At 65.5% G+C, this 53307-nt stretch carries 64 protein-coding genes and 1 riboswitch (2 of these 65 running past the window's edge); of the genes, 30 read left to right on the top strand and 34 right to left on the bottom strand.

Annotated elements, in window-relative coordinates:
• The 5 genes in view from hisF to hisB are tightly spaced (at most 1 nt apart) and all read right to left on the bottom strand, a layout consistent with a single transcriptional unit that may run on beyond the window.
• Nucleotides 1-345, bottom strand: the start of a protein-coding gene (hisF, locus tag BZF59_RS05060; RefSeq protein WP_086607167.1) for an imidazole glycerol phosphate synthase subunit HisF. The gene continues 420 nt to the left of window position 1, outside the view; 345 of the gene's 765 nt are visible here — the first part of the coding sequence; its start codon is at nt 343-345; its stop codon lies off the left edge, out of view.
• Nucleotides 342-641 (bottom strand): hypothetical protein, encoded by a 300-nt coding sequence (locus BZF59_RS05065; protein ID WP_086607168.1) that lies wholly within the window; start codon nt 639-641, stop codon nt 342-344. The genes hisF and BZF59_RS05065 overlap by 4 nt, the downstream gene beginning before the upstream one ends.
• 1 nt (nt 642) lies before the next feature.
• Nucleotides 643-1371 carry a 1-(5-phosphoribosyl)-5-[(5-phosphoribosylamino)methylideneamino]imidazole-4-carboxamide isomerase gene (hisA, locus tag BZF59_RS05070; protein ID WP_086607169.1) on the bottom strand — a complete coding sequence of 243 codons (729 nt, stop codon included), beginning with the start codon at nt 1369-1371 and terminating at the stop codon, nt 643-645.
• Nucleotides 1368-1994, bottom strand: a complete 627-nt coding sequence (gene hisH / locus BZF59_RS05075) for an imidazole glycerol phosphate synthase subunit HisH (RefSeq protein WP_086607170.1) — start codon at nt 1992-1994, stop codon at nt 1368-1370. Before hisH ends, hisA begins: the two co-directional genes overlap by 4 nt.
• Entirely contained in the window at nt 1987-2607 is a 621-nt protein-coding gene (hisB, locus tag BZF59_RS05080; RefSeq protein ID WP_086607171.1) for an imidazoleglycerol-phosphate dehydratase HisB, read from the bottom strand. The genes hisH and hisB overlap by 8 nt, the downstream gene beginning before the upstream one ends.
• 149 nt (nt 2608-2756) lie before the next feature.
• Here hisB and BZF59_RS05085 point away from each other — a divergent pair, with 149 nt between their 5' ends.
• The 3 genes from BZF59_RS05085 (at nt 2757) to gmk (ending at nt 4453) form a co-directional block, all read left to right on the top strand.
• Nucleotides 2757-3236 (top strand): SspB family protein, encoded by a 480-nt coding sequence (locus tag BZF59_RS05085; RefSeq protein WP_086607382.1) that lies wholly within the window; start codon nt 2757-2759, stop codon nt 3234-3236.
• A 188-nt stretch (nt 3237-3424) separates the two neighbouring features.
• On the top strand, nt 3425-3688 hold the full coding sequence (locus tag BZF59_RS16000) for a hypothetical protein (RefSeq protein WP_143738097.1): 264 nt from the start codon (nt 3425-3427) through the stop codon (nt 3686-3688).
• A 42-nt stretch (nt 3689-3730) separates the two neighbouring features.
• Complete coding sequence (gene gmk / locus BZF59_RS05095; RefSeq protein WP_086607173.1) at nt 3731-4453, top strand: guanylate kinase; 723 nt, start codon at nt 3731-3733, stop codon at nt 4451-4453.
• 6 nt (nt 4454-4459) lie between these two features.
• Here the strand turns inward: gmk and BZF59_RS16295 are convergent, their stop codons facing one another.
• The 5 genes from BZF59_RS16295 to BZF59_RS05115 form a co-directional block, all read right to left on the bottom strand.
• Nucleotides 4460-4633: a hypothetical protein gene (locus BZF59_RS16295; protein WP_169712049.1), complete on the bottom strand. Its 174-nt coding sequence runs from the start codon at nt 4631-4633 to the stop codon at nt 4460-4462.
• Nucleotides 4634-4709: 76 nt separating this feature from the next.
• Entirely contained in the window at nt 4710-5408 is a 699-nt protein-coding gene (locus BZF59_RS05100; protein ID WP_086607174.1) for a Crp/Fnr family transcriptional regulator, read from the bottom strand.
• Nucleotides 5409-5695: 287 nt separating this feature from the next.
• Complete coding sequence (locus BZF59_RS05105; protein WP_086607175.1) at nt 5696-6508, bottom strand: SDR family oxidoreductase; 813 nt, start codon at nt 6506-6508, stop codon at nt 5696-5698.
• Between the two features lie 108 nt (nt 6509-6616).
• Complete coding sequence (locus BZF59_RS05110; protein WP_086607176.1) at nt 6617-7756, bottom strand: acyl-CoA dehydrogenase family protein; 1140 nt, start codon at nt 7754-7756, stop codon at nt 6617-6619.
• Between the two features lie 116 nt (nt 7757-7872).
• A complete protein-coding gene (locus BZF59_RS05115; protein ID WP_086607177.1) occupies nt 7873-9066 on the bottom strand; it encodes an acyl-CoA dehydrogenase family protein in 1194 nt (397 codons plus the stop codon).
• Between the two features lie 221 nt (nt 9067-9287).
• Here BZF59_RS05115 and BZF59_RS05120 point away from each other — a divergent pair, with 221 nt between their 5' ends.
• The 8 genes from BZF59_RS05120 (at nt 9288) to BZF59_RS16200 (ending at nt 16204) form a co-directional block, all read left to right on the top strand.
• A complete protein-coding gene (locus BZF59_RS05120; RefSeq protein ID WP_086607178.1) occupies nt 9288-10724 on the top strand; it encodes an MFS transporter in 1437 nt (478 codons plus the stop codon).
• 91 nt (nt 10725-10815) lie between these two features.
• A complete protein-coding gene (locus BZF59_RS05125; RefSeq protein ID WP_086607179.1) occupies nt 10816-12153 on the top strand; it encodes an acyl-CoA dehydrogenase family protein in 1338 nt (445 codons plus the stop codon).
• Nucleotides 12154-12264: 111 nt separating this feature from the next.
• A complete protein-coding gene (locus BZF59_RS05130; RefSeq protein ID WP_086607180.1) occupies nt 12265-13356 on the top strand; it encodes a Zn-dependent alcohol dehydrogenase in 1092 nt (363 codons plus the stop codon).
• Entirely contained in the window at nt 13356-14426 is a 1071-nt protein-coding gene (locus tag BZF59_RS05135; RefSeq protein ID WP_086607181.1) for a phosphotransferase family protein, read from the top strand. The genes BZF59_RS05130 and BZF59_RS05135 overlap by 1 nt, the downstream gene beginning before the upstream one ends.
• A 106-nt stretch (nt 14427-14532) precedes the next feature.
• On the top strand, nt 14533-15369 hold the full coding sequence (dapD, locus tag BZF59_RS05140) for a 2,3,4,5-tetrahydropyridine-2,6-dicarboxylate N-succinyltransferase (RefSeq protein WP_086607182.1): 837 nt from the start codon (nt 14533-14535) through the stop codon (nt 15367-15369).
• Nucleotides 15370-15441: 72 nt separating this feature from the next.
• The gene (locus tag BZF59_RS05145; RefSeq protein ID WP_211277353.1) at nt 15442-15705 is read left to right on the top strand and encodes a hypothetical protein; all 264 of its coding nucleotides are present in this window, start codon (nt 15442-15444) and stop codon (nt 15703-15705) included.
• 13 nt (nt 15706-15718) lie between these two features.
• Nucleotides 15719-15940, top strand: a complete 222-nt coding sequence (locus tag BZF59_RS05150) for a hypervirulence associated TUDOR domain-containing protein (protein ID WP_086607183.1) — start codon at nt 15719-15721, stop codon at nt 15938-15940.
• Nucleotides 15941-16042: 102 nt separating this feature from the next.
• Nucleotides 16043-16204 (top strand): hypothetical protein, encoded by a 162-nt coding sequence (locus BZF59_RS16200; protein ID WP_158094276.1) that lies wholly within the window; start codon nt 16043-16045, stop codon nt 16202-16204.
• On the opposite strand, the gene BZF59_RS05155 is transcribed toward BZF59_RS16200, so the two are convergent.
• Nucleotides 16205-17500, bottom strand: coding sequence for a dipeptidase (locus BZF59_RS05155; protein WP_086607184.1), 1296 nt, complete (start codon nt 17498-17500; stop codon nt 16205-16207).
• Nucleotides 17501-17555: 55 nt separating this feature from the next.
• Between BZF59_RS05155 and BZF59_RS05160 the strand changes: the two genes are divergently transcribed.
• The 3 genes from BZF59_RS05160 to BZF59_RS05170 are packed head-to-tail and all read left to right on the top strand — an operon-like array spanning nt 17556 to nt 18636.
• The gene (locus BZF59_RS05160; RefSeq protein ID WP_086607185.1) at nt 17556-18011 is read left to right on the top strand and encodes a cupin domain-containing protein; all 456 of its coding nucleotides are present in this window, start codon (nt 17556-17558) and stop codon (nt 18009-18011) included.
• Nucleotides 18008-18406, top strand: a complete 399-nt coding sequence (locus BZF59_RS05165; RefSeq protein ID WP_086607186.1) for a DoxX family protein — start codon at nt 18008-18010, stop codon at nt 18404-18406. Before BZF59_RS05160 ends, BZF59_RS05165 begins: the two co-directional genes overlap by 4 nt.
• The gene (locus BZF59_RS05170; protein ID WP_086607187.1) at nt 18403-18636 is read left to right on the top strand and encodes a DUF3253 domain-containing protein; all 234 of its coding nucleotides are present in this window, start codon (nt 18403-18405) and stop codon (nt 18634-18636) included. The genes BZF59_RS05165 and BZF59_RS05170 overlap by 4 nt, the downstream gene beginning before the upstream one ends.
• 41 nt (nt 18637-18677) lie before the next feature.
• Here BZF59_RS05170 and BZF59_RS05175 read toward each other — a convergent pair whose 3' ends face one another.
• Both BZF59_RS05175 and BZF59_RS05180 read right to left on the bottom strand, forming a co-directional pair.
• A complete protein-coding gene (locus BZF59_RS05175; protein ID WP_086607188.1) occupies nt 18678-18929 on the bottom strand; it encodes an SWIB/MDM2 domain-containing protein in 252 nt (83 codons plus the stop codon).
• A gap of 31 nt (nt 18930-18960) precedes the next feature.
• Nucleotides 18961-19548 carry a YbhB/YbcL family Raf kinase inhibitor-like protein gene (locus BZF59_RS05180; RefSeq protein ID WP_086607189.1) on the bottom strand — a complete coding sequence of 196 codons (588 nt, stop codon included), beginning with the start codon at nt 19546-19548 and terminating at the stop codon, nt 18961-18963.
• 240 nt (nt 19549-19788) lie between these two features.
• On the opposite strand from BZF59_RS05180, the gene BZF59_RS05185 reads away from it, so the two are divergent.
• Nucleotides 19789-21264 (top strand): S41 family peptidase, encoded by a 1476-nt coding sequence (locus BZF59_RS05185; RefSeq protein WP_086607383.1) that lies wholly within the window; start codon nt 19789-19791, stop codon nt 21262-21264.
• Here the strand turns inward: BZF59_RS05185 and BZF59_RS05190 are convergent.
• Together BZF59_RS05190 and BZF59_RS05195 are read right to left on the bottom strand one after the other, a co-directional pair.
• The gene (locus BZF59_RS05190) at nt 21261-21668 is read right to left on the bottom strand and encodes a GFA family protein (protein WP_086607190.1); all 408 of its coding nucleotides are present in this window, start codon (nt 21666-21668) and stop codon (nt 21261-21263) included. The two genes, BZF59_RS05185 and BZF59_RS05190, sit on opposite strands and share 4 nt — an antisense overlap.
• A 30-nt stretch (nt 21669-21698) precedes the next feature.
• Complete coding sequence (locus BZF59_RS05195) at nt 21699-22127, bottom strand: COG3650 family protein (RefSeq protein WP_086607191.1); 429 nt, start codon at nt 22125-22127, stop codon at nt 21699-21701.
• A 67-nt stretch (nt 22128-22194) separates the two neighbouring features.
• On the opposite strand from BZF59_RS05195, the gene BZF59_RS05200 reads away from it, so the two are divergent.
• Both BZF59_RS05200 and BZF59_RS05205 read left to right on the top strand, forming a co-directional pair.
• Nucleotides 22195-23436: an FAD-binding domain-containing protein gene (locus BZF59_RS05200; RefSeq protein ID WP_086607192.1), complete on the top strand. Its 1242-nt coding sequence runs from the start codon at nt 22195-22197 to the stop codon at nt 23434-23436.
• Nucleotides 23437-23534: 98 nt separating this feature from the next.
• Complete coding sequence (locus BZF59_RS05205) at nt 23535-24740, top strand: hypothetical protein (protein ID WP_086607193.1); 1206 nt, start codon at nt 23535-23537, stop codon at nt 24738-24740.
• A gap of 24 nt (nt 24741-24764) precedes the next feature.
• Here the strand turns inward: BZF59_RS05205 and BZF59_RS05210 are convergent, their stop codons facing one another.
• The 4 genes from BZF59_RS05210 to BZF59_RS05225 all read right to left on the bottom strand — a co-directional run bounded on the left by BZF59_RS05210 (nt 24765) and on the right by BZF59_RS05225 (nt 26937).
• Nucleotides 24765-25118, bottom strand: coding sequence for an HPF/RaiA family ribosome-associated protein (locus BZF59_RS05210; protein ID WP_245806035.1), 354 nt, complete (start codon nt 25116-25118; stop codon nt 24765-24767).
• 84 nt (nt 25119-25202) lie between these two features.
• Nucleotides 25203-25424: a hypothetical protein gene (locus tag BZF59_RS05215; protein WP_086607195.1), complete on the bottom strand. Its 222-nt coding sequence runs from the start codon at nt 25422-25424 to the stop codon at nt 25203-25205.
• Between the two features lie 92 nt (nt 25425-25516).
• Nucleotides 25517-25729, bottom strand: a complete 213-nt coding sequence (locus BZF59_RS05220) for a cold-shock protein (RefSeq protein WP_086607196.1) — start codon at nt 25727-25729, stop codon at nt 25517-25519.
• Between the two features lie 539 nt (nt 25730-26268).
• Entirely contained in the window at nt 26269-26937 is a 669-nt protein-coding gene (locus BZF59_RS05225) for a hypothetical protein (RefSeq protein WP_086607197.1), read from the bottom strand.
• Between the two features lie 106 nt (nt 26938-27043).
• On the opposite strand from BZF59_RS05225, the gene BZF59_RS16005 reads away from it, so the two are divergent.
• Both BZF59_RS16005 and BZF59_RS05230 read left to right on the top strand, forming a co-directional pair.
• On the top strand, nt 27044-29008 hold the full coding sequence (locus tag BZF59_RS16005; protein ID WP_143738098.1) for a tetratricopeptide repeat protein: 1965 nt from the start codon (nt 27044-27046) through the stop codon (nt 29006-29008).
• 170 nt (nt 29009-29178) lie between these two features.
• Nucleotides 29179-29646 carry a YaiI/YqxD family protein gene (locus BZF59_RS05230; RefSeq protein ID WP_086607198.1) on the top strand — a complete coding sequence of 156 codons (468 nt, stop codon included), beginning with the start codon at nt 29179-29181 and terminating at the stop codon, nt 29644-29646.
• A 17-nt stretch (nt 29647-29663) separates the two neighbouring features.
• Here the strand turns inward: BZF59_RS05230 and BZF59_RS05235 are convergent, their stop codons facing one another.
• Nucleotides 29664-29870 carry a hypothetical protein gene (locus BZF59_RS05235; RefSeq protein ID WP_086607199.1) on the bottom strand — a complete coding sequence of 69 codons (207 nt, stop codon included), beginning with the start codon at nt 29868-29870 and terminating at the stop codon, nt 29664-29666.
• 103 nt (nt 29871-29973) lie between these two features.
• The gene (locus BZF59_RS05240) at nt 29974-30216 is read right to left on the bottom strand and encodes a cold-shock protein (protein WP_086607384.1); all 243 of its coding nucleotides are present in this window, start codon (nt 30214-30216) and stop codon (nt 29974-29976) included.
• Between the two features lie 263 nt (nt 30217-30479).
• On the opposite strand from BZF59_RS05240, the gene BZF59_RS16475 reads away from it, so the two are divergent.
• Nucleotides 30480-30614 (top strand): hypothetical protein, encoded by a 135-nt coding sequence (locus BZF59_RS16475; protein ID WP_281251634.1) that lies wholly within the window; start codon nt 30480-30482, stop codon nt 30612-30614.
• Nucleotides 30615-30657: 43 nt separating this feature from the next.
• Here the strand turns inward: BZF59_RS16475 and thiC are convergent, their stop codons facing one another.
• The 5 genes from thiC to BZF59_RS05265 form a co-directional block, all read right to left on the bottom strand.
• Nucleotides 30658-32562 carry a phosphomethylpyrimidine synthase ThiC gene (gene thiC, locus BZF59_RS05245; RefSeq protein WP_086607200.1) on the bottom strand — a complete coding sequence of 635 codons (1905 nt, stop codon included), beginning with the start codon at nt 32560-32562 and terminating at the stop codon, nt 30658-30660.
• A gap of 1 nt (nt 32563) precedes the next feature.
• Nucleotides 32564-32767: a hypothetical protein gene (locus BZF59_RS05250; protein WP_086607201.1), complete on the bottom strand. Its 204-nt coding sequence runs from the start codon at nt 32765-32767 to the stop codon at nt 32564-32566.
• A 42-nt stretch (nt 32768-32809) separates the two neighbouring features.
• A riboswitch (TPP riboswitch) is annotated at nt 32810-32922 on the bottom strand.
• Between the two features lie 33 nt (nt 32923-32955).
• On the bottom strand, nt 32956-33552 hold the full coding sequence (locus BZF59_RS05255; protein WP_086607202.1) for a DUF2585 family protein: 597 nt from the start codon (nt 33550-33552) through the stop codon (nt 32956-32958).
• A 64-nt stretch (nt 33553-33616) separates the two neighbouring features.
• Nucleotides 33617-34216 carry a CBS domain-containing protein gene (locus BZF59_RS05260; RefSeq protein ID WP_086607203.1) on the bottom strand — a complete coding sequence of 200 codons (600 nt, stop codon included), beginning with the start codon at nt 34214-34216 and terminating at the stop codon, nt 33617-33619.
• An 88-nt stretch (nt 34217-34304) separates the two neighbouring features.
• The gene (locus BZF59_RS05265; RefSeq protein ID WP_086607204.1) at nt 34305-35585 is read right to left on the bottom strand and encodes a metal-dependent hydrolase family protein; all 1281 of its coding nucleotides are present in this window, start codon (nt 35583-35585) and stop codon (nt 34305-34307) included.
• A 162-nt stretch (nt 35586-35747) separates the two neighbouring features.
• Between BZF59_RS05265 and BZF59_RS05270 the strand changes: the two genes are divergently transcribed.
• Nucleotides 35748-36539: a DUF2059 domain-containing protein gene (locus BZF59_RS05270; RefSeq protein WP_086607205.1), complete on the top strand. Its 792-nt coding sequence runs from the start codon at nt 35748-35750 to the stop codon at nt 36537-36539.
• Nucleotides 36540-36545: 6 nt separating this feature from the next.
• On the opposite strand, the gene BZF59_RS05275 is transcribed toward BZF59_RS05270, so the two are convergent.
• On the bottom strand, nt 36546-37487 hold the full coding sequence (locus tag BZF59_RS05275) for a MipA/OmpV family protein (RefSeq protein ID WP_086607206.1): 942 nt from the start codon (nt 37485-37487) through the stop codon (nt 36546-36548).
• A 169-nt stretch (nt 37488-37656) separates the two neighbouring features.
• Here BZF59_RS05275 and crtY point away from each other — a divergent pair, with 169 nt between their 5' ends.
• From crtY to BZF59_RS05315, 8 genes are all read left to right on the top strand, one after another.
• Complete coding sequence (gene crtY / locus BZF59_RS05280) at nt 37657-38937, top strand: lycopene beta-cyclase CrtY (protein WP_086607207.1); 1281 nt, start codon at nt 37657-37659, stop codon at nt 38935-38937.
• Complete coding sequence (locus tag BZF59_RS05285) at nt 38934-40496, top strand: phytoene desaturase (protein WP_086607208.1); 1563 nt, start codon at nt 38934-38936, stop codon at nt 40494-40496. Before crtY ends, BZF59_RS05285 begins: the two co-directional genes overlap by 4 nt.
• Nucleotides 40493-40912, top strand: a complete 420-nt coding sequence (locus BZF59_RS05290; RefSeq protein WP_086607209.1) for a hypothetical protein — start codon at nt 40493-40495, stop codon at nt 40910-40912. Before BZF59_RS05285 ends, BZF59_RS05290 begins: the two co-directional genes overlap by 4 nt.
• A gap of 50 nt (nt 40913-40962) precedes the next feature.
• Nucleotides 40963-41388, top strand: a complete 426-nt coding sequence (locus BZF59_RS05295) for an endonuclease domain-containing protein (RefSeq protein WP_169712050.1) — start codon at nt 40963-40965, stop codon at nt 41386-41388.
• Nucleotides 41385-41966, top strand: coding sequence for an LOG family protein (locus BZF59_RS05300; RefSeq protein ID WP_086607211.1), 582 nt, complete (start codon nt 41385-41387; stop codon nt 41964-41966). Before BZF59_RS05295 ends, BZF59_RS05300 begins: the two co-directional genes overlap by 4 nt.
• Nucleotides 41967-42057: 91 nt before the next feature.
• Nucleotides 42058-43047: a phytoene/squalene synthase family protein gene (locus tag BZF59_RS05305; protein ID WP_086607212.1), complete on the top strand. Its 990-nt coding sequence runs from the start codon at nt 42058-42060 to the stop codon at nt 43045-43047.
• Between the two features lie 106 nt (nt 43048-43153).
• Nucleotides 43154-45019 carry an acetyl/propionyl/methylcrotonyl-CoA carboxylase subunit alpha gene (locus BZF59_RS05310; RefSeq protein ID WP_086607213.1) on the top strand — a complete coding sequence of 622 codons (1866 nt, stop codon included), beginning with the start codon at nt 43154-43156 and terminating at the stop codon, nt 45017-45019.
• 127 nt (nt 45020-45146) lie between these two features.
• Nucleotides 45147-46700 carry an acyl-CoA carboxylase subunit beta gene (locus BZF59_RS05315; protein WP_086607214.1) on the top strand — a complete coding sequence of 518 codons (1554 nt, stop codon included), beginning with the start codon at nt 45147-45149 and terminating at the stop codon, nt 46698-46700.
• Nucleotides 46701-46703: 3 nt separating this feature from the next.
• On the opposite strand, the gene BZF59_RS05320 is transcribed toward BZF59_RS05315, so the two are convergent.
• Entirely contained in the window at nt 46704-47966 is a 1263-nt protein-coding gene (locus tag BZF59_RS05320) for a multidrug effflux MFS transporter (protein ID WP_245806036.1), read from the bottom strand.
• A gap of 128 nt (nt 47967-48094) precedes the next feature.
• Between BZF59_RS05320 and dinB the strand changes: the two genes are divergently transcribed.
• Nucleotides 48095-49225 (top strand): DNA polymerase IV, encoded by a 1131-nt coding sequence (gene dinB / locus BZF59_RS05325; RefSeq protein ID WP_086607216.1) that lies wholly within the window; start codon nt 48095-48097, stop codon nt 49223-49225.
• A 53-nt stretch (nt 49226-49278) separates the two neighbouring features.
• On the opposite strand, the gene BZF59_RS05330 is transcribed toward dinB, so the two are convergent.
• The 6 genes from BZF59_RS05330 to BZF59_RS05355 form a co-directional block, all read right to left on the bottom strand.
• Nucleotides 49279-49752 (bottom strand): NUDIX hydrolase, encoded by a 474-nt coding sequence (locus BZF59_RS05330; protein WP_086607217.1) that lies wholly within the window; start codon nt 49750-49752, stop codon nt 49279-49281.
• Nucleotides 49752-50384, bottom strand: coding sequence for a 6-phosphogluconolactonase (locus tag BZF59_RS05335; RefSeq protein WP_425429556.1), 633 nt, complete (start codon nt 50382-50384; stop codon nt 49752-49754). The genes BZF59_RS05330 and BZF59_RS05335 overlap by 1 nt, the downstream gene beginning before the upstream one ends.
• A 60-nt stretch (nt 50385-50444) precedes the next feature.
• Complete coding sequence (locus BZF59_RS05340) at nt 50445-50906, bottom strand: Dps family protein (protein ID WP_086607386.1); 462 nt, start codon at nt 50904-50906, stop codon at nt 50445-50447.
• A 122-nt stretch (nt 50907-51028) separates the two neighbouring features.
• A complete protein-coding gene (locus tag BZF59_RS05345) occupies nt 51029-51592 on the bottom strand; it encodes a hypothetical protein (RefSeq protein ID WP_086607218.1) in 564 nt (187 codons plus the stop codon).
• Between the two features lie 24 nt (nt 51593-51616).
• Nucleotides 51617-52993 carry an alkaline phosphatase PhoX gene (locus BZF59_RS05350; protein ID WP_086607219.1) on the bottom strand — a complete coding sequence of 459 codons (1377 nt, stop codon included), beginning with the start codon at nt 52991-52993 and terminating at the stop codon, nt 51617-51619.
• Between the two features lie 10 nt (nt 52994-53003).
• A protein-coding gene (locus tag BZF59_RS05355; protein ID WP_086607220.1) for a phytase crosses the window boundary here: on the bottom strand, nt 53004-53307 show its final stretch. The gene runs 737 nt beyond the window's last position; 304 of the gene's 1041 nt are visible here — the last part of the coding sequence; its start codon lies off the right edge, out of view; the stop codon is at nt 53004-53006.

The raw sequence follows: 53307 nt of genomic DNA on the forward strand, positions 1-53307 counted from the left end.
GCCCACCAGTTCGGGCCGTGCGACGGCGGCGGAGTTCACCGCGACCTTGTCCGCCCCCGCCAGCAACAGCGCGCGCGCATCCTCGGCGGAGCGCACCCCGCCGCCGACGGTCAGCGGCATGAAGCACACCTCCGCCGTGCGCCGCACCATGTCGAGCAGCGTCCCGCGCCCTTCATGGCTGGCGGAGATGTCGAGAAAGCACAGCTCGTCTGCACCCGCCGCATCATAGGCGCGCGCCTGCTCGACCGGATCGCCCGCGTCCTTCAGGTCGACGAAATTGACGCCCTTGACCACGCGGCCATCGGCCACGTCGAGGCAGGGGATGACACGGATGCGCACACTCATCGGGCGGGGCTCAGGATTACGGTCACTTGCGGCTCCTTGCGCGGGCATTCCTCGCCGCTGCACGTCTTGTCGTCTTGCGCGGCGTGAAAGGCGGCGGGCCACAGGCAGCTGAGGAAAAACGCCCCCGCCATGCCATAGACCAGCCCATTGTTGCCATAGCGCGGGGCGAGGAAATGCTCCGCCGCCAGCGCCAAAGCCATGAAGACGATGATGTTGATGAGCGCAATCTCGACCGTGCCGACCGTCACCCCCGCAAGGAAGGTGAGGCACAGGAAGAGGAAGCCCATCAGGCGCATGTCACGTCCGCGCGCCCATCGCAATCGCCGCCGCCAGATCGAGCCGTCCTTCATAGAGCGCGCGCCCGGTGATGACCCCCTCGATCCCCTCGTGCGCGTTGATCGACAGGATGTGGATGTCGTCCAGCCCCTTCACGCCGCCGCTGGCGATCACCGGGATATCGACGCGGCGGGCGAGGTCCACCGTGGCCTCGATGTTGACGCCCTTGAGCAAGCCGTCACGCCCGATGTCGGTGAACAGCAGCGAAGCGACGCCTGCATCCTCGAAGCGGCGGGCGAGATCGGTGACCGGCACGTCGGAGACTTCGGCCCAGCCCTCGGTCGCGACCATCCCGTCCTTCGCGTCGACCGCGACGACGATGCCGTTCTCCCACTCGCGGGCCATCTCCTTGACGAACTCGGGGTTCTTGAGCGCTGCCGAGCCCATCACAACCCGTGCGACGCCGAGGTTGAACCAGCCCTCGACCGCGGCCGCATCGCGGATGCCGCCGCCCAGTTGCACATAGCCGGGAAAGGCCTCGACGATGGCTTCCACCGCCGCCCGGTTGCGGCTTTCGCCCGCGAAGCTGCCGTCGAGGTCGACCACATGGAGGTGCTCCGCGCCGGCCTCGGCGAAGATCAGCGCCTGCGCGGCGGGATCGTCGCCGTAGATCGTGGCGCGCTCCATGTCGCCTTCAGCGAGGCGGACGACCTGACCGCCTTTGAGGTCGATGGCAGGGAAGATGATCAAGGGAACCACTCCAGAAAGCGCCGGAGCGTCGCCAGCCCGTAAGCCTGGCTCTTTTCCGGGTGAAACTGCACGCCGATGATGTTGTCGCGAGCGACCGCCGCCACCAGCCCCTCGCCGTGATCGGTCATCGCTGCGACATGGTGCGGATCGGTCGCGGCGAAGTGATAGGAGTGGAGGAAATAGGCCTCCCCCTCCTCAATCACCGGATGATCTTTCGCATGGGGAAGCAGGGCGACGTCGTTCCAGCCCATGTGCGGCACCTTGATCGCCGGGTCGGAGGGCTCGATCAGCCGCACCTCGCCCGGGATCCAGCCAAGGCCGGGGGTGGTGCCGTGTTCGAGGCCGCGGTCGGCCAGCAACTGCATACCCACGCAGATGCCGAGAAACGGCGCACCACCCACGTGGACGCGCTCGGTCATGGCTTCAACCATATGGGGGATGGCGTTGAGGCCCTCGGCACAGGCCCTGAAGCTGCCGACACCGGGCAGCACAATCCGGTCGGCGGCGCGCACCACATAGGGATCGGCCGTAACGGTGACCTGCGCTCCCGCCGCCTTCAGCGCATTGTGAACCGAATGCAGATTTCCGGCCCCGTAATCGACGAGGGCCACAACCTCAGCCACCGAGCTGCCCCTTGGTGCTCGGGATCGCACCGCCCTTGCGCGGGTCGCGTTCCACTGCCTGCCGCATCGCGCGGGCGAAGCCCTTGTAGAGGCTCTCGCAGATATGGTGATTGTTGCTCCCGTAGAGCAGCTCCATGTGGAGCGTGATCCCGGCGCTCTGGCTGACGGAATGGAACCAGTGCTCGATCAGCTCGGTGTCCCATTCGCCCAGCTTTTCCTGCGTGAACTTCGCCTTCCAAACGAGGAAGGGCCGCCCCGAAATGTCGAGCGCCACGCGGCTCAGCGTCTCGTCCATAGGCGAGTACGCCGCGCCATATCGCCCGATCCCCGCCTTGTCGCCCAGCGCCTGCGCAATCGCCTGTCCCAATGCGATCGCCGAATCCTCGGTGGTGTGGTGCTGGTCGACATGGAGGTCGCCCTCGACCTTCATCGTCACGTCGATCAGCGAATGGCGGCTGAACTGTTCGACCATGTGATCGAGAAAGCCGATGCCGGTGCTGACGTCATAAGCGCCGGTGCCGTCGAGATCGACGTGAATCGCGATTTTCGTCTCGGTCGTGTTGCGCTCGACAGAGCCGGTGCGCCGAGGGGTTTGGGCGGGGGTGCTGGCCATGGCTTCGCGCTATAGTCCGCCGCGCGCGCATGACAAGCGCCCCCCGCACGGCACAGGACGGATGAGGCTGGAAAGCCCAGCCAAACCCCACTTGCCAAGCGCCAAGGGGCTTGACCAAGCGCCCGCCGCGCGCCACCACCTCAATCATCATGAACCCTGACACCCCCGATAGCCTGATCCCCTACGACGAGATCGTGCAGGAAGCCCTGCGTGCCGTGGTCGGCCGGGTGCTGGGTTCGATCGTCAGCGGCGGCGGCACGCTGCCGGGCGCGCATCATTTCTATATCACCTTCAAGACCGCCGCCCCCGGCGTGTCGATCCCGCCGCACCTGCGCGAACGCTTCCCGGACGAGATGACCATCGTGCTCCAGAACAAGTTCTGGGATCTTGAAGTGCTGCCGCACAGCTTCTCGGTCAGCCTGACCTTCAATCAGGTGCCGGCCAAGCTCACCATCCCCTTCGGCGCGATCACCGCCTTCGTCGATCCGGCGGTCGATTTCGGCCTGCAATTCCAGGCCGCAGTCGAAGAGCTGGAGCCCGAGGCGCATGAAGACGCCGAGAATGACGGGCCGGACACCGATCCTGACGGTTCCAATGTCGTCAGCGTCGATTTCGGCCGCAAGAAATAGCGGCCATGGCGCGGATCGGGCGGGGGCGACGGGGCAAGAACAAGGCTGGCGCGGCAGATGCGTCAGGCCGGCAACCCGGTTCAGACAAGCGCTCCGACCCCACCGGCCCCGGCGGCCTGCCTCTCCCAAGCCCGGTCGCGGGCACCAATCTTGTCATCGCCAACATCGTGCTGCGCGCGGCAAGCGGCATGCTGCGCAATCGCATGGAAAAGGGCCTGCTGATCAAAAGCTATGACAAGGCCGAGGCGGAAAAGCTGATTGATGGGCGATCGGTCGCCACTAGCATCGCCCTGTGGGGCGCAAGCCGGATTGCCACCCGCTCGCCCATCGGTCTGGCCGTGGTGGCTGGCGGGCTGGCGGCCAAGGTGTTCTACGATCGCGGCAAGCGGCTCGAGACCAAGCGGCGTGAGCGCAAGGCCACTCGCAAGCCCCCCGCCGACAGCGAATCCTGACCCGCCCTTGATTTGCGCCCCCGTGTTGGGGCAACGGGGCCTATGGGCGATTCCTCTCACCATTCCGAAGACCGGCTCCACCGCCGGGGCCTGATGTTCATCCTGTCCTCGCCCTCGGGCGGAGGCAAGACCACGATCTCGCGTAAATTGCTTGAAGTGGATTCGGCAATCAGGCTGTCTATTTCAGCTACCACCCGTCCGCCAAGGCCCGGCGAGGTGAACGGGGTGCATTATCACTTCGTCAGCGACGCCGAGTTCGATAAGATGATCGAAGATGATGACTTCTACGAATGGGCGCACGTTTTCGGCTTTCGCTACGGAACGCCCAAGGGCACAATCCGTGCAGCCCTCAAGGATGGGCAGGATTTTCTGTTCGACATTGACTGGCAAGGCACCCAACAGCTTTATCAGAAGGATCAGCAGGACGTAGTCCGGGTTTTTCTCCTTCCACCGAGTATCAGTGAACTTGAAAAGCGGCTTCGGGGGCGCGGGACGGATAGCGATGAAGTGATTGCGACACGCCTCGCAAAGGCGCGAACGGAAATCAGTCAGAGCCTCCCAGAAGGCGCTCTTGAAGACTACGAGACCACGAAACTCGCCCGAGCCAAGGCGGAAATCAGTCACTGGGACGGCTATGATTATGTCGTGATCAACGACAACGTGGACGATTGCCTCGTTAAAGTGCGTGCCATCCTCGAGGCGGAGCGCATGAAGCGCGCTCGCCAGACGGGACTGATCCCATTCGTGCGCGGGTTGATGATCTAGAGCACTCTATTCGGGCGGCAATTCGTCGGGCCCGCGTCCGGGCTCGTCGATGTCGGGCGGCGTCGGTTCGGTTTCGGGCGGCGAAGGTTCTGCCGGGGTCGGCTCGGAGGGCGGCGGCGTTTCGACCGGGGCCACATCGGGCTGGATGGTGTCGGGATTGGGCGTCGGGATCGTGGCCATGTCTGCCTCCGTGGATTCGGGCCTGCGTGCGTCCAACAATCATGCCGCGCCGCAAATGTGCCGGCGCGGCGTGATATTACGCCTCGTCGCCGAATTCCGCGAGGGTTTGCAGATAGGCGTGATCGCGCACCAGCAGCGCGCGGCCTTTGCGGGCGACGATCCCCTGCGCCTCCCATTCCGACAATAGCCGGCTGACATTCTCGCGCGCGAGCCCGGCGAAGGCGCCCAGATCGCTCTGGCTCGGGTGGTAGCGCAGGCGGCCGTCTGCGCTGTCGGGATCGACCAGCCGCACCAGCGCGCGGGCGAGGCGCGGGGCCATCGAGAAGGTGCGGTCGCTCTCGATCACCAGATTGAGCTGCCGCACCCGCCGCGCCAGTTCGCGCATCACGCCTTCGACCGATGCCGGGCTGGCGGTTGCCGCGTCAAGGAACGTGCGCGAGGGGAGGATCAGGACGCTCGATGGCACCGCAGCGGTCACCGTGGCGGTGCGCGGACCGCTGTCGAGCATCGCGATCTCGCCCACCAGCTCGCCCGGGCCGCAATAGTTGAGGATGATCTCGCGCCCCCCGGCGCTGACCATGCTGATCTTGAGCCCGCCGGTCAGCACCACCACCGCGAAATCGCCGGTTTCGTCGCCTTGCGCGATGATCGTCTCGCCCGCACGCAGATCGCGGCGCGTGGCCTTGCGCAGCAGGATTTCCAGCTGATCGGGCGCGAGCGCACGCAGCAGCGTGTCGGGTGCGAGCCTGCCGATAAGGTCGTCGAGCGTGTCCATGATTCCCCCCGCCGCGACGATATGGCCTCGCCGCGCGCGGGGCAACCGGGGCTTGCGGAGAGAAAAACATGCGAAAGGGCGCGCTAGCGTGATGAACATCACAGACCGCGCCGCAGGTCGTGGGCAAAAGGGTCTCAACACGGCTGGGGGGCCCGCAAGGGGGGCTCAAGACAGCAAGAGTTTGACGAGGCGACCCAAGCGGGGGGTGCTATGCCTGCCGCTACTTGGCCCACATCCCCGGCGATCCGGGGGTGTGGGCCTTTTTCGTCACGTTAGCGGCGCTCGGCTCAGTGCCCGCCGCCGCTGGGATCGGCGAAGTGATTGGGGAGCAGCGCGTTGACCACGCCGCCGTCGACCGTCAGCGTCTCGCCCACCACATAATCGCCCGCGCGGCTGCACAGGTAGATCGCGGCGGCGGCCATGTCCTCAGGCGTGCCGATGCGCTTGGCGGGGATTCCGCTCGCGCTGGCGTCGGGCGCGTCCTTGGCGGCCTTGTTCATCTCGCTCGGGAAGGCACCGGGCGCGATTGAGGTGACGATGATATTGTCCTGAATCAGCCGCGCGGCCATGCGCCGCGTCAGCTGGATCACCGCCGCCTTGGAGGCCTGATAGGCATAGGTTTCCCACGGGTTGATCCGCTGCCCGTCGATCGAGGAGACGTGGATCACCTTGGCCGGATGCCCCTGCTTGCCGCCCGCGACCAGCAGTTCGTGCAGCTTCTGGGTGAGGAAGAACGGCGTCTTGACGTTCAGGTCCATCGTCCGGTGCCAGCCCGCCTCGGAGAATTCGAGATAGGGCTGGCCCCACGCCGCGCCGGCATTGTTGATAAGGATGTCGAGATGGCTTTCACGCGCCTTCAACTCGTTGGCGAGCGCCACCATGCCATCCATCTGGCTGAGGTCGGCGGGGATGCCGATCACGCGGTCCGCGCCAAATTCGTCGATGGTCGCCTGCATCTGCTCGACCTTCCGCGCCGAGATATAGACCTTGGCGCAGCCCGCCGCGAGCAGACCCTCGACGAACATCTTGCCGATCCCCCGGCTGCCGCCGGTGACGAGGGCAACGCGGCCTTCGAGGCTGAAAAGTGATTGAATGTCCATGTTTTAAATCTCCATCCCCATCCCGGACTTGATCCGGGACCCCGCTCACTTCTTTCCCGCCGCGGGCAAATAGCGGGGCCCCGGGTCAAGCCCGGGGCGGGGTATCAATCAATACCCGCTCAATTCGGCCACGCGGTTGGCGTGATAGTATGCGTCGCCGAGGAACTCGGCCAGCGCGCGGTCGCGCTTCATGTAGAGGCCGATGTCGTACTCGTCGGTCATGCCGATGCCGCCGTGCATCTGCACGCCTTCCTGCACCGCGAGGCGCGCGGTCTTGGCGACCTTGGCCTTGGCGACGCTCGCCATCAATTCGGCGTTGACGCTGCCCGCATCGAGCAGCTGCTGCGCCTTGATGGTCACCGCGCGGGCGATCTCGACTTCGGAATAGAGGTGGCTGGCACGGTGTTGGAGCGCCTGAAACTCGCCGATCAGCTTGCCGAACTGCTTCCTCTGCTTGAGGTAATCGACCGTCATGTCCATCGCCCCGCGCGCGACGCCCACGCCTTCCGCCGCCGCGCCGACCCGGCCCGCCAGTAGCATCGCATCGAGCACGGCACGTCCGCCGTCGACCTCGCCGATCACGGTGTCGCCGTCGAGCTCGACCCCATCGAACTTCGTGTGGGTCGCCATCGAGGAATCGACGAGGCGCACTGCGTCATGGCTCATGCCGCTAGCATCCTTGGGGACGGCGAAGAGGGTGATCCCGTCCGCGTCTTCATCGGACCCCGAAGTGCGCGCCGCGACCACGATCATGTCGGCGCTCGCGCCCTGAATGACGAAGCTCTTGGCGCCCGAAAGCTTGAAGCCGTTGCCCGACTTCTCGGCACGGGTGGTGATGCGCTCGGGCCGGTGCTTGGCGGTCTCGTCGATCGCGACCGCGGCCACGGAATCGCCCGCGATCAGCCCCGGCAGATAGCGGCCCCTCAAATCGTCCGAGCCGTGCTTCAGCGCGGTCGCGGCCAGCACCGAGGAGGTCAGAAACGGCGAAGGCGTGAGGTTGCGGCCGATTTCCTCGAGCACGATCCCGGCCTCGACATGACCCATGCCGAGCCCGCCGTCGGCCTCTTCCACCAGCATCCCGGTGAAGCCCATTTCGGCCATCTGCTTCCACAGGCCGTGGCCAAAGCCGTCCTTGCAATTGCGGTCGCGCCAGTGGCGCAGCTGCTTGGCGATATTGCCTTCCTCGGCGATGAAGCCGCGCGCGGTGTCGGCGAGCATCGCCTGATCTTCGTTGTGATACAGGGGCATTGGTTTTCCCTCCTCCTCATCCGTCACCCCTGCGAAGGCAGGGGTCCATCTGGGCCCGCTAGGCAGGATGGATCCCCGCCTTCGCGGGGATGACGGCAGTTGTGCGTGTGTGTGGCTTACGCCCCCGGCAGATCGAGGATGCGTTTGGCGATGACGTTGAGCATCACTTCGCTCGTTCCGCCCTCGATCGAGTTGGCCTTGGTGCGCAGCCATGCCTTGGAGGGCTTGCCGTTCTCGGTCGCCTCGCTCTCCCATTCGAGCGCGCGGCTGCCGCCGACTGCCATCACCAGCTCGTGACGGCGCTTGTTGAGCTCGGTCCCGGCATATTTCATCATATTCGGCTGCGCGGGGTGCGCCTTGCCGACCTTGATCTCGTCGAGGAACTTCTCGCCCATCGCGGCATAGGCCATCGCATCGACATCGAACATCGCGAGTTCCGCACGCAGCACCGGGTCGATATCGTCGCCGGTCTTGGCCGCATGGCGCTTCATCGCCGCACCGATCGCCGCCGCGCGCTCGCCGCCATCCGCGCCCGAGATCATCTCGCGCTCGTGGCCGAGCAGATACTTGGCGACGTCCCAGCCGCGGTTGATCGTGCCGACATAGGCGGGGCAATCATCGCCGTAGGACTTGGGCACGGCGACATTGTCGAAGAAGGTCTCGCAGAAGGGCGAGGAGCCAGAGATCAGCTTGATCGGCTTGGTGGTGACGCCTTCGCTCGCCATGTCGAACAGCATGAATGTGATGCCCTGATACTTGTCCGTCTTGTCGGTGCGGACGAGGCAGAAGATCCAGTCGGCCTGATCGGCGTAGGAGGTCCAGATTTTCTGGCCATTCACCACCCAGTGATCGCCCTTGTCCTCGCCGAAGGTCTGCAAGCTGACAAGGTCCGAGCCCGAACCGGGCTCCGAATAGCCCTGACACCAGCGGATTTCCCCGCGCGCGATTTCGTTGAGGAAGCGCTGCTTCTGGCCTTCGGTGCCGAAATGCAGCAGCGCCGGGCCGAGCATCCAGATGCCGAAGCTGCTGAGCGGCGGGCGGGCATTGATGCGGCCCATTTCCTCGCGCAGCACCTTGGCCTCGGCAGGCGAGAGCCCCGCGCCGCCGTATTCCTTGGGCCACATCGGCACGGTGTAGCCCTTGGCAACGCAGGCTTCGAGCCACGCCTTCTGTGCATCGTTCTTGAAGGTGGCGCGGCGGCCGCCCCAGTAGATGTCGTCCTCGCCGCGCACCGGCTCGCGCATTTCGGGCGGGCAGTTCGCCTCCAGCCAGCTGCGGGTTTCGGTGCGGAATGCTTCCAGATCGGCCATGACCGACTCTCCTCTCTCGTCTCTCACTTGACGCTTACGTTAGCGTCGTTTTCGCAAGCCCTGCAAGCGGTCTTCGTGCGGGCACGCGTGCCGTAGCGTCAGCTGCAATGCGCGCGGCGTGCGATTGACGCAATGTGCAATCAGTCTAGGTTCGCAACCCAATGCAGGAGAGAGAAATTGGCCGGATTCGGCGGTTTGCCTGATCGAGGGAACAGCCACGCATGAGCATGATGACAGGGCCGCTTCCGTGGCGGCTCAAGCTGATGCACGGCTTCGGCGCGGTCGCCTTCGGGGTGAAGGACGGCGGCTTTTCGTTCTTCCTGCTACCATTCTACAATCTGGTGCTGGGCGTGGATGCCGGGATCGTCGGCGCGGCGCTGGCGACGGCGCTGATCATTGATGCGCTGGCCGATCCGCTGATCGGGCACTTGTCGGATCGCACCTATACCCGCTGGGGCCGCCGCCTGCCGTGGCTTTACCTTGCCCCGATCCCGCTGGCGCTGATGTGGGCGCTGCTGTGGAGCCCGCCCTTCACCGGGGTGCCGACCTTCTGGGAGATCGTGGCGCTGGCCGTCGGTGTACGCCTGCTTCTGTCCGCCTGCGAGGTGCCCTCGATCAGCCTCGTGCCCGAGATCACCGGCGATTATGTCGAGCGCACCACGCTGTTCCGCTACCGCTTCCTGTCGGGCTGGGTCGGCGGGCTGACCATGTCGGTGCTGGCTTTCACTGTCTTCCTGCCGACCCCGGAATCGCAATTGCAGCCCGATGGCTATGCGGTCTTCGGGATGGTCGGCGCAGTGGTGATGCTGGTGTCGGTGACTGGATCGGCGGCTGGGCAGCATCCCTATGTTGCGCGATTGCCCGACAGCGCGCCGCCGCCTTTTTCGCTGAGGCTCGCCTTTGCCGACATCTTCGACGCCTTCCGCGAGCGTGCCTTCATGATCTTCGCTTTCGGCGCGTTGGCGGCCTATATCAGTCAGGGCGTGACGCTATCGATCACGCTCTACGTGATCCGCTATGTCTGGCAATTCAGCGAGACTGCTTTCAAGATCTACCCCGCCGCGCTGGGCCTGTCGGTGGTAGCGATGTTCATGATCGTCGGCCCGCTGCATCGCCGCTTCGGCAAGCCGCTGAGCGGTGCGGGCGGTGCGGTGGGGGCGCTGGTGCTGGCGGGCATTCCCTATGTGCTGCTGCTGATCGGGCTATGGCCGCAAACCGGAACGGTGCTGTCGACCGTCCTGTTCATGGGCTTCATGGTCACCGCCAACACCGCCGGAGTGGTGGCGATCATCTCGGCTACTTCGATGGTTGCCGAGATTGTCGAGGCCTTCGAGGAGCGCACCGGCAAGCGCGCCGAGGGGACCTTTTATGCCGGTAACTGGCTGATCCAGAAATCGGCGACCGGCGGCGGCATTCTGCTCACCAGCCTGATCGTCGAGGTGATCGGCCTCGCACCGGGCACGGCGCAGGATGCGGTGGCGCCGCAAGTGGTGACGAACCTTGCGCTCGCCTACCTGCTGGTCTCGGGGGTGCTGGCGCTGACGGCGGCCTTCTGGCTCGCCCGTTTCCCGATCAGCCAGGCCGATCACGAAGCCCGCCTCGCCGCGCGCATCGCCCGCGAAAGAGCCCCCGCAGGAGCGCCCGTGCCGCAGAAATGAGAGCTTGGCGCATAGGCCATGCTCTGCCACGGTCACCCAGAGAGTCGCCAAAGAGATTTGGTTGCGAATAAGGACGAGAGAGGAACCCCCCATGGATTTCGAACCCACCGAACGGCAGGCCTATTGGGCGGGCCGCGTGCGCGATTTCATCGAAACGCACATCCGCCCCAACATGGGCACCTACAAGGCGCAGGACGCCGAGGGTGACCGCTGGAAGGTGATCCAGATCATCGAGGACAAGAAAAAGCTCGCCAAGGAAGCGGGCATCTGGAACCTGTTCATGCCGCCGCGCAACGACAGCCACCACCACGTGGACGACACCTTCGAATTCGACGGCCCGGGCCTCACCAACCTCGAATATGCCCTGTGCGCCGAGGAAATGGGCCGCATCGGCTGGGCGTCGGAAGTGTTCAACTGCTCCGCGCCCGACACCGGCAACATGGAAGTGTTCCACCGCTACGGCACGCGCGAGCAGAAGGAAGAGTGGCTGCGCCCGCTGATGAACGGCGAGATCCGTTCGGCCTTCCTGATGACCGAGCCCTACACCGCCTCCTCGGACGCGACCAATATCGAGACCCGGATCGAGCGGGACGGCGATCACTACGTCATCAACGGGCGCAAGTGGTGGTCTTCGGGCCTCGGCGATCCGCGCTGCAAGATCGCGATCGTGATGGGCAAGACCAATCCCGATGCGCAGCGCCACGCGCAGCAATCGCAGATCCTGATGCCGATCGACACGCCCGGCGTGAACATCATCCGCCACCTGCCGGTGTTCGGCTATGACGACGCGCCGCACGGCCATATGGAAGTCGAGATGGTCGACGTGCGCGTCCCCGCCGAGAACATCCTGCTGGGCGAAGGGCGCGGGTTCGAGATCGCGCAGGGCCGCCTCGGGCCGGGCCGTATCCACCATTGCATGCGCACCATCGGCGTCGCCGAAGAGGCGCTCGCCAAGATGTGCCGCCGCCTGCAGGAGCGCGAAGCCTTCGGCAAGCCGGTCTACAAGCACTCGGTTTGGGAAGAACGCGTCGCGCGCGCCCGCATCGACATCGACATGACGCGCCTGCTGTGCCTCAAGGCAGCCGATATGATGGACAAGGTCGGCAACAAAGCGGCCAAGCAGGAAATCGCGATGATCAAGGTGCAGGCGCCCAACATGGCGCTCAAGATCATCGACGATGCGATCCAGGCCCACGGCGGCGGCGGCGTTTCGGACGATTACGGTCTCGCCAATGCCTATGCCCACCAGCGCACACTGCGGCTCGCCGACGGGCCGGACGAAGTCCACGCCCGCTCGATCGCGCACATGGAGTTCGCCAAGCACGCGCCGGTTCCGGGGCCGACGGCCAACGCCCTGCGCGGCGATCACGGGCGCGCTGCCAATGACGGATCGAGCTTCAGCTCGGGCGACATGGGCGTGGCGCGGTAATACAGAGAACCGTTCGTGCTGAGCCTGTCGAAGCACCGCTTTTTCTTCGAGCAACGGACATGAAGAAGAACAGCCCTTCGACAGGCTCAGGGCGAACGGAGAGTGGAAGTAATGGCAAAAGCCGCCATCCTTGAACAACCCGGCCAGGGCCTCTCCATCAAGGAGGTCACCTATGCCGAACCCGGCCCGCATGAAGTCCTGATCGACACCAAGGCCTGCGGGCTGTGTCACTCCGATCTGCACTTCATCGACGGGCACTATCCCCACGCCCTGCCCGCGATTCCGGGGCACGAGGCAGCGGGGATCGTGCGCGCGGTGGGCAGCGAGGTGAAGACGGTGAAGCCGGGCGATCACGTCGTCTCCTGCCTCTCGGCCTTCTGCGGACATTGCGAGTTCTGCGTGACGGGCCGCATGGCGCTGTGCCTCGGCGCGGACACCCGCCGCACCAAGGGTGAGGCGCCGCGCATCACCTTTGCGGATGGTTCTGCGCCGGTCGCGCAGATGCTCAACCTTTCGGCCCTGTCGGAGCAGATGCTGATCCACGAGCACGCCTGCGTCGCGATCGACAAGGACATGCCGTTCGACCGCGCCGCGCTGCTCGGCTGCGCGGTGACGACCGGCGCGGGGACGATCTTCAACGCCTGCAAGGTGACGCCGGGCGAAACCGTGCTGGTGGTCGGCTGCGGCGGGGTTGGCCTTGCCGCGATCAACGCTGCGAAAATCGCGGGCGCGGGCAAGATCATCGCCGCCGATCCGCTCCCCGAAAAGCGCGAGCTCGCCAAGGTGCTGGGCGCGACCCACACCGTCGATGCGCTGGCCGAGGATGCCGCCAAGCAGATCATCGCGCTGTCCGCCGGCGGGGTGCATTGGGGGATCGAGGCGGTGGGCCGTCAGGCTTCCGCCGATCTCGCGGTCGCATCGCTGCGGCGCGGCGGGACGGCGGTGATCCTCGGCATGATGCCGCTCGATTGCAAGGTCGGGCTCGGCGCGATGGACCTGCTCGGCGGCAAGAAGCTGATGGGCGCGATCATGGGGATGAACCACTTCCCGGTCGATCTGCCGCGTCTGGTCGATTTCTACCTGCGCGGCCTGCTCGATCTCGACACGATCATTGCCGAGCGCATCCCACTCGAGCGGGTGAACGAGGGTTTCGAGACGATGCGCAAGGGAACCTCCGCGCGCACGGTTGTGGTATTCGACTGATGGACATCGATTTCGACAAGGAAATGGTCGGCACGGTCGCAGTGACCGAGAAGGACGCGCTCGACCTCGCCGCCCTCACCCGCTGGTTCGAGGCGAATGTCGAAGGCTTCGAAGGGCCGATCAGCTACACCAAGTTCAAGGGCGGCCAGTCGAACCCGACCTACCGGATCGACACGCCGGGGGCCTCTTACGTGCTGCGCCGCCAGCCCTTCGGCAAGCTGCTGCCATCCGCCCATGCGGTCGACCGCGAATATGCGGCGATGACCGGGCTCTTCCCGACCGGCTTCCCGGTGCCGCGTACCTACGGCCTCTGCGAAGACCCCGAGGTGATCGGGTCGAAATTCTTCGTGATGAGCATGGCCGATGGGCGGAGCTTGTGGAACGGTGCCCTCCCCGGCCTAACCCCGGATGAGCGCCGCGCGCACTATCACGCGCTGATCGACACCATGGCCGACCTGCATCTCAACCAGCCCGACGCTATCGGCATGGGCGACTACGGCAAGCCCACCGATTACTGCGCCCGCCAGATCGCGCGCTGGACCAAGCAGTACAAGCTCTCCGAAACCGAGCACATGCCGGAGATGGAAGCGCTGATCGCATGGCTGCCGCAGACGATTCCGCCGCAGCATGGCTCGAGCGTGGTCCACGGCGACTACCGGCTCGACAACGTGATCTTCCACAAGGAAGAACCGCGCGTCATCGCGGTGCTCGACTGGGAGCTTTCGACGCTGGGCGATCCGATTGCCGATTTCAGCTACCTCATGCTCAACTGGTTTCAGCCCGCCGATGGCCGCGCGGGGCTGCTGGGGCTGGATCTTGAGGCGCTGGGCATTCCGACGGTCGAGGAAGCGGTGGAACGCTATGTCGCGCGCACCGGCTATCCGGTCCCGCCGATGGACTGGTATTTCGCCTATAACCTGTTCCGCCTTGCCGGGATCATGCAGGGGATCAAGAAGCGGGTGATCGACGGCACCGCCTCCAGCGCCCACGCCCAGTCGATGAGCGAAAGGGTACGCCCGCTGGCGGAGCGCGCCTACCAGTTCGCACTGGCTGCCGGAATGCCAAAATAGGCGATCCATCCACCCCTTAGCCCTGAGGGGCCGCCGGGTTCCGCTTGCCGAGCTTCCCGGGCGCGGCTAGGCGCGCGGGACGCATATAGTCCGCCGGAGAACCCGCATGAGTGATGACCTGATCGCCGCCATTGAAGAGGCCTGGGAAAACCGCGCCGAGATCACCCCCGGCAGCGATGTGCGCAATGCGGTCAATGATGCGCTCGCCCTGCTGGACAGCGGCAAAGCGCGCGTGGCCGAGCCTGACGGGAACGGCGGCTGGCAGGTCAACCAGTGGCTCAAGAAGGCGGTGCTGCTCAGCTTCCGCCTCAACGAAAACCGGGTAATGGAATATGGCGCGGCGGGCGAATGCGCCTACGACAAGGTGCCGCTGAAGTTTGCCGGCTGGGGCGAGAACCGCTTTGGCGAAGCCGGTTTCCGCGTCGTGCCCGGCGCGGTGGTGCGGCGCGGGGCGCATATCTCCAAGGGCGTCGTGCTGATGCCGAGCTTCGTCAACATCGGTGCCTATGTCGGCGAGAACACCATGATCGACACCTGGGCGACGGTCGGCTCCTGCGCGCAGATCGGGGCGAACGTCCACATTTCGGGCGGCGCGGGGATCGGCGGTGTGCTCGAACCGCTGCAGGCCGAACCGGTCATCATCGGCGACAATGCCTTCATCGGCGCCCGCGCGGAAGTCGCCGAAGGCGTGCGCGTGGGCGAAGGTGCGGTGCTTTCGATGGGTGTCTATCTCGGCGCATCGACCAAGATCGTCGACCGCGCGACCGGCGAAGTGCACATGGGCGCAGTGCCGCCCTATGCGGTGGTCGTGCCCGGCTCGATGCCCGGCAAGCCCCTGCCCGACGGCTCGCCCGGCCCCTCGCTCTACTGCGCGGTGATCGTCAAGACGGTCGATGCCCAGACCCGCTCCAAGACCGGAATCAACGAGCTTCTGCGCGACTGAGAGGGGCGCGGGTTCGGAACATTCGCAGCCCTGAGGGCTTAGTCTCCTGTATTGAACATGCAGGAGAACATGATGTCCGAACCCCAAACCCAGACCCGCATCGATGAAACCGACGCGAAGGCTGGCTCCACCACGGGTCACGTGCGTTGGGTGCTGGCGATCAGCGTTTCGCTGGCGATCGTCGCGCTGACGCTGATCTGGGTCACCGGTGCGCTGTCGCAGAACGATGTCGAGAGTCAGGGCACGGCCAGCGCGCGCGACGCGGCGGTTGCCGAGCAGCAGGGCGACGCCAGCCAGTCCTCGATCGACGGCATGGCCGATCCGGCCGAACAGTAATCGGAAAGACCCGATGTCGAACAGTTTTCGCACCGGCCAATACGTCACCTGGTCATGGGGCCAAGGCACCGCCAAGGGCCAGATCAAGGAACGGTTCGAGCGTGAGGTGACGCGCACGCTCAAGGGCTCCGAAGTCACCCGTAACGGCGATGCCGACAATCCCGCCTACCTGATCAAGCAGGAAGACGGCGACGAGATTCTGAAGCTCGGCAGCGAGCTCGAAGCAGCCGACTGATCCGGCCCCCGCACCCTTCGCAGGAACGATGTCTGCACTCGCGGATTGATTGACGCTACGGAATGTGTTTCCCTAGCGTCAATCAGTCGAGGGAGAGCAGTCATGAGCGAACAGAGCACGCCCCACAACATCAGCGATGAAGCCGCACGCGGTGCGGTGAGCAACACCGGCCTGCGTTATGTGCTGGGCTTCAGCCTCGGCTTTGCGGTGATCGCGATGAGCCTTGTCTGGATCATCCCGGCCCTCGCGCGCGCGGCGCATTGATCACTCGGCGGGGGCGGGCTTGCTGATCAGCGTTTCGATCGGCGGCTCGCCTGCGACGCTGGCGGAATAGGCTTCCGCTGCACGCATGACGCGTAGGATGTTGCGGCTCGCGATCATCTCAAGTTCGGCCTGTGAATAGCCGCGCCGCGCGAGTTCTACGAACAGCCGCGGATAGCCGCTGACATCCTCCATCCCCACCGGCCCGCTCGGCATCCCGTCGTAATCGGCGCCGATGCCGATATGCTCGATCCCCGCGACCTTGCGGATATGGTCGATATGGTCGGCGACATCGCCGATCGGGCTCTTGGGCTCGGGATTGGCGGCGAGCCACTTTTCCAGCGCGGCAGCCGCAGCTGCGGGATTTCCGAGGTGGACGACCTTCAGCCGCGCGATCTCGCCCGCGCGGCGCGCGTCCCACTGGCGCAGCTCCTCGTTGATGAAGCGCGGCAGGGCGACCACCATCACCACACCGCCATTCTCGGGCAGGCGCGCGAGCACCGAATCGGGCACGTTGCGCGGATGATCCGTCACTCCGCGCGCGCCCGAATGGCTGAAGATCACCGGCACCTTCGCCACGTCGAGCGCATCATGCATCACCTTTTCGCTGACATGGCTGAGATCGACCAGCATCCCGATCCGGTTCATCTCGCGCACCACGTCCTTGCCGAAATCGGTGAGGCCATTGTGCTTGGGATTGTCGGTCGCCGCGTCCGCCCAGGGGGTGTTGCTGTTGTGGGTCAGCGTCATGTAGCGCGCGCCCATCGCGTGGAACTGGCGCAGCACGGCAAGGCTCGATCCGATCGAATAGCCGCCCTCCATCCCCAGCAAGGACGCGATCCGCCCCTCGCGCATCGCATTCTCGACCGCGTCGGCGGTTTCGGCGTAGCGCAGCGCGCCCGGATAGCGCGCGATCAGCCGCTTGGTGACGTCGATCTGCTCGATCGTCTGCTGCACGGCGGCGGGCTCGTCGTCATTGTGCGGGACATAGACCGACCAGAACTGCGCGCCGACCTTGCCTTCCTTCAGCCGGTTGAGGTCGGTGTGCATCGGTCTGCCCGTGCCCTCCGGATCGGCGCCGTCCAGCGTGCTTACAAAGTCAAGATCGTTGATCTGATTGGCATAGCGCGAGCGCAGTTGGCCGGGCGTGTCGTTGTGCCCGTCGAACACCGGCGCAGCTTCGAGCGCGGCGCGAGCGGTGGCTTCGGCCTGTTCCTGGCTGACGGTCTGCGCGGCGAGCGGCGCAGCGGCGAGCAACGCGGCAGCGATGACGGCGATCGAGGGGGCGGCGGCTTGCATGGTCTCAGGCACTCCCGGTAAGGCGGCACCAGCGTCACAGGACAAGGGGCCGAACATGAGCGATAGCGCGCAAATCCTGATCGAACAATTGGGCCTCGCCGCTCACCCCGAAGGCGGGTGGTATCGCGAGACGTGGCGCGGTGACGCGGGGCCGAATGGCCGGGCGAGCGGCACCGCGATCATCTTCCTGCTGCGCGCTGGCGAGGCCTCGCACTGGCACACGGTCGATGCTGCCGAGCTGTGGCTGTGGCAGGCGGGCGATCCGATTGAATTGCGCCTCGCGGCCAGCGACGCGGGCCCGGCGCGCAGCGTGATCCTCGGCAGCGATATCGTGGCAGGCCAGCAGTTGCAGGGCCTCGTCGGCCCTCGCGAATGGCAGGCGGCGCGGCCTTATGGAGCGCCGGTGCATGGCTACAGCCTCGTGTCCTGCGTGGTGGTGCCGGGGTTCGACTTCGCGGGCTTCCGTCTGGCGGCCCCGCGGTGGGAGCCGGGCAACGGAGCCCCCGCATGATCCGCGCCGTGCTGCGCTGGCTGCTGGCGGTGTTCTACTTCGTCGCCGGGGTGATCCACCTCGTGTCGCCGGAGCCGTTCCTGACCATCATGCCCGCATGGGTGCCTTTGCCGCACGCGGTGGTGCTGTGGACGGGCGTGGCGGAGATCCTCGGCGCCATCGGGCTGGCCCAGCCCTTCTCCAAACCCTTGCGACAGGCCGCCGGGTGGGGCCTTGCCGCCTATGCGCTGTGCGTCTGGCCCGCCAATATCAACCACATGATGATCGACATGGCGCGCGCGGATGGAGGTCTGGGCATGGGCTATCACTTGCCCCGCATGTTCGCGCAGCCAGTGATCATCTGGCTGGCGCTATGGGTTGGCGAATGCCTGCCGCTGCGCCGCAAGCCTGCATGACACCCGAAGACGCGATCCTCGCCGTGCTTGCCGAGCGCGCCGCGAATGCGACCATCTGCCCGAGCGAGGCCGCGCGCCTTCTGGCCGGACCGCAGGGGGATTGGCGCGCCGAGATGGCAGCGATTCACGCCGCGACCGATGCGCTGGTCGATCAGGGCGCGCTTCGCCTCTCGTGGAGAGGCGCGCCCATGCAAAAGCGGCGCGGACCCTATCGGATCGCGCGCCGCTGATATTACCAGGCAAGCCCGCCAGTGGCGGCGGGCCGCAGGACTTACTTGAGGTGCTTCGAGACCGCAGCGGTCATCTTGAACATCGAGATCTGGTCCTTGCCGATCACCGCGCCGAGCTTGGCGTCGGGATTGATCTGACGCTTGTCGGTCTTGTCCTGAAGATCGTTCGCCTTGATGTATTCCCACACCTTCGAGGTCACCTGAGCGCGGGTCATCGGGCCCTTGCCGATCACGGCTTCGAGCTCGCCCGAAAGCGTAACCGGTTTCTGAAGTGCATTGGTCGTGCCAGCCATCGTCTACTCCCTTATGTCTGTGGCAGGTTGATCACAAATCATCATCCCAGCCCGCATCTTCATCCTCCCCGCCGCCAGTATAGGTGGCGTGGAGAACTGCGCAGGCCGTAATCGTCCCTTGCAATGATGCAAGCAGTTCCGCTCGCCCTGCGCCGGGCATCAGCACCAGCGGCAGGTCGGTCGCGAACAGTTGAAACAGGTAGTGGCGCGTCTCGCCCTCGGCAGGCGCAGGCAGCAGCCATTCGGAATTGCCGGCCTTGTTCTTGCCGGTGCGCGGCGGGGTTTCGCCTTCGAGCAGCTTGCCGCGCTGCCCGGCGAGGCCCCAGACCAGCCATTGCGTGGCGGGATCCTTGCCGCTGTCCGAAACCTCTTCGACCACCAGCACCAGCTCGGCCGAGCCGGGCGGCGGCGCGCTCCACTCCAGCGGCGGGGCGACGGCGTCTTCCTCGTCAGCGGTGAAGCTCGCGTCGAGCTCTTCGCCCGCGCGGAACGCGGGGCTGGTCAGCGCAAAGCCGCCGCGCGCGATCGTCTGCGCCGAACCCAGCGTCGCAATCGCGAGGCCGGGATGGCGGGCGGGCGCGGGCACATGGGGTGCAAGCCAGGCTGGGAAATCCGTCATGATTCTGTCAGGTCCTTGCCCTTGTGCTAGTGCGTTCGGGTGGCCGAGACGAGACTTGGCAAGGCGATTTTGCCCGCTTTCTGCGGAAAACCCTGCAAATGCAGGCAAAAAGGTCACGCTTTTGCCCGTTTGACTGCGGATTTCCCCTTATCCCGCTTGCTCTTGCGGTCGCGCCCATGCATTTCTGGCGCGCCGGACACCCCCCTCGTCCGGGCAATTCTTTCGGAGATGGTCGCCCCGATGAAGTCCGCACGCCTTGCTTTGAGCCTTCTGCTTTCGGTCAGCCTTGTGGCCTGTGGCGGAGGGGGATCGTCCTCATCTGCCCCGCCGACCGGCGGCGGCGGAGGCGCGGGTGGCGGCGGCACGCCGACGCCTGCGGCCTGTTCGCTGCGCGCGCAGCAGGACTTTGCCGACAGCGTGCTCAACGAGTGGTATCTCTTCCCCGATCTGCTGGCTCCGGCCAACCCGGCCAGCTTCAATTCGGTGCAAAGCTTCCTTGATGCCCGCGTCGCTCCGGCCCGCGCGCAGAACCGCGACCGCGGCTTCACCTTCGCCACCTCGATCGCCGAGGAAAACGCGCTGATCAATTCGGGCTCTTCGGCCGGGTTCGGCATTCGCCTGTTCTACGATACAGCGGCGCGGCGGGTGTTTGTGCAGGAGGCCTACGAAGGCGCAAGCGGCTTTGGCGCCGGGCTTGACCGGGGGAGCGAGATTACCGCGATCGGCACAAGCAGCGCCGATCTGCAGACGGTGAGCAGCCTGTTCGCCAATGGCGGGGTGCAGGCGGTGGTCAATGCGCTCGGCCCCTCGACCGCGGGGACAACCCGCGTGCTGCGCTTCACCCAGCCGGGCGGCGCGGTGATCGAGCGGAGCATCACCAAGACCGATTTCCCGCTCGATCCCGTGTCGGATCGCTACGGCGCGGTGGTCCTCAACGACGGTGGCAAGCGGGTCGGCTATATCAATCTGCGCACCTTCATCATCGCCGATGCCGCCACCCAGCTGCGCGCTGCCTATGGCCAGTTCGCCGCGCAGGGCGTGACCGAGCTGATCATCGACCTGCGCTATAATGGCGGCGGGCTGGTGAGTGTCGCCGATACGATGGGCGACCTGATGGGCGCCGGGCGCACCGGGCAGGTGTGGAGCCGCACCGTGCTGCGCCCCTCGAAGGCGGCAGAGAACGAAACCCGCCTGTTCCGGCCCGAACCCAACGCCATCGCGCCGACCAAGGTCGCGGTCATCACCACCGGTTCCAGCGCTTCGGCGAGCGAGCTCGTCACCAATTCGCTGATCCCCTATCTCGGCACCAACATGGCGCTGGTCGGGGCCAATTCCTTCGGCAAGCCAGTCGGACAGGGCGGTTTCGATCTGCCCGCCTGCGATCTGCGTGTGCGGGCGGTGGCATTCCAGACGGTCAACGCCAACAATCAGGGTGAATACTACACCGGCCTTGCCAGCGTGGTGCCCAACACCTGCCGCGCGGGCGACGATATCTCGCGGTCCTTCGGCGATCCGCGGGAGGCCTCGATCGCGGCGGCGCTCGATTTCCTCGGCGGGCGGGCCTGCACCCCGATCACCGCGGGCGGCGGCGGCACCACCGCAGGTGGCCTGACCGAAGGCCAGCGAATCCGGCAGGGCCTCGACCTGCCCGAGCGCCAGCCGCTCCAGCCCGATCGCCCCAATGCCGCCCAGCGCGAGCTGCCAGGCTTGTTCTAGAGCCCGTCAGGTACCGTCGCAAAAGCCGGGATATTGCCCAGATCGACCCAGTCCTGCTTGCTCTTGGCATAGCAGTGGATCGCGGGCTTGAGGATGCTGGTATCGTCCAGCGTCCCGGCCTTGATGAACATCATACCGGGCGGCGATTCGACGCGGGTGAAGACCGGCGATCCGCACTCGGGGCAGAACTGCCGCCTGACGGTAGCGCCGCTGTCGCCGGTGTCGTTATAGGTCTTGAGCGTGCCCTCGAAGCTGACCGCATCCTCGGGCACGCCGATGATCACCGACAGCGCGCTGCCCGCCTGACGCTGGCAGTTCTTGCAATGGCAGGTGACGCACAGCAGCGGATCGCTTTCGCAGGTGTAGCGCACCGCGCCGCACAGGCAGCCTCCGGTGATGGTCATGGCTTTCCCCCCCTTGTCTGGCCCGGCGCGCTAGGGCGCAGCGGGGCCGGTGAACGGCTGACTATCCGTATAGCCGCAGCCCTCCCTTGTCTCCCCGCCCAAAGCGATAGTGGCGACAAAGGGGAAGCGCCGGTCGCTCATCCCATCGCTGCACTGGCCGGGGGTGAGCGTGGCGGTGAAGGGCTCCTCGAACAGCGTGCCGGAAAATCCCATCCCGCCGTTTCCCGCAAAACGGGTGACGGCAAAGTCGAAGCCTTCGGGGTGATCGGGGTTGCTGTAGCGAGCGGTCTTGCCGGTTATGGTGACGTTCCAGAACGGCTCGGTGCCGATGAGGTTGACGACTTCGTCCGGCGCGACTGCATCGAAAGACTTGCCCTTGGGGTCGATGCCGTCGGTCTTCGCGGGCGAGCAGGCAGCGGCGAATATCAGCGCGGCGAGCGCGGCAGGGGTGCGGATCATCGGCGTCTCTCCTCGGCTGATGCGGCAATAGGCCGGAACCAGACATGCGCCAAGGGGTTGGCTGCCCATGGACTTTACCCCCACCCGCGCGCGCGGTCAGGCGCGCCTCACCGAGTTTCTCCCCGCCGCCGGTCGCCGCTATGCCGAAACCCGCAATGCTGATGACGGGCCGCGCGAAGATAGCGGGCGCGGCAATGTCAGCCAGCTTTCGCCCTGGCTCCACGCCGGATTGCTGCGCGAGGCCGAGGTGCTGGAGGCGGTGCTCGGCCAGCATTCCCCGAGCGCGGCGGAGAAGTTCATCGCCGAGGTGTTCTGGCGGATCTACTTCAAGGGCTATCTCGAACAGCGTCCGGCGATCTGGGCAGACTATGTTACGGCGCGTGACGGGGCGCTCGCGGCGGTCGATGCCAATGCGGGCCTGCGCACGGCATACACGCAAGCGACCGAGGGTCGCACCGGGATCGAGGCCTTCGATGTCTGGGCGGAGGAACTGGTCGCGACCGGCTACCTCCACAATCACGCGCGGATGTGGTTTGCGAGCATCTGGATCTTCACGCTGAAGCTCGACTGGCGGCTCGGCGCGGATTTCTTCCTCAAGCACCTGATGGACGGCGATGCGGCCTCGAACACGCTGTCGTGGCGCTGGGTCGCGGGGCTGCACACCAAGGGCAAGCAATACATTGCGCGGGCCGACAATATCGCGCGCTACACTTCGGGGCGGCCCGAAGGCCCACTGTCTGCCGATGGGCTCGCGGGGGACGAGGCGGAGCCGCTGACCGAGCCGGAAGACTACACCCGCCAGCGGCTCGACCTGCCGGGGCCGGTGAGCGAAGCCGACTTCGCGCAGCCCTTCGCCCTGCTGCTGCACGACGAAGCCGCGCACCACGCTCCGCTCGCCCTCCCCGCAGCGCCCGCGCTGGTGATCGGCGCCGCGCGGCCCGAGGCGCGTTCGCCGGGAAGCCTCGGCGACCACGCCCGCAACTTTGCCGAAGGCGCGCTCGCCAGCGGCATGGCCGAGGCTTCTTCTGCCTTCGGCTGCCCTTCGGCGGAATGGCGCGCAGGCGAGCCGCTGGCCCCGCTGCTGGATGCGGCGGGGGTGAAGCGGATCGCCCTCCCTTACCTCCCCACCGGATGGACGCGGGATGCGCTGTGGCCCGACCTCGCCTCGCTGGCTGCCGAGGGGCGGGTGATCACCCTGCTCGGCGATCTCGACCGCGCCACCTGGCCGCTCGCCAAGGCAGGGTTCTTCGGCGTGGCCAAGGCGATCGACGGCCTGCTGGGAGAATGCGGGATCGGCGCGGGCGGGTGACACGCGGCAGGGCCGGGCACTTCGCGCCGCGGGGTTAAGCGGGCATTTACTGCCAGCCGCTAGGGTCGCCCGAAAATACGCCCAGAGGTTCGCGCTCCATGCTCTACCCCAATCGCTTGCAGGCGGCCCTGCTGTTCGACCGGCAGGTCCACGATCTCGAAGCGATCATGCGCAGCTTCACCCGGATCGAGGGGATGCGCACTCCGGTGGCTTTCAGCCTGTCGGAGGCCAATCCGGGGCGCTTCTACCGGCTGTTCCATCCGGCTGAAGAGCTGATGGTGACCTTCGAATATTGCGAGCACCCCTGCGCGCCCGAGGTGTTCCGCCCGACGCTGTCCTCGCCCTATACCGGCATCGTCACCCCCGACATCCGCGACCGCCTCAACCGGACGCAGACCCATATCCTGCTTGAGGTGTCGCATGGGGTGTTGGGCGGCGTCGAAAGCGACCCCAAGATTGCCGCGATGTTCGAAGCGATCGGCCGCCCGCCCTCGGGCGCGACGCGCGAGCAGTTCGAGCGCCGCCTGCAAGTGCTCGCGCTGATGGCGCGGATCGCGATCGAGCACGCCATGCCGCTGGCGGTGCACTGGACCCAGTCCGATCTGCTGCTCGGCGGCGAGGTGTTCGACAAGCTGGCCGCCGATCCGGAGCTTCCGGGCCCGCTCCACATTCACCCCCAGCTGTTCGGCCCCCGCCCCGCTCCCGGCGACGACGCGCTGGTCGGCATCCGCACCTTTGGAGCGCGTCACTGGCTCGGGCGCGAGGTCATCATCGAGCCGAGCGTGTTGCCGTGGCTCGCCAATGTCGAGACGATCTTCACTTTTCTGCGGATCGCGACCGTGCCGAACGGCTACGTCATCCCCGATGGCGACACCTTCGGCCCGGAGGATCGCAGCCTGTCCTACAGGGTGCTGCATCACGATGAGGGCGCGATGATCGGCGATGTCGATCCCTCGCCTGCCGACATGCCGCTTTACGAGCTGGTGCCGCTGAAGCACCTCGCCCACGGTCTGGTCTCGCCCCAGCATGTGCCCGACACCCGCGTGATCGACGACACAGCCTTCCCGCCCGATCTGATGCCGGTCGATCAGGATGCGCGCATGGCGCTCGCCAACGAGTGGTTCCAGAAGCGCAAGCTGGCCGAGGGCATCGGTGGACGGTTCGAAGTGCGCCATGCCGACGCGCCCGAAGCCCCGCCGCCGCCGCCCGCGCCGGTGGTCCGTCCGACCCCGAGCCGTCCGGGCCTGCCGAGCCTCAGTGGGCGCGGGCTGCGGGCGCGGGTGTTCGGGCGCAAGGAAGCCTGAGGCCCCTTACGCCCGAAAAATCGCTCAGATCTGCTTGTCGGGTGAGGGATCGTGGGCATGGCGCGCGGCCTTGCCGAAGATCCGTTCAAGCCGCTCGGCCATGGTGTTGGCGGCAATCCGCGCTGCCGCATCGACATCGGCAGCCTTGCCGGTCACCCCGACCGGACGGCCGCCGCGCGGGCGCGCCTCGATCGTGCAATGCTTGTCGTCCGCGCCATGCTTGCGGCCGTTGACATCCGTGACATGCACCTCGACCCGCGTCAGCCGGTCGGCAAAGCGTTCCAGCCGCTTGCGCACCTGCGCTTCGATCCGCGCGGCGACTTCCTGCGTGCCCATCACCGAACTGTCGGTGTTGAACTGGAACTGCATGGTGCTCATGAATGTCTCTCCTTCTTGGGGGTCAGTTTTCTGTTGCCCAAGGGAGATATGGGAGCGCAAAGCCCCGCTTGCCAGAACTATCGGTCAGGCGGTGCCCTGAATCAGACTTTCGGCTTCGCGCTTTTCGGCGCGGATGCGATCGGCCTTGACGCGCTCTTCAGCGGTCTTGCGTGCCTGTTCGGCGAGGCCCCGCCAGGTCTTCTCCGAGCGCAGCTCCCGCTCGCGCACGTTCTCGAGAATCGCCTTGTCGGCAAGCGCCGCAGCTTCGTCGGCGCGTTCGCAGTAGAATTCGTAGGTCTGGGCCATGGGGGGTGTCCTGCCTTGGGAGGGGAGAGGGCGGGCGGGTATCGAAGGTGGCGGGCGGGATGCTGCATCAGCACCCCGCCCCGCCGGAAGTCTTACGCAGCCGCGAGGTTCACGGCGCTTTCCTTGCCGTTGCGTCCACGCTCGAGTTCGAAGCTCAGACGCTGATCCTTCTCGAGGCTGTGCATGCCGGCGGCCTGCACGGCGGTGATGTGGACGAAGCTGTCCGACGAACCGTCGTCGGGCTGGATGAAGCCATAGCCCTTGTCGGTGTTGAAGAACTTCACGGTTCCGGTCTTGGTGGTCATGGGGTGTTCCTTTCAAGAACAATCAGTGTCCACACGGCACAGCGCCGCGTGGCTAGTGCGTCGTATCGTCCGATGAAAGGAAGTCGTCGTCTGGTTAACGCCGGGGCCATGAGGTTGAAACCAAGGGCAAGCGGCGGAGCGCAAATTTCGAAGTCCGTCGCAAATTTCGACGTCAGCGGGGACTGTGTAGCACAGCTTGCCCCGATCACCTAATCGGCCCCCTGCGGGCACCCGATCCGATGCGCGAGGAAGGGGGGGAATTTGTTTTCCGAAGGCGCCTCCGCGCCCTCGTCCTCGGTGCGTTTCGATCCCGCAGGGATCGAGCACCTGCGGGCGGCCGGTCGGCCTTGCGGTCCGTCCGTTGGCGGACCGAGGCATCGGCAAAGCCGGATTGTCACGCTGATCCGGCCCCGCGAGGGGCCGCGAGCGCACGCGCGCGAGCCGCAGGTGCTCCGTAGCGAAGCGAAGGAAACGCACCGAGGACGTGCCCGCGGAGGCGGGCACGCAAACCAAATAAGCGTTACAAAGGTGACACCGTGTCACTTTTCCTTCTTCCACCCATTCTCTTGTAATGTCCGCATAAGTTCGTCATCCGACCAGCCGGACGGACAGAAGTTTTCGCGCGCGAAATCCTCCGAATGGCCGAATTCGTCGGGGTCTTCGGGGGTCAAAGCCCCGGTTGCCACCGTCGCCCCGCTGGCGATCTTCGCCAGCAGGCTCTCGAAATCGCGCGCATGCCGCTCGGCCATCGGCTTCAGCCGCCCGAACACCGGATTGCCGCCCATCGTGCTCGACCGCAGCAGCGCCCGCGTCAGGCTCTCGTCATAGCGGCGATAAGAGCCGACCTGCTCGCCCTTGTAGAACACCGGCCGCTCGACGCCGTTGAGCGCGCGCTCGAGCGCGGCGTGGGCGAGCACATCGAAGGAATGGTGAAACGCCACCTCCCACGCCAGATCAAAGGCCTGACCCTTGAGCCGCGAGCGCAAGCGATAGGCCGCCTGCCGCGACCGCCCCACCGACTGCGCCGCCTCGCTCACGGAGTGCGTCGCCGAGAGCGCCCGCAGAAACGCCGCCTGCATATCAAGCGACCACCCATCCGAGCGCGGCCGCCGTTCACGGGGCGGCGCGGTCTCGGGGGCGGAATCGGGGACAGCGCGGAGCTTGGCAGCTGCGGCGCGGGGCGAGCGGGGGGTGTGGGCGCTGGTCATCGGGGGAGGATGACTCAGGGTGGGGGGTGTAGGAAAGGGGGGCGGCCATTCCACCTCTCACGAACGAAGCGCTTTCAATTCAGAAAGAAAATGCTAACCGATAGACATGCAGCAAATTAAAGCTTTCGTTGGCCACAGCTTCACGGAAGACGACGAGCTATTAATCTCGTCCTTTTTAAAAATGTTCGAGCAAATACGTGGTGTACTGCCTTCTTTCGTATATCAAAACGCACAAGCGGCAGAACCAGAAATTTTGGCAAATAAAGTTCAGAGATTAATGGCAGATTCCAATACTTTTATTGGAATCTGTACGAAGAAAGAATTTGTCGTCGATCCATCTGCTCAATCTAATTTGCTTGGATTTTCAGTTTATCGAAAAGATCATTTGACTTGGAAAACTTCAGATTGGCTCATTCAAGAGATAGGCATCGCGATCGGTCGAGCGATGTCAATGGTCATATTGCTGGAAGAGGGTTGCCGCCTTCCTGGAAGCCTTCAAGGTGACGTGGAGTATATAACTTTCAGCCGCCAAGCCCCCGAAAAGGCCTTCGGTAAGCTCCTTGAAATGCTGAAAGCCCTAAACCCTACTAAACTTACTTCATTAGATAACTCTACAGAGTTAGAAAATGAAACTGATTTCGCGCCTTTAAATAAAAGCGAGCGCCCAGTTTCTATAGACATCGATCGAAATCCTGATGAGACTTGGAGTTTTAACGCTTATCTCCAAGAATACATTTGGCTATTGGCAACAAATGAATTCGATCGAGCAGAGGAAATTAGTAATGCCTTTGCTGCCTCGACGCACGGGCAAACCGACGAAGCACTTTCTGAATGGAAGGCGAAATGCGAAGAATCGAAACTAATATTCAGCAGCTCAGGCAATCTTTCCGAAATTGCAGATTGCGTGCAAAAATATCCCGACAACCCCAAAATACTTTCATATTATGCGTCGGCGCTTCGTATCTATAAAGAAAATAGCGTTAGTGCTCAGTACTATGTATTAGCGGCAGAAAAAACCAAAGATACGTTTGAGATGGTTAGCCATCTTATGGAAGCGGCAATTGGTTACGCACGAGCCAATGATTTAAAGAGTGGATCAACCCTGATTGAGCAGGCAAAGCAGTATATTAAAACTGACATTGCCATTGAGATTTCATTCTTAAAGGCCCTCTCTTTATATGCAGACGAAGTTAGTGACTCGTCCTTAAAAATCGAGGCCCTAGAAAGAGTTGTTTTGATTTCACCCGGTGACGATGATGCGAGATTTTCGTTAGCTTATGCTCATTCCGAGTTCGGAAATCAGGAAATGGCATTGCATCATTACACTGCAATTCCTTATGCGCGCAGAACTAATTTTACATGGAATAATTTGGGCGTCGCATACCAGAGTCTTTCAGTGCCCGCACGGGCAGTCGCAGCCTACGGAAAGGCGGCGGAAGACGGAAACACGCTAGCCATGAGCAATCTAGCTTATCGCCTGATGCAGGCAGGATTCGTCAATGAGGCTCGTGAAAGGCTTGAAAAAGCACTTCAAGATGCCAATCCACACAAAAACGTTGGTGAGGCATATGCGGAACTGCGGGACATAGAGGAAAATGAAAATACGACTGTGAAAAAAATTCTCGATACAGCATCGTCAAAAATTGAATGGTATCGCGAATTGGGGACCGCCATTTGCAAAGATCGTATTCCAAACGTTAATCAAATTTGGAGTGGCCCACACGGTGATTTCATTATTGAGATAACAGATAATATCTTCAGTGCAAGATACGAATATGTCGTAAAAAACAACGCTCTTGCACTATCTTCAGCAATCACGACAACATCTCGATATGAATGTGTTTTTAAGGGTCATATGCTAGGGCATAGGGCAACTGGCGAATTCAAAAAAACCAGAATCGGAAGCACAGCATCATCGCTCCTTGGCGATCTAGACTTCACCAAGGTTTTCACTTTAATATTTAACGATGGTTTCGACGAAGCAGAGGTGATTGAGGATGTAAAGAGCACATCTCTTAGCCGTTACAGAATTCGTCTTGATAAGCTGTCCAATTCCTCTCCATCAGATTGAACTCAGTCAGGATGGCTAGAAGTCTACGCTGACGCCGAGAACGGCGTAGCCGGTGTGCTACAGGAGTCGGTTAAGGCACCCGCACCTCCACAATGCTGCGCATACCCCGCGCTCCGCAGCGCGACGCCTCCCCCCTTACGCCCCCCGCCCCACTCCGCTAAGCCCACCCCATGCCCTCCGTCACCATTCTGATCGACGCCGATGCCTGTCCGGTAAAGGACGAGATCTACCGCGTCGCCGCGCGTTTCCGCGCCGAGGTCCGCGTCGTCAGCAACGCCCCCTTCCGCATTCCCGACAGCCCGCGGGTGAAGCGTGTGGTGGTCTCCGACAGCTTCGATGCGGCGGATGACTGGATTGCCGAGGCGGCGGAGGCTCTGCCCCAAGGCACATGCGTGGTCGTCACCGGCGACATCCTGCTCGCCGAGCGCTGTCTCAAGGCCGGGGCGCGGGTGCTCAAGCACAATGGCGAGGAATTCACCCCCGCCAGCATCGGCGGCGCGATTGCGACGCGCGCGATCATGGCCGATCTGCGTGCCGGGATGGACGGAGTGGGCGGCGGGCCTGCGCCCTTCAGCAAGGCGGACCGCTCGCGCTTCCTGCAGGCGCTCGACCGGGTGATGGTGGCGATGGCGCGCTAGGGCGCGCATCGCCCCGCTCACCTGTCGCGGTAATGCTCGACCGGCTCGCCCACCACGAAGCGGGCTGCGGTGACGTCGGCTCCGGCGATGGTGCGGGTGTGGCGGATGCGGGCGGCGAGCAGGGTGATCGCATCGCCAAAGGCGTCGCGGCCCGCGCGGGTGGTGGCGCGGCTCTCTCCCACCAGCGCGATCTGGTGCGCGTGGAGCAGCTGGTTGAGATCCATGGCAGCGAGGGCCTTTTGGGCAGGAGGGTCGTGCGGGGCGCGCACGTGATCAGGGGCTCCCGGCGAACCGGAAGCCCCCGACAATGGTCAGGTTGACCGGCGGTCAGCCCTGCTGTTTGGCAGAACTGTCGCCGCTGCCCTGTTCCATCTGGAGGTTGATGGCGTGTGCCTTGCCACCATCGACCTGCTTGGTTTCGTAGCCGTAGCGCTGGTCGGCCTTGGGCTCCTGGGCCTGCTGCTGCAGGTCGGACTTGTTGAAGGCCAGAGCGTCACCGCCCTTGTCCGGCGTGATCATCCCGGCACCCTTGGCGCTGTCGTACGACTTGATCTTGCCATAATGGGTCATGATGATGATTCCTTTTGTGTCCGCGCGGGCCATCAGGTGTGATGACTTGTGCCCGGGGCCAAAAGCCGCGTTTGAATAGGCCGACAAATTTATTGTCTGGTTAAGATCCATGTTTGACTGGTAGCCATACTGATATGGTGCCAATCAGCATTTTTACAATACTTGTATTGAATTTGATTTCTTCACTATTTCGTCTTGATTGACGGATGCGTCACAAAGGCGCAAGGCTGCGGGCGGGCATTCCGCCCTGATGGGAACATCCTATGGCCAAGGGCCAAGCCAAGAAAAGCCGCGAAACCCGCAAGCCCAAGAAGGACAAGGGCCCCAAGACCAACGCCAGCCAGCCAAGTGTCAAGCCCGGCGGGATCAAGGGTCTGGAGAACATGAAGAACAGCTGAGGGGCCTTACCCCTCCCGCAAGCGGGAGGGGGGTTGGCGCGGCTCAATCATGCTCGCGGTTGCCAGCGCCGACATAGAGCTCGCGCCCGCCTTCGTTGTAGCGGCGGCTCATCTCCTCCATGCCCTTCAGGGCCGCCTGGCGGCTCGCCTCGGCGGTGTCCGCGCCGAGCTTTTCCGAGGCAAGGAAGCTTTCGGGGCTGCTGTTCTGCTTGGCGGCGAAATCGCGGACGTCCTGGCTGATCTGCATCGAGCAGAACTTGGGCCCGCACATCGAGCAGAAATGCGCCGACTTCGCGCCTTCGGCCGGGAGCGTCTGGTCGTGATATTGCTCGGCGGTTTCGGGATCGAGGCTGAGGTTGAACTGGTCGCGCCAGCGGAACTCGAAGCGTGCCTTGGAGAGCGCATTGTCGCGCACCTGCGAGGCCGGATGGCCCTTGGCCAAGTCCGCCGCGTGGGCCGCCAGTTTGTAGGTGATCACGCCGACCTTCACATCGTCACGGTCGGGCAGGCCGAGGTGCTCCTTGGGCGTGACGTAGCAGAGCATCGCGGTGCCATACCACCCGATCTGCGCCGCGCCGATGCCGCTGGTGATGTGGTCATACCCCGGTGCGATGTCGGTCACCAACGGCCCCAAGGTGTAGAACGGCGCTTCGCCGCAGACCTGCAGCTGCTTTTTCATGTTCTCCTTGATCTTGTGCATGGGCACGTGGCCGGGGCCTTCGATCATCACCTGCACATCCTGCGCCCAGGCGCGGTGGGTGAGTTCGCCCAGCGTGTAGAGTTCGGAGAATTGCGCTTCGTCGTTCGCATCGGCGATGCTGCCGGGGCGAAGGCCATCGCCGAGGCTGTAGGCGATGTCATAGGCCTTCATGATCTCGGTGATCTCGTCGAAGTGCTCGTAGAGGAAGCTCTCCTTGTGATGCGCGAGGCACCATTTCGCCATGATGCTGCCGCCGCGCGACACGATCCCGGTGACACGCTTGGCCGCCATCGGGACATAGGCGAGGCGCACCCCTGCGTGGATGGTGAAGTAGTCGACGCCCTGTTCGGCCTGCTCGATCAGCGTGTCGCGGAAGATTTCCCAGGTCAGCTCCTCGGCCACGCCGCCGACCTTCTCCAGCGCCTGATAGATCGGCACGGTGCCGACCGGCACGGCGGAGTTGCGGATGATCCATTCGCGGGTGTCGTGGATGTTGCGGCCCGTGGAGAGGTCCATGATCGTATCCGCGCCCCAGCGGGTCGCCCAGACCATCTTGTCGACCTCGCTCGCCACGTTCGAGGCCACCGCGGAGTTGCCGATATTGGCGTTGATCTTGACGAGGAAGTTGCGCCCGATCGCCATCGGTTCGCTTTCCGGGTGGTTGATGTTGTTGGGGATGATCGCGCGGCCCCGGGCGATTTCGTCACGCACGAATTCCGGGGTGATGATGGTCGGGATTTCCGCGCCCCAGCTCTGCCCGTCGCGCACCATGTCGGCCGCGATTTCGCGCCCCAGGTTCTCGCGCTCGGCGACATATTCCATCTCGGGGGTGATGATGCCGCGGCGGGCGTAGTGCATCTGGCTGACGTTCATCCCCGGTTTGGCGCGCAAGGGCCGCTTCACCGCGTTCGGGAACTGCGGGACGCCGCCGGAGCGATCGGGGCCGAGCTGGCCGTTATCCTCGGGCTTCACCTCGCGGCCATCATATTCCTCGACATCGCCGCGCGCCATGATCCAGTCGCGGCGCAGCTGCGGGAGCCCGGCGTTGATGTCGATATGGGCATCGGGGTCGGTATAGGGACCGGAGGTGTCATAGACCCGCACGGAGGGCTCGCCCCCCTCGAGATCGATCTCGCGCATGGCGACACGGATGCCTGAACCGGTGCGCGCGCCGACGTAAATCTTGCGGCTGCCACGGATCGGCCCGGTGGTGACGCCGATTTCGACGGGGCTGTTGATGTCGGCCATCTTACTTGTCCTTGATCTGGAGATTGATGTTCTTGATTGCCCAGCCGAGCATGTCGACAAGGCGGCGCTCCTGCTTGGAATAGTCGAATTCGCCATGCGGCCAGTCGGGGTGCGACATTTCCTTGGCGCGCAGCTGGGCAAGCGTGCCGGCGAGCTGTGCGGCGGCGATCAGAATGGCATCGTCTGATGGCTTGAAGTCGGCCACGGCTACTCTCTCCTTGAAGACGGATGGAGCGCGGGCGCATTGGTGCAATCGACCAGCCCACTCCCTCCGCCTGTGTTAACAGGTTCAGGTTCGACGGGTCGGGCAGAGCTTACCTGCCCCTCTCAGCCATGAAGCAGGCTCCCCGGGGATGGGAGGGGATTAGGCCAAGGCAGGGCCTGAGTCCAGCATCACGCCACCCCGCCCGCCGCCTGCCATTCTGCAATCGCCTCGATCGGAAACAGCAGCATGATGACGTTCAAGGTCAGATTGTCGCGCACCACATAGCCCGCGACCAGTTCGCCAATCAGCGCCAGCACCAGCGTCACGCGCCACGGCAGGCGCAGGGCGAGCCAGAAGCCGAAGCTCATCCAGCCGATATCCGCGAAGGAGTTGAGCACGCTATCGCCTGAATAGCCGAAATTGGCAGTTACGGCGCGGAAGCGGCCGATCACCATCGGGGTGTTCTCAAGCACCTCCCACGATGCCTCCAGCAGCACCGCCAGCGGAAAGCCCCAGCGATAGCCCTGCGCCCCGCCGATCCCGCGCTTCACGAACAGCCACCAGCCCAGCGCGTAGAAGATCATGCCGTGGATGATATGGCTGGGCGTGTACCAGTCGGTGATATGCTGGCTGTTGCCCGCATCGTTGATCTGCCCGTGCCACAGACTGACATAGCCGCATTCGCAAATCGGCGTGCGGCCCATGGCGAGCAGGATCGCGATGGTGACCGCCGTGATGGCGAGCGCAACGAGAATGGTCAGCCGATCCGGCACGAGCTTGGTCATGCCGTCACGATAGGCGCTCGCTGCGCAAACGGCTATCCGACAGGAAAGCGATTTCCCCGCCCGATCAATCGTCTTTGGCCGCCCCCAGCAGGCACAGCGCCAGCAGCAAGGTTGCCAACACGCCCGATCCGCCCGCCAGCGGGATCGCGCCGAGCACGTCGCGCCCCATCGCCATCGACAGCGTGTTGGCGATCATCGCGACCGCGCCGACGAGCGCGGTCACTCCGCCAAGCAGCCTGCCGCCGCGCGCCACCGCGCTCAGACCCGCCACCAGCGCGGCAAGGCCCAGCATCAGCTTGGCGGCGTTGTAGACGAAGAAGGAATAGGCGACCACCGCCCCCGCCGCCGGGGCGAGGCCCTCGACCTTGCCCGCCGCCTCGCCAAAGGGGCCGAACATCGTCAGACCGACGCCGACCTGCACCACGTTGAGCGCGGCGCTGAAGGCGATCGCCGAGAACGCCAGCGTCAGACCCTTGGACCTGACCATCGCCGAACCGGCAAAGGCGGCGAGCAGGCTGAACAGCAGCCCCTCCCCGCCCCACAACAGCTGACGCGGCACATCGACCTTCGCGATGTAGAGCGCAGTATATGCCGACTGGTTGAGCGCCGCGACGATCAGCAGGATTGCGACAAGCGTAACGGTGCGCTGATGCGTGAATTCCATGGAGGACCCCCGGGGCTCGTGCTAGAGTTGTCGTGCTGCCCGGTTATTCTCCGCCGTGCAGGAGGAAGTTACAGCGCTGGACGCAGCCTCACTCGATCACCTTGCCCCGCACCATCACGAAGTCGACCTCTTCCAGCACCGTCACGTCCGCCAGCGGATTGCCGTCCACCGCGATGATGTCCGCCGAATAGCCGGGGGCGAGCTTGCCGATCTGGTTTTCCATGCCGAGCACCTTGGCCGCCACGGTGGTGGCGCTGGCCAGCACTTCGCGGTCGGTCATGCCCTGTTTCTTCATCAGCGCCAGTTCCTCGGCATTGCGGCCATGGCTGTAGACGCCCGCGTCTGTGCCGAAGGCGACCGTGACGCCATATTGCCGCGCGCGGCTGACGAGGCTTGCCATCAGCGGCTGGACGGCGCGGATCTTCTCTTCGACCACCGGGGTATAGACGCCCTTGCCCAGCCCTTCGGAGACGCCCTCAAGCGCCATCAGGGTGGGCACCAGCACCGTGCCGTTGGCCTTCATCGCCTTCGCGGCGGCTTCATCGAGATAGGTGCCGTGCTCGATCGAATCGATGCCCGCTTCGGCGGCCTGCTGGATGCCGCGCGCGCCGTGGGCGTGGGCCATGACCTTGAGGCCGAGCGAATGGGCAGTGTCGGCGATCGCCTTCATCTCGGCAGGGGTGAAGTGCGCCTCCAGCCCCCGGCCCTGCTGGCTGAGCACGCCGCCGGTGGCGGTGATCTTGATCACGTCGCTGCCGTTCTGGCTGGCGAGCCGCACCTTCGCGGCGCATTCGACCGCGCCGGTGCAGGTGAAGCCCGAATCGAGCAGCTCGTTGACCTCCGAACGGAAGCCGTTGACGTCGCCGTGCCCGCCGATGATCGCCAGCGCCGGTCCCGCCGCGACGATGCGCGGCCCCGGCACCAGCCCGTCCGCCGTGCCGCGCCGCAGCGCAAAGGCGGTGTCGCGCCCGCTGCCTGCCTCGCGCACGGTGGTGAAGCCCGCAAGCGCGGTCAGCCGCGCGTTCTTGGCCCCCACGACCACGCCCCATTCGTCGGGCTCGGTTGCTTCCTTCCAGAAATCGCCGCCGGGATCGCCGGTGAGGTGGGTGTGGAGATCGATCAGGCCCGGCAGCACGGTCTTGGTGGCGAGGTCGATCGTGCGGTCGGCGGCGGTGGCATCGTGGCCGGGGATGATCGACACGATCCGCCCATCCTCGACCAGAATCGTCGCCGGGCCGCTCGGCTCGCTCGCGGCATCGGTGATCACGGCCCCGGCGCGGATCGCGATGGTCTCGGCGGCCAGCGGGCCTGCCAATGCAGTGCTCGCCAGCGCGGCGGCGGCCATGGCGAGGTGGCGGAATGTCGGCATGGTTTCTCTCCCCTCAAGTCCTTGGCGAGCGTGATGGCGCGCGCGCGCGGCCAAGGCAAGCGCTGCGACGAAAAACGCGGGCGATCAGACTATTCGCTTGGGCGCCGCCGCGCGGCTGGCTATGTTCGCCTGCGATTCCAAGACGAAGACAGGGGCGATTGAATGATCCGAATTTCTGCGACGCGATATGGCCGCGGCCTGCTGGCGGCGATGCTGGTGCTGGGCACCCCGGCGATGGCACAGGATGCCCCGCCGCCGATGGCCCCGCCGCAGAACCGAGTGGCAGTGCCGCCCGCGGCAGGCAAGCTCGCCAATCCGCAGCCCGATCATCCCGCCTATTCCGATCTGATCATCGCGATCGAAGGCGCGGTCGACAAGGAAGTCGTGCTCGGCAATGCCATGGCGGTGGTCGGCCAGCAGCTGCGTGCCGATCCCAATGTCGGCGCGGCCGAGGCGGTCAGCCCGGGGCTGGTGGACGAGATTCTCGCCGGGATGCGTCCGGTGATCGACCGGCACAATGACCGCGTCACCAAGGATTATCGCCCGCGCATGATGGCGGTGATGGCCGATTATCTCACCCCCGAAGAGGCGAGCGGCGTGGCGGCCTTCTATCGCTCGGATCTCGGCCGCAAGCTGATGAGCGGGGTGATCTCCAACTACAACATGGAAAGCGTGATCGCTGCGGGCATGAAGGAACAGCAGGTGACCGAGGCGCAGGTGCGCGGCGACATCACCGAAGCCGTGACCAAGGGCATGGCCCAGATGGACAAGAGCGACATCGAGGCGATCGGCCGTGAGGCGCTCGCCAACCCGGCGCTGCTGAAGCTCCAGCGGATCAGCCCGCAGATCAACCGCCTGCGCACCCAGATGGAGAACGAGCCGCTCAGCCCCGCCGACGATGCGGAAATCGTGGCAGTCGTGGAGGCGGTCTTCGCCAAGCGCTTCCCGCAGTAAACCCGATCAGAACGTGTAGGCGAGCCCCAGCCCGAGGATGAACTGGTTGGGATCGCCGCGCGTGGCGGTGTAGGGCGTGTCGGCAGCGTCGCCCAGCAGGCGCGACATGCCGCCGATGCCGGTGATCGCCCAGCCGCCGTTCAGCGGCTTCCCGTCGAGATCGTATGTCAGGATCGCGACCGTGCCGATGCGGTTGAGCCCGCCCCCGGCGCGGAATTGCGGCAGGCCGGTGGCGGTCGCCTGCGCGGGGCTGACGCTGAAGTAGTAGTCGGCAAAGCTGTCATCGACGAACTCGGCGCTCGCCTGCACCTGCAAGGCAAAGCTGCGCCCCACCGGCGCGCGGTAGCTGATCTGCGGCTCGACGATCATCCCGCCATGCGCGCCCAGCACATCCCAGCGGGTCTGCACGCCGAGGCTCAACTGGTCGAAGGGCTTGACCACATTGGGGAAGGCCACCGCGACATTGCCGCCCACCTCCAGCGCCGCATCAAGCTTGCCCGCGCGCGCCACCACCTCGTCACGGATGCGGTTGTTGCGATCGTTGCGGAACCGGAACGCCGGGCCGAAGGCGACGCGCGGCCCCTTGCGCGGAGCGAAGGAGGGCTTGGCCGAATTGAGATCGAGCACGAAGCCCGGCCCGTTGGGGCTGATCCCCACCCCGCCCACGCGGCCCACGATCAGCGGCAGGGGGAAGGCGATGTAATCGTCCGACCCGGCATAGCTCGGCACCATCCCGACGCCGAGGCCGATGGTCGCCCAGGTCTCGTCGAACACTGGCCGCGCGAAGGCGAAGGGCGGCGCGCCGGAGGCAGGCGCCTGCGGGGCGGGCTGGACGGTGACTTCGGCTTGGGCCTCAGCAGCGGCATCTTCGCGCTCCTCGGCAAGAGTGGAACTGGCGGCGAGCGCGGCCATCAGCGCCAGCGGGGACAGCATCGGGCGAGGGAACATGGTGCGATCCTTGTTGCAGGGGCCGTCTAGCAGGGCCTTGTTGCAGGGGCGGCGGGGTTGCCACCTCAAACAGCGGCGCGCGCTTAGGTTCCTGGGCGAGATGTTGCAACATCATGTTTGCGCTTGCGCGATTGCCCATCGCGCGAGGCTGGCCTAGGGCAGAGGCTTGATGGTCGATTCACCCCCCAATCCGGCACCGCACGCGCCTGCCTCGCAAGCGGGTGCTCCCCGCGGCGACGCCGCCCCGCTCGATGTCGCTATCGTCGGCGGCGGGCTGGCCGGCGGGCTGATCGCGCTCGCGCTGCACCGCCACGCGCCCGGCTGCCGCTTCGTGGTGATTGAGGCGGGCCGGACATTCGGCGGGCACCACCGCTGGAGCTGGTTCGAAACCGACATCCGCCCAGGCGCGCGCGGGCTGATGGCAGGCTTCCAGCTCAATGGCTGGGACGAAGGCTACGACATCACCTTCCCCGCCTATGGCCGCACCCTGCCGACCGGCTATCGCTCGCTCGCCAGCGCCGAATTCCACCGCGCATTGATGGACGAACTGCCCGGCGAATGCGTGATGCTGGGCACCAAGGCCGCCAGCCTTGATGCGGGCGGCGTGACGCTGAGCGATGGGAGCCGGATCGCGGCAAAGCGCGTGATGGATTGCCGTCCCTTCGCTCCGTCCAAGGCGCTGTCGGGCGGTTGGCAGGTGTTCCTCGGCCAGCAATATCGCTGCGAGACGCCGCACGGCCTCACCCGCCCTGTGATCATGGATGCGAGCGTCGACCAGCTTGCCCCCTACGGCAATGGCGAGGCCTATCGCTTCGTCTATGTCCTGCCGCTGTCGCCCACCGATGTCTTCATCGAAGACACCTACTATGCCGATCAGCCGAAAATGGACGCCGAGGTGCTGAAGGGCCGCATCGCCGAATATGCCCACCACAAGGGCTGGAAGGGCGAAATCGTCGATCAGGAAGCGGGCATCCTGCCGGTGATCTCGGGCGGAGATTTTGGCGCAGCCAGCGCCGAGGTCGCAATCCCCGGTGTCGCGCTGGCAGGCGCGCGCGGCGGCTTTTCGCACCCGCTCACCAGCTACACCGTGCCGTTCGCGGTCGATAATGCGCTGGCAATCGCCCACCTTCTCGCCCGCAAGCCCGACCTTTCGGGCGCGGAGCTTGCCGCCTTCTGCCAGCGCCGCGCCAAGCGCCACTGGCGCACGACGGCCTATTACCGGATGCTCAGCCGGATGCTGTTCGAGGCCGCCGAGCCGGGCAAGCGGGTGGTGGTGTTCGAACATTTCTACGCGCTGCAAGGCCGGCTGGTGGAGCGCTTCTACGCAGGCAAGTCGACCTGGCCCGATCGCCTGCGCATCCTTACCGGCAAGCCGCCCGTAGCTATCCCCCGCGCGATCCGCGCGCTATTTTCTTCAGGCAAGCCCCTCAACATGGAGACCCCGGCATGAACGCCGATGCGAAGCTGAACCTTTCGGGTGCGAAAGGCGTGAACCCGGCGCTGGCCGAACGCTATGCCGGCCGCACCGCCTGCGTGATCGGATCGGGCTTTGGCGGCATGGCGCTCGCCATCCGGCTGCAATCGGCCGGGATCACCACCACCGTGATCGAAAGCCGCGACAAGCCGGGCGGGCGCGCCTATTTCTGGGAGCGTGACGGCTTCACCTTCGACGGCGGGCCGACGGTGATCACCGATCCGCCCTGTCTCAAGGAACTCTGGGCGCTGACCGGCCACGACATCGCCGAAGATGTCGAACTGATGCCGGTGATGCCTTTCTACCGCCTCAACTGGCCCGACGGCACGAATTTCGACTATTCGAACGACGAAACGAGCCTCAACGCCGAGATCGCCAAGCTCAATCCGGCGGATGTCGCGGGCTATGCGCGCTTCCTCGAATATTCCGAGCGGGTCTACAAGGAAGGCTACCTGAAGCTCGGCACCGTGCCGTTCCTCGATTTCAAATCGATGCTGAAGGCCGCGCCTGCGCTGATCAAGGAGCAGGCCTGGCGTTCGGTCTACGGCATGGTTTCCAGCTATGTCGAGAACGAGAAGCTGCGCGAGGCGCTGAGCTTCCACACGCTGCTGGTCGGCGGCAACCCGATGAACACCTCGTCGATCTATGCCCTGATCCACAAGCTCGAAAAGGACGGCGGCGTGTGGTGGGCGCGCGGCGGGACCAACCGGCTGATCGCGGGCATGGTCCGCCATTTCGAGCGTTTGGGCGGCACGATGCGCGTCGGCGATCCGGTGGTGCAGGTGCACACGCTGGGCACCAAGGCCACGGAAGTCGAGACCAAGAGCGGCTTCCGCCAGCGCTTCGATGCGGTCGCCAGCAATGCCGACATCATGCATTCCTACAAGGATCTGATGTCAAACAGCGCGCGCGGCAAGCAGATGGCGAAGTCGCTGAACCGCAAGAGCTACAGCCCCTCGCTCTTCGTCGTCCACTTCGGGCTGGAGGGCACCTGGCCGGGCATCCCGCATCACATGATCCTGTTCGCCAAGCGCTACAAGGGCCTGCTGGACGACATCTACAAGAACGGCGTCATCCCGGAAGATTTCGCGATCTACCTCCACCACCCGACCGTCAGCGACCCCTCGATGGCCCCGGCAGGCAAGAGCACCTTCTACGCGCTCGTCCCCGTCAGCCACATGGGCAAGATGCCGCTGGACTGGGACGAGGTCGGCCCCAAGCTTGAAAAGATGATCCTCGACGAGCTCGGCCGCCGGTTGATCCCCGACATCCACGACCGGATCGTCACCAAGTTCAGCTACGCGCCCACAGACTTCAAGGCCGATCTCAACGCCCACATGGGCAGCGCCTTCAGCCTCGAGCCCGTACTGTGGCAGAGCGCCTGGCTGCGCGGCCACAACCGCGATGACGTGATCGACAACTACTACCTCGTCGGCGCGGGCACGCACCCCGGCGCAGGCATCCCCGGCGTGGTCGGCAGCGCCAAGGCCACCGCCGGCCTGATGCTGGAGGATCTCGCCAAGGTGCCTGCGTGACAGCGCTGCTCGCCGCTCTGCTGGCGGGGACGGTGTCCATGATGGGCCCCTCCCCGCTCGCCGACCTCGGGCATGCGCCGCAGTGGCAATCACTCCCGGTCGACGATCAGGGCGAGGGCTGGATCGATCCGACCTGGCATCAGCAGGCCGAAGTCGATGGACGGCCCGTGGAACTGGTGCTGGTGCGCATGAACCTCACCGATTCCGACGGCAAGCCGATGCTCTTCGATGCGATCATGGCGGTCGATTGCCCTGCACAGACCATCGGGATGAAGGAAAGCTGGCTGTTCCTGTCGCGCTATGGCGACAACCGGCGCGCGCCGATCACGACGATCGACATGACCTTCGCCAGCACCCCGCCTTCCATCGGAGATCTCGCGCTGCTGGCCCACGCCTGTACTGGAGAGCGGAAATAATCCTCCCCTTCAGGGGAGGGGGACCACCGAAGGTGGTGGAGGGGCGCGCGATGATCAGAGGCCAGAGAGACACCGTCAAAATCGCCCGGAAGCTTCGCGCGGAGATGACTCCGCCTGAAATCGCACTTTGGCAAGCACTGCGAAAGAGACCGGGCGATCACAAGTTTCGACGACAGCATCCAGCGGGAATTTATGTGCTCGATTTCTTCTGCGCAAAAGCCCAGTTGGCAATCGAAGTCGATGGACGGGGTCACGACGCGCCGGCCGTAATCGCCAACGATCAGGCGCGATCGCGGTTTCTTCGGGAGAACGGAATTGCGACGACCCGCATTCCAGCAAAACTTGTGCTTGAAGATATCGAGGCGGTGGTTAGGCGGCTGGTGCAAATCTGTGACGAAAGACTGGAAGGCATGACCTGCTCGCCCCTCCCCCATCCTGCGGATGGTCCCCCTCCCCTTGCAGGGGAGGATTTATGAAACGCCTCGCCATCTATTGCGGATCGGCCTCGCCCGAGGATCCGCGCTATGTCGAACTGGCCTACGCGGTCGGCGCCGAACTCGCCGCGCGCGGCATCGGGCTCGTCTATGGCGGGGGCAAACTGGGCCTCATGGGCGCGGTCGCCAAGGGCGCGAAGGCAAACGGCGGCGAGGTGATCGGCATCATTCCCGAAAGCCTCGTGCGCGCCGAGGTTGCCAATCACGACTGCGACGAACTCGTCACCGTGTCGGGCATGCACGAAAGGAAGCAGCGCTTCACCGATCTCTCGGACGGCTTCATCACCATCCCCGGCGGGGTGGGCACGATGGACGAGCTGTGGGAAGCGATGAGCTGGTCGCAGTTGGGCTATCACTCCAAGCCCGTCGGCCTGCTCAACGCTTTCGGCTTCTACGACGATCTGCTTGCCTTCAACGCCAAGATGGCGGCGGTCGGCTTCGTGCGGCCCGCGCATCAGAACATCCTGATCGCGGCGACCTCGATCCACGAATTGCTCGCCAAGATGGAGGCCTATCAGCCCCACACCCCGATCTTCCGCATGAAGGCCGAGGAGCTCTAATGTTCGTCCCCACGCGAGTCCCCGCGCAGGCGGGGACCTCAGCCAGTTACGAACGAGGCCCCCGCCTTCGCGGGGGCGCACGGGGTCTGAAGTGAGCATTTCCCCCGAACGCCGCGCCGCGCTGGTCGAGCACGCCCGGCTGGCGATCAAGCGCGGCTCGCAGAGCTTCTCCGCCGCCGCGCGCCTGTTCGACCGCGAGACCCGCGAGCGCGCCTGGCTGCTCTACGCCTGGTGCCGCCGGGCGGACGACATTGCCGACAATCAGGACATGGGCGGTGAGCTGGGCGACCAGTCCGACCTTGCCGAACGCCTCGCGCGCATCCGCCGCCTGACCGCGCTCGCTTTCGAGGGCAAGCCGACGGGTGATCCGGCCTTCGATGCCTTGGGCGTGGTGGCCGCCGAGGTTGGCCTCACGCCCCAGATGGCCGAGGACGTCATCGCCGGCTTCCAACTGGACGCCGAGGACTGGCGCCCGCGCACCGAGGCGGACATGCTGCGCTATTGCTACCATGTGGCGGGCGCGGTCGGCGTGATGATGGCGGTGGTGATGGGGGTTTCGCCAGAGGATCAGGAAACGCTCGACCGGGCGAATGACCTCGGCCTCGCCTTCCAGCTTTCGAACATCGCACGCGACATCGTCGAGGATGACGCGGCGGGGCGCTGCTACCTGCCGATGGAGTGGCTCGCCGAACAGGATATCGAGCCCGGCCAGCACACCAAGCCGCATCACCGTTCCGAACTCGCCGAAATGGCCGCGCGGCTGGTCGCGCTGGTCGAGAAGCACGAGGCCGCAGCGCGGGTGGGCGCGGCCAAGCTCCCCTTCCGCAGCCGCTGGGCGGTGCTCTCGGCGGCGCGCATCTATGGCGCGATCGGCCGCAAGGTGAGGAAGCGCGGGCCCGAGGCGTGGAACAGCCGCACCTATGTGCCGCGCGGCGAAAAGGCGCTGTATGGCGTGCGCGCGTTTCTCTCGGCGGTGATAAACCGCGAGAAGATGCCCGCGGGCGGGATCGACTGGGGGATTGCGGACTATCGGCCCGCTTCCTTGTCTTCTGGTCCGCCCCAACCGTCTGCCCGGGCTTGACCCGGGGCCCCGCTTGTTCTGAGCGGGCACGAAGGAAGCGGGGTCCCGGCTCGGTGACCGGGAAGACGTAGTTTCTTTTGCAACCAAGCCGGGCTAATCCGGGACCATGATCACCAAACTTCTGATCGCCAACCGCGGCGAGATCGCCTGCCGGATCATGCGCACCGCGCGCAGCATGGGGATCGCGACGGTCGCGGTCTATTCCGATGCCGACGCCAAGGCGCTGCATGTGCGGAGCGCCGACGAGGCGGTGCATATCGGCCCCTCGCCCGCTGCCGAAAGCTATCTGGTCGGCGCGAAGATCATCGCGGCGGCCAAGCAGACGGGCGCGGATGCGATCCATCCGGGCTACGGGTTCCTCTCGGAGAACGCCGACTTCGCGCAGGCCGTGATCGACGCAGGGCTGATCTGGGTCGGCCCCAAGCCTGCCAGCATCCGCGCCATGGGCCTCAAGGACGCGGCCAAGCAGCTGATGCGCAGCGCGGGCGTGCCGGTGACGCCGGGCTATGACGGATCGGACCAGTCGGTCGAGCGGCTGACCAAGGAGGCCGAAGCGATTGGCTACCCCGTGCTCATCAAGGCGGTCGCGGGCGGTGGCGGCAAGGGGATGCGCAAGGTCGATGCCCCCTCCGATTTCGCCGCCGCGCTCGAATCCTGCCGCCGCGAGGCCAAGGCCAGCTTCGGCAATGATGAAGTGCTGCTCGAAAAGTGGATCACCTCGCCCCGCCATATCGAGGTGCAGGTGTTCGGCGACAGCCACGGCAACGTCGTCCACCTGTTCGAGCGCGACTGCTCGCTCCAGCGCCGTCACCAGAAGGTGATCGAGGAAGCCCCCGCCCCCGGCATGGACGCGGCCACCCGCGAAGCCATCTGCGCCGCCGCCGTGCGCGCCGCCAAGGCGGTGGACTACGAGGGCGCAGGCACGATCGAATTCATCGCCGATGCCAGCGAAGGCCTGCGCGCCGACCGCATCTTCTTCATGGAGATGAACACCCGCCTTCAGGTCGAACACCCCGTCACCGAGGAAATCACCGGGGTCGATCTGGTCGAATGGCAGTTGAGGGTCGCGAGCGGGGAGCCGCTGCCCAAGCGGCAAGACGAGCTGTCGATCAACGGCTGGGCTATGGAAGCGCGGCTCTATGCTGAAGACCCGGCGAAAGGGTTTCTGCCGAGCACGGGCACGCTTCAATCCTTGTATTTCGGACATGAGCCCGATTGGGTTCGCATCGAAACGGGTGTGCTTCGAGGTAGCGAGATTTCCCCTTTCTACGATCCGATGATCGCTAAGGTCGTTGTGCATGGTGCATCGCGTGACGAGGCACGCGAACGGCTGCTCGGGGTGCTTGATGAACTGCAGGTCTGGCCGGTCAAATCCAATGCCCCCTTTCTTTATAAGCTTGCGGAGCTCGAAGGCTTCGCAAGTGGCGACGTCGACACTGGCATCATCGAACGTCAGGGCGAGAGCTTGCAAGCGCTGTCCGAACCAGATCCCGACTTTCTGTCATGGTGGGCCGAAACCATCACCCCGGCATATTCGCCCTTTGCATTTCGTTTGAATTCCGCCCCGCAGACGAGATCTTATGTTCTTGTGGACGGCGAGCCTATCGAAGTCGAATTGCGAAGTGCGGGCGAAAGCCGCGTGAAGCATATCGACGGAGAGACGCTGCTCACCAATCGCGGTCGGACCTTCAAATTGTCTAGCTGGCGCGCCGACGCAGGAGGCCAAGCCTCCGCCGCCGATGGCGCGATCATTGCGCCGATGCCGGGCAAGGTCATCGCGGTCGATATCGCCGAGGGCCAGACCGTCACCGCCGGGCAGCGGCTGATGGTGCTCGAGGCGATGAAGATGGAGCACGCTCTACCTGCGCCCTTCGACGGGGTGATCGAGGGGCTGACGGTGAGCGCAGGCGCGCAGGTGCAGGTTGACGCGGTGCTGTGCCGGGTGGTGCCTGCGTCGGGTGATGAGGCGTGATCCTCCCCGGAACGGGGAGGGGGACCACCGCAGGTGGTGGAGGGGACTCGCCGCAAGCACAGCCCTCAACCGGGAGTCCCCTCCGTCAGCGCTGCGCGCTGCCACCTCCCCGTGCCGGGGAGGATCGATGACCTGGGCCAAACAACTCGAAGAACTGCGCCAACGCGAGGCGCTCGCCGAGCAAATGGGCGGCGCGGACAAGGTTGCGCGGCAGCATGGGCGCGGGAAGATGGATGCCCGCGCGCGGCTCGCGGCTTTGTGCGACGAGGGCAGCTTCCGCGAGATCGGCAAGATTGCAGGCTCGGCCAAATATGACGCCAACGGCGACCTTCAATCCATCACCCCCGCCCCTTTCCTCTTCGGCAAGGCGCTGATCAATGGCCGCCCGGTCGTCGCCACCGCCGACGACTCCACCATTCGCGGCGGCGCGGCGGATGCAGGGATCAGCCGCAAGATGGTTCAGGCCGAGCGGATGGCGCATGAGTTGAAGCTCCCGATCATCCGCATGATCGACGGCACGGGCGGCGGTGGATCGGTCAAGACGCTCGAACAGATCGGCGCGACCTATATCCCCGCCGTGCCCGGCTGGGGCGACGTGGTGACCAATCTCGACACCGTGCCGGTGGTGGCGCTCGCGCTCGGGCCGACAGCGGGTCTCGGCGCGGCCCGGACTGTGGCAAGCCATTATTCGATCATGGTGAAGGGACTCTCGCAGATCTTCGCCGCCGGCCCCGCCGTGGTCGATGGCCTCGGTGATGCCTACAAGGGCGGAGCGGCCAATCACGAGGAAGCCAAGGAAGCGCTCGGCGGCTCGGCGATCCACACGCGCAACGGGGTGGTGGATGACGAGGTCGCCTCCGAGGCCGAGGCCTTCGCCCGCGCGCGGCATTTCCTCAGCTTCATGCCCGAATATGTCGGCCAGCCCGCCCTCCGCATCGCAACCGGCGACCCGGCGGACCGGCGCGAGGAGGCGCTCCTCAGCCTCGTCCCGCGCGAGGACAAGCAGGTCTATTCGATGCGCCGCTGTCTCGACATGGTGTTCGATTCCGGCACGGTGTTCGAGATCGGCAAGCAATGGGGCCGCGCGGCGATCACCGCCCTCGCCCGGCTCGATGGCTGGCCGGTCTGCGTCATCGCAAGCGATCCCAGCTACCTCGGCGGATCGTGGGAGGCCAAGACCTCCGAGAAGGTCGAACGCTTCGTCCGCCTTGCCGACCAGTTCCGGCTGCCCATCGTCCACCTCGTCGACAACCCCGGCTTCATGATCGGGCGCGAGGCGGAGATGGCGGGGACGATCCGCTACGGCGTCAATGCGATGAATGCGATCTACCGGGCGACGGTACCGCTCGCGAGCATCGTCCTGCGCCGCGCCTATGGCATCGCGGGCAGCGCCATGAGCAATGCCGAGCGGTATCAGTATCGCTATTGCTGGCCCTCGGGCGACTGGGGGAGCCTGCCCATCGCAGGCGGGCTGGAGGTTGCCTACAAATCCGAGCTGGAAGCCGCGGACGATCCGGCGGCGCTGCTGAAGGAAATCCGCGAAAGGCTGGCGAAGGTCACCTCGCCCTTCCGCTCCGCCGAGCGCTTCAACGTCGAGGACATCATCGACCCGCGCGACACGCGGCCGCTGCTGTGCGAGTTTGCGGGGCTGGCGTGGAGAAGTTTGGGGGCTGACAGCTAGGCTTTAGCTGTTTGGCTCCGTGCCCAACGCCGCTTCCGCATCCGACGGCCCGAACAGCTTGCCCTTCTCGCTCAGCAGCACCAGCACCAGACAGGTGAGGCCGCTCGCCAGCAGGGCCAGCGCCAGCGGGCGCGCGGTGCCGTCAAAGGCATAGCCGATCGCCCCGCCCAGCAGCGCGGCGGTGGTCATGCGCACGAAGCCGTGGGCCGAGCTTGCCGCGCCCGCGATGGCGAAGAAGGGGTTCATCGCGATCGCGCCGAAATTGCTGCCGATGAAGCCGAGCAGCGCCATGTTGATCGCCATCAGCGGCACGAAGACCCACAGTGCCTCCTCCGGCTGGAAGGCGAAGAACACCTGGCAGGCGCTCACCACGATAAAGGCGAACAGCGCGGTGTGGCTCACCCGGCGCGCGCCGAAACGTTCGACGATGCGCGAGTTCGACCAGCTCGCCACCGCCATCGACCCGGCGCAGATCGCGAAGATCATCGGGAAGATGTCGCCCGCGCCAAAGGTCTCGGTGATCAATTGCTGCGAGGAATTGATGAAGCCGAACAGCGCGCCGAACACCAGCGCCGAACCGATGACGTAGCCAAAGGTGCTCGGCAGGGCGAGCGCGCGGGTCATGTTGCGGGCGATGGTGCGCGGCAGGATGGGCTGGCGGTTGGCCTCAGTCAGGCTCTCGGGCAGGCGGATGTGGACCCACAGGCCCATCACCACGCCCAGCACCGCCATCGCGCCGAAGATCGCGCGCCAGTTGCCGAATTCGAGGATGCCCTGCCCGATCGTCGGCGCGACCGCGGGCACCATCAGGAAGATCACGAAGATCAGGCTCATCATCCGCGCCATCTTGTCCCCGCCCACCCGGTCGCGGATGATGGCGGGGGGAAGCGCGACGATCCCGGCGGCGAAGAAGCCCTGCACGCCGCGGATCGCGATCAGCGCGTCGTAGCTCGGCGCGAGCGCGCAAAGGGCCGAGAGCAGGATATAGACCGCCACCGCGCCCAGCAGGATTGGCCGCCGCCCGAAGCGGTCAGCCAGCGCGCCGGGGACCAGCGAACCGAGCCCGCCGGCCAGAAGATAGATCCCGATCACGAACTGCCGGTCATTCCCGCTCACCGCCAGATCGGCCGCAAGCGGATCGAGTGCGGGGAGAATCGCGTCGATCCCGAAGGCGTTGAGCGCCATCAGCAGCGCCATCATCCACAGCAGCTCGGTGTCACCGAGCGCCTTGCGGAAGGGTATCGAGGAGGCGGGCGAGGTGGCCATCGCGGGGCCTTTGCCCATGGGTTCGCCGGAAGACCACTGTTCTTTTCGCATCTGCACAAAATGATGCGGCGGGTGAAATGTTCCAGCAACGGTTCCTTCGCGCGCGCCAAGGTTCTATTTGCGCGGACATGGCCGCGCCGCCTCCCTTTCCCGCCGATGACGAAGCGCCCGCAGACCAGCCCGGCCTGCGCAAGATCATCCATGTCGACATGGATGCCTTTTTCGCCAGCGTCGAACAGCGCGACAATCCCGAGCTGCGGGGTAAGCCGGTCGCGGTCGGCGGCGCGGGCGGGCGCGGGGTGGTGGCGGCGGCGAGCTACGAAGCGCGGGTCTTCGGCGTGCGCAGCGCCATGCCCTCGGTCACGGCCTCGCGCCTGTGCCCCGATCTCATCTTCGTGCGCCCGCGCTTCGATGCCTATAAGGAAGCCAGCCGCCAGATCCGCCGGGTGTTCGAGCACTACACGCCGATCATCGAGCCGCTGAGCCTTGATGAAGCCTATCTCGACGTCACCGAAGATCGCTTGGGCATCGGCAGCGCCACGCGCATCGCCACGCTGATCCGGCAGGAAATCCGCGCCAAGACGCAGCTGACCGCGAGCGCGGGAGTGAGCTACAACAAGTTCCTCGCCAAGCTCGCCAGCGACCAGAACAAGCCTGACGGGATGTGCATCATCCGCCCGGGCGAGGGGGCGCAGTTCGTGGCGGGGCTGCCGATCCGGCGCTTCCACGGGGTCGGGCCCAAGGCCGAGGCGAAAATGCAGCGGCTCGGCATTGCCACGGGCGCTGATCTGGCGGCGAAGGACATCGCCTTCCTGCGCGAGCATTTCGGCAGCATGGCGGACTACCTGTTCCGCGCCGCGCGGGGGATCGACCTCCGGCCCGTCGCCGCGCACCGGATCCGCAAGTCGGTCGGCGGGGAGCGCACGTTCTCGGAGGATATCGACAGCGGCGGGGCCCTGCGCGATACGCTTGAGACGATTATTGGCATCGTGTGGGAGCGAATCGAGGCTTCGGGCGCACGGGGGCGGACGGTGACACTGAAGCTGAAGTTCACCGATTTCCAGATCATGACCCGCGCGACCTCGCTCCCGCACTATCTCAGCGACCGGGAGGAGTTCGCCCGACTCTCGCGGGCGTTGCTGGAAGCGGAGTTGCCGCTGCGTGGGCCGATCCGGCTGATGGGGCTGACGCTATCGGGGCTGGAGGGGGCCGAGGACGACAAGCCCGCGCGCGACGAGGCGCAGCTAAGGTTGCTGTGATGTGCGGGCCACCTGTCGGTGGCGCAGACCACCCGCCAGCGCGACGAAAATCCTCAACTCACCCCGCGCCCCTTCCACACTGCGATCCGTGCGCGGGTGGTGGTGCCCAGCGGTTCGGGCAACGAGTGCGAGGGGAAGAACCGCGCCACCGTCACCTCGCGCCGGTCGGGCTGCGGGCGCTGATCGCACACGGCGGTGAAGATGTGCGCGGTGTGAGGCGAGCCCGACAGCACTTCTTCCAGCGTGCCGATTGGCTCGATCCGGGGCAGCTCGACGCCCAGCTCCTCGCGCACCTCGCGCCGGGCGGCGTCCAATGGGTCTTCGCCCTTGCCGAGCCCCCCGCCGGGCAGGCTCCACACGTCGGGGCCGTAGGAATGCTTGAGCAGCAACACATCGCCGCCGAGATTGGTGATGATCACGCTTACGCCGGCAATCGGCGTCTTGCGCCAGCGCCGCCAGCGGTGCCGCACGCGGTGCGCAAGCGGCAGCAGCGCGCGGTGGAGCGGGGCGGGGACGAAGTGCGGCATCAGGCGAACACGGTGACGGGAATGCCCCGTCGCCGCGCTTCGCCGAGCAAGCGCGCGATGGGAAGATCGTTTGCGCCCCGCATCGCCGCCTCGAACACGGCGCGCTTGTCCGCCGCGCCGCCCAGCGTAAAGACCAGCGCCTGCGTATCGCACAGCGCGGGAATGGTGAGCGTGATGCGGTCGAAGGGCGCGTGGGCGGGGAGCGGGTCGGGGGTCAGGCGGCGAATGGCCACCGGGTCATCGACCTTGGGATCGGTGTTGGGAAACAGCGAGGCGATGTGCCCGTCCGGCCCCATGCCGAGCCATGTCAGCGTGAAGGCGGGCGGCGTGGCATCCTCTGCCAGCGGCATGATTGCCGCGCCTGCCGGTTCCAGCAGCGCGCGGATCTTGCCGGTGTTGGAGGCCTCGTGATCCTCGGGCACGATGCGGTCGTCATTGGGCCAGACCTGCCAGCCCGCCCAGTCGATTCCGCCGCGATCGATCAGCGCGGCGAGGATGGGAAAGGGGGTCGACCCGCCGGGAATGGTGATGGCTCCGGCCCTGGCCCCGCCCAGCCGGCCCGCCAGCCAATCGGCAACCGCGCGCGGATCGGCGCTTTCGATGATCGTGATGTTGGCCATGGGTGCGATCATAGCAAAAGGGCCGCCCCCGGCAACAGGGGCGGCCCTTGTTTAATCGCTATCTAGAGGCGATCAGCCGAGGATCGAGGTGAGGAACCACACGCGCTCTTCGGCCATGTCGGTCCAGTCGTCGAGCAGGCCGTCGGTGGCGTTGTCGCCGGCCTCTTCGGCCAGTTCCTTCATGCCCTTGAGGCGATCGACCATCTTCTGATTGTCGTCGCGCAGTTCCTTGACCATGTCGTCGGGCGAGAGGTCGGTGCTGTCCTGGTCCTTGATCTGGGTGTGCTTCGCGACCGCGCCGATCGAGGTCAGCGTCATGCCGCCCTGCTTTCGCACGCGCTCACCGATGGCATCGATCTGGTCGCGGATTTCGATCGCCTGCTCGTCGAACAGCAGGTGCAGATCGCGGAAGCGCGGGCCGGTGATATGCCAGTGGAAGTTCTTGGTCTTGGTGTAGAGCGCGAAGTGATCGGCTAGCAGACCGTTGAGTTCGTCGATGAGGGCGGCTTTCGAATTGGCTTTGGTGTCGGCCATGGGAATCTCCATTGGTGTTTGCGGCGCGCGGATGCTGCGCCTGCGTGACAGGGTTGCCGATATAACAGCGCAGCGGCGAAAATGTTTCATCGCAGTCGCCCCTCGCCCGCTGTGACAGGCGGTCAGGCTGCGGCGAAGCGGGCGTCCAGTCCGATGAACAGCGCCGCCAGCGCGAGGCCTGCGGCAAGACACAGGCGCAGGCCTCTCAGCGGCCAACGCGCCAGTACGGCACCCCCCGCGCTCCACCCGGCCGCCACCGCCGCCGCCCCGCCCAGCGCGCCGCCCAGCCCTGTGGTGAACGGCACCGCAGTCCACGCCGCAAGAGCGAAGACGGCAAAGCGCGCGCCGTCGCCAATCTGGCGGGCGAGCAACACTATGGCGATCGCGCCGAGGGATCGGGTCGGTTCCTGCGGGGATTGGAGGCGCACCGGAAACGCCAGTTCCAGCGCCGCTGCCCCCAGCGCAAAGGCGACGAGCATCTGGCCTGCGCGGCGTGGCAGGAGCGCGGCGAATTCCGCGCCGATCCATGCCATTGCACCGGCGGAGGCGATCGAGGACAGCACCGCGACCGCCAGCAGCGCCCCGCTTGACCCCAGCGCGTCAGCCCAGCGCGCCACCATCCACTGATCGCGCCCGCCCGTCGCCAGCGCGAAGGCCAGCAGAGCGGCGATCAGGAACCCGTCCACGCCGCGCCCGTCATGCCCCGCGCGTCACGCTGCCCAGGGCCCGGTGATCGCAAGCGTCGCGGTCGGCCCATAGGCGTTGACGAACAGCACCCGGCCATCGGGCGAGAAACAGCCGCCCGCCAGCTCGGTCTGCGCGGTCAGTCGGGCGAGCGAATAGGCCTCGCCCGCCGGGGTGATCCCGCGGATGTGGTTGTCGACGATGGCGGTATATTGGTCCTCGCACACAATCAGGTGCCCGTTGGGGGCGACGGTGAGGTTGTCGCCGTAATCGAACTGGTCCTTGCTTGCGCTTTCGAAGAACAGCTCGATCATGTCGGGCGCGCCTGCAAGGCCCGGCGTCAGCTTGAGGATCTGCCCCAGCTGCTTCGCCCCGCCGCTGGTGCAGCAGGCGAAGACCTCGGACTGGCCGCGCTTCACGCCCATGTGCAGGCCCTCGCCGCGCGCGACCAGCGCCGCGCCTCGGGCGGCGGCGCGCTGGCGCAGGTCGTCCTTCGGGGCTTCGACATCGTCAAGATCGACCCAGCTGACGCGGAAGGACTGGCCCACCGCCATCGCCGGGCTTTTCCAGTTGCGGGTATCGGCCAGCCCCTCGACCACCATCGCCTGCAGGCGCCCGCCCTCGGCCAGCCTGCCGGGGGTCTTGGGAATGAAGCGATAGAGCACCCCGTCGTCGCGGTCTTCGGTCATGTAGACGATGCCGGTCGCGGGATCGACCGCGGCGGCCTCGTGATTGAAGCGGCCCATCGCGGTGAGCGGCACCGGATCGACGAGGCCGCGCGCCGAGGCGGGCACCTCGAACACCCAGCCGTGATTGCGCTCCAGCCCGTCGCCATATTGTTGGCCGGGGCCGGTCGGCGCTTCCTCGCAGCTCAGCCAGCTGCCCCACGGCGTCACCCCGCCCGAACAATTGCGGATCGTGCCGCCAAGGCTGCGGAACTGGCGCTTCACCTGCAGGGTCGCGGCGTCGAGCACGATGGTGGTGGTGCCGCCGGGGACGTATTCGCCATTGCGCTTGCCGAAGCCCTTGGCGATTGGCCCGCCCGCGTCATGGCGCGGTTGCAGTTCGTGATTGCGAACCAGCGCGATCTCGCCGTTCCCAATGTCGAAGCAACCCATCCCGTCGGCGCGATCGGGCACGGTGCCGCCGTCGTTCATCGCATCGCCGAGGCGCGAGATGACGCGGTAGGAGAAGCCTTCGGGCAGGTCGAGCAGCCCCGCCGGATCGGGGCGCAATGGGCCGTAGCCCGCAAAGCCCCCCGCTGCGCCGGACCGAACGGCCCCGGGCGCGCCATCGCTCCCCGCGGTGCGGATCGTGCAGCCGCTTGCGGCGAGCGCGGCAAAGGCGGTGGCGGTGGCGCCGAGAAAGCGGCGGCGGTCGGGCGCGGGGACGGTGACAGTCATGCCCGGCGGTTTACCGGCCACCCTCCAGCGCGGCAAGCACATCGTCCCAGCGCACATATTTGAAATTCTGCGCCCGAGGCGGGTTGATCCCGTCCTGCGCGATGAACAGGCCTCCGGGGAAATCGGGCCCAAAATCTCGGGGGTCGAGCGCGATCCCGTCGGTCTCCTCGGTCGCGCCAAACGCGCCCGCGGCGATGCGGAACCGCCCGAGTGGCTCCATGCCGGGAAGGCGATAGACGGCATAGGCGTTGTCGCCCTGCGAGGAGGCCACAAGGTAGCCGCCGTCCTTGCCCTCGGGCGCAATTGCGAGGCCT

Source organism: Erythrobacter donghaensis, from assembly GCF_002155425.1.
Taxonomy (GTDB): domain Bacteria; phylum Pseudomonadota; class Alphaproteobacteria; order Sphingomonadales; family Sphingomonadaceae; genus Erythrobacter; species Erythrobacter donghaensis.

Excerpts from the sequence above, each read along its gene's own strand:
- BZF59_RS05065 (WP_086607168.1), bottom strand. The coding sequence starts at position 641 with ATGCGCCTGATGGGCTTCCTCTTCCTGTGCCTCACCTTCCTTGCGGGG.
- hisB (WP_086607171.1), bottom strand. The coding sequence starts at position 2,607 with ATGGCCAGCACCCCCGCCCAAACCCCTCGGCGCACCGGCTCTGTCGAG.
- BZF59_RS05085 (WP_086607382.1), top strand. The coding sequence starts at position 2,757 with ATGAACCCTGACACCCCCGATAGCCTGATCCCCTACGACGAGATCGTG.
- BZF59_RS16000 (WP_143738097.1), top strand. The coding sequence starts at position 3,425 with ATGCTGCGCAATCGCATGGAAAAGGGCCTGCTGATCAAAAGCTATGAC.
- gmk (WP_086607173.1), top strand. The coding sequence starts at position 3,731 with ATGGGCGATTCCTCTCACCATTCCGAAGACCGGCTCCACCGCCGGGGC.
- BZF59_RS16295 (WP_169712049.1), bottom strand. The coding sequence starts at position 4,633 with ATGGCCACGATCCCGACGCCCAATCCCGACACCATCCAGCCCGATGTG.
- BZF59_RS05100 (WP_086607174.1), bottom strand. The coding sequence starts at position 5,408 with ATGGACACGCTCGACGACCTTATCGGCAGGCTCGCACCCGACACGCTG.
- BZF59_RS05105 (WP_086607175.1), bottom strand. The coding sequence starts at position 6,508 with ATGGACATTCAATCACTTTTCAGCCTCGAAGGCCGCGTTGCCCTCGTC.
- BZF59_RS05110 (WP_086607176.1), bottom strand. The coding sequence starts at position 7,756 with ATGCCCCTGTATCACAACGAAGATCAGGCGATGCTCGCCGACACCGCG.
- BZF59_RS05115 (WP_086607177.1), bottom strand. The coding sequence starts at position 9,066 with ATGGCCGATCTGGAAGCATTCCGCACCGAAACCCGCAGCTGGCTGGAG.
- BZF59_RS05120 (WP_086607178.1), top strand. The coding sequence starts at position 9,288 with ATGAGCATGATGACAGGGCCGCTTCCGTGGCGGCTCAAGCTGATGCAC.
- BZF59_RS05125 (WP_086607179.1), top strand. The coding sequence starts at position 10,816 with ATGGATTTCGAACCCACCGAACGGCAGGCCTATTGGGCGGGCCGCGTG.
- BZF59_RS05130 (WP_086607180.1), top strand. The coding sequence starts at position 12,265 with ATGGCAAAAGCCGCCATCCTTGAACAACCCGGCCAGGGCCTCTCCATC.
- BZF59_RS05135 (WP_086607181.1), top strand. The coding sequence starts at position 13,356 with ATGGACATCGATTTCGACAAGGAAATGGTCGGCACGGTCGCAGTGACC.
- dapD (WP_086607182.1), top strand. The coding sequence starts at position 14,533 with ATGAGTGATGACCTGATCGCCGCCATTGAAGAGGCCTGGGAAAACCGC.
- BZF59_RS05145 (WP_211277353.1), top strand. The coding sequence starts at position 15,442 with ATGTCCGAACCCCAAACCCAGACCCGCATCGATGAAACCGACGCGAAG.
- BZF59_RS05150 (WP_086607183.1), top strand. The coding sequence starts at position 15,719 with ATGTCGAACAGTTTTCGCACCGGCCAATACGTCACCTGGTCATGGGGC.
- BZF59_RS16200 (WP_158094276.1), top strand. The coding sequence starts at position 16,043 with ATGAGCGAACAGAGCACGCCCCACAACATCAGCGATGAAGCCGCACGC.
- BZF59_RS05155 (WP_086607184.1), bottom strand. The coding sequence starts at position 17,500 with ATGCAAGCCGCCGCCCCCTCGATCGCCGTCATCGCTGCCGCGTTGCTC.
- BZF59_RS05160 (WP_086607185.1), top strand. The coding sequence starts at position 17,556 with ATGAGCGATAGCGCGCAAATCCTGATCGAACAATTGGGCCTCGCCGCT.
- BZF59_RS05165 (WP_086607186.1), top strand. The coding sequence starts at position 18,008 with ATGATCCGCGCCGTGCTGCGCTGGCTGCTGGCGGTGTTCTACTTCGTC.
- BZF59_RS05170 (WP_086607187.1), top strand. The coding sequence starts at position 18,403 with ATGACACCCGAAGACGCGATCCTCGCCGTGCTTGCCGAGCGCGCCGCG.
- BZF59_RS05175 (WP_086607188.1), bottom strand. The coding sequence starts at position 18,929 with ATGGCTGGCACGACCAATGCACTTCAGAAACCGGTTACGCTTTCGGGC.
- BZF59_RS05180 (WP_086607189.1), bottom strand. The coding sequence starts at position 19,548 with ATGACGGATTTCCCAGCCTGGCTTGCACCCCATGTGCCCGCGCCCGCC.
- BZF59_RS05185 (WP_086607383.1), top strand. The coding sequence starts at position 19,789 with ATGAAGTCCGCACGCCTTGCTTTGAGCCTTCTGCTTTCGGTCAGCCTT.
- BZF59_RS05190 (WP_086607190.1), bottom strand. The coding sequence starts at position 21,668 with ATGACCATCACCGGAGGCTGCCTGTGCGGCGCGGTGCGCTACACCTGC.
- BZF59_RS05195 (WP_086607191.1), bottom strand. The coding sequence starts at position 22,127 with ATGATCCGCACCCCTGCCGCGCTCGCCGCGCTGATATTCGCCGCTGCC.
- BZF59_RS05200 (WP_086607192.1), top strand. The coding sequence starts at position 22,195 with ATGGACTTTACCCCCACCCGCGCGCGCGGTCAGGCGCGCCTCACCGAG.
- BZF59_RS05205 (WP_086607193.1), top strand. The coding sequence starts at position 23,535 with ATGCTCTACCCCAATCGCTTGCAGGCGGCCCTGCTGTTCGACCGGCAG.
- BZF59_RS05210 (WP_245806035.1), bottom strand. The coding sequence starts at position 25,118 with ATGAGCACCATGCAGTTCCAGTTCAACACCGACAGTTCGGTGATGGGC.
- BZF59_RS05215 (WP_086607195.1), bottom strand. The coding sequence starts at position 25,424 with ATGGCCCAGACCTACGAATTCTACTGCGAACGCGCCGACGAAGCTGCG.
- BZF59_RS05220 (WP_086607196.1), bottom strand. The coding sequence starts at position 25,729 with ATGACCACCAAGACCGGAACCGTGAAGTTCTTCAACACCGACAAGGGC.
- BZF59_RS05225 (WP_086607197.1), bottom strand. The coding sequence starts at position 26,937 with ATGACCAGCGCCCACACCCCCCGCTCGCCCCGCGCCGCAGCTGCCAAG.
- BZF59_RS16005 (WP_143738098.1), top strand. The coding sequence starts at position 27,044 with ATGCAGCAAATTAAAGCTTTCGTTGGCCACAGCTTCACGGAAGACGAC.
- BZF59_RS05230 (WP_086607198.1), top strand. The coding sequence starts at position 29,179 with ATGCCCTCCGTCACCATTCTGATCGACGCCGATGCCTGTCCGGTAAAG.
- BZF59_RS05235 (WP_086607199.1), bottom strand. The coding sequence starts at position 29,870 with ATGGATCTCAACCAGCTGCTCCACGCGCACCAGATCGCGCTGGTGGGA.
- BZF59_RS05240 (WP_086607384.1), bottom strand. The coding sequence starts at position 30,216 with ATGACCCATTATGGCAAGATCAAGTCGTACGACAGCGCCAAGGGTGCC.
- BZF59_RS16475 (WP_281251634.1), top strand. The coding sequence starts at position 30,480 with ATGGCCAAGGGCCAAGCCAAGAAAAGCCGCGAAACCCGCAAGCCCAAG.
- thiC (WP_086607200.1), bottom strand. The coding sequence starts at position 32,562 with ATGGCCGACATCAACAGCCCCGTCGAAATCGGCGTCACCACCGGGCCG.
- BZF59_RS05255 (WP_086607202.1), bottom strand. The coding sequence starts at position 33,552 with ATGACCAAGCTCGTGCCGGATCGGCTGACCATTCTCGTTGCGCTCGCC.
- BZF59_RS05260 (WP_086607203.1), bottom strand. The coding sequence starts at position 34,216 with ATGGAATTCACGCATCAGCGCACCGTTACGCTTGTCGCAATCCTGCTG.
- BZF59_RS05265 (WP_086607204.1), bottom strand. The coding sequence starts at position 35,585 with ATGCCGACATTCCGCCACCTCGCCATGGCCGCCGCCGCGCTGGCGAGC.
- BZF59_RS05270 (WP_086607205.1), top strand. The coding sequence starts at position 35,748 with ATGATCCGAATTTCTGCGACGCGATATGGCCGCGGCCTGCTGGCGGCG.
- BZF59_RS05275 (WP_086607206.1), bottom strand. The coding sequence starts at position 37,487 with ATGTTCCCTCGCCCGATGCTGTCCCCGCTGGCGCTGATGGCCGCGCTC.
- crtY (WP_086607207.1), top strand. The coding sequence starts at position 37,657 with ATGGTCGATTCACCCCCCAATCCGGCACCGCACGCGCCTGCCTCGCAA.
- BZF59_RS05285 (WP_086607208.1), top strand. The coding sequence starts at position 38,934 with ATGAACGCCGATGCGAAGCTGAACCTTTCGGGTGCGAAAGGCGTGAAC.
- BZF59_RS05295 (WP_169712050.1), top strand. The coding sequence starts at position 40,963 with ATGATCAGAGGCCAGAGAGACACCGTCAAAATCGCCCGGAAGCTTCGC.
- BZF59_RS05300 (WP_086607211.1), top strand. The coding sequence starts at position 41,385 with ATGAAACGCCTCGCCATCTATTGCGGATCGGCCTCGCCCGAGGATCCG.
- BZF59_RS05310 (WP_086607213.1), top strand. The coding sequence starts at position 43,154 with ATGATCACCAAACTTCTGATCGCCAACCGCGGCGAGATCGCCTGCCGG.
- BZF59_RS05315 (WP_086607214.1), top strand. The coding sequence starts at position 45,147 with ATGACCTGGGCCAAACAACTCGAAGAACTGCGCCAACGCGAGGCGCTC.
- BZF59_RS05320 (WP_245806036.1), bottom strand. The coding sequence starts at position 47,966 with ATGGCCACCTCGCCCGCCTCCTCGATACCCTTCCGCAAGGCGCTCGGT.
- dinB (WP_086607216.1), top strand. The coding sequence starts at position 48,095 with ATGGCCGCGCCGCCTCCCTTTCCCGCCGATGACGAAGCGCCCGCAGAC.
- BZF59_RS05330 (WP_086607217.1), bottom strand. The coding sequence starts at position 49,752 with ATGCCGCACTTCGTCCCCGCCCCGCTCCACCGCGCGCTGCTGCCGCTT.
- BZF59_RS05335 (WP_425429556.1), bottom strand. The coding sequence starts at position 50,384 with ATGATCGCACCCATGGCCAACATCACGATCATCGAAAGCGCCGATCCG.
- BZF59_RS05340 (WP_086607386.1), bottom strand. The coding sequence starts at position 50,906 with ATGGCCGACACCAAAGCCAATTCGAAAGCCGCCCTCATCGACGAACTC.
- BZF59_RS05350 (WP_086607219.1), bottom strand. The coding sequence starts at position 52,993 with ATGACTGTCACCGTCCCCGCGCCCGACCGCCGCCGCTTTCTCGGCGCC.